The sequence below is a fragment of the Thalassobaculum sp. genome (genome assembly GCF_040219215.1).
GTDB lineage: Bacteria > Pseudomonadota > Alphaproteobacteria > Thalassobaculales > Thalassobaculaceae > Thalassobaculum_A.
This window is the reverse complement of sequence record NZ_JAVJSX010000024.1, coordinates 1-55,819: the sequence shown is the minus strand read 5'-3', so window position 1 is coordinate 55,819 and position 55,819 is coordinate 1. Positions and strand designations below refer to the sequence as shown.

The 55,819-nt window shown below is 67.7% G+C and carries 57 protein-coding genes, 1 other RNA gene and 1 pseudogene; 41 read left to right on the top strand and 18 right to left on the bottom strand.

Annotated features, from left to right (window positions below; translation table 11 throughout):
• Positions 1-159: 159 nt before the first annotated feature.
• Positions 160-621 carry a GNAT family N-acetyltransferase gene (locus tag RIC54_RS17385; RefSeq protein ID WP_350089428.1) on the bottom strand — a complete coding sequence of 154 codons (462 nt, stop codon included), beginning with the start codon at positions 619-621 and terminating at the stop codon, positions 160-162.
• A 222-nt stretch (positions 622-843) separates the two neighbouring features.
• Between RIC54_RS17385 and RIC54_RS17380 the strand changes: the two genes are divergently transcribed.
• From RIC54_RS17380 to RIC54_RS17370, 3 genes are all read left to right on the top strand, one after another.
• Positions 844-1,143, top strand: a complete 300-nt coding sequence (locus tag RIC54_RS17380) for a hypothetical protein (RefSeq protein WP_350089425.1) — start codon at positions 844-846, stop codon at positions 1,141-1,143.
• 93 nt (positions 1,144-1,236) lie between these two features.
• On the top strand, positions 1,237-1,959 hold the full coding sequence (locus RIC54_RS17375) for a GNAT family N-acetyltransferase (RefSeq protein WP_350089421.1): 723 nt from the start codon (positions 1,237-1,239) through the stop codon (positions 1,957-1,959).
• A 124-nt stretch (positions 1,960-2,083) separates the two neighbouring features.
• Entirely contained in the window at positions 2,084-2,509 is a 426-nt protein-coding gene (locus tag RIC54_RS17370; protein WP_350089418.1) for a hypothetical protein, read from the top strand.
• Positions 2,510-2,518: 9 nt separating this feature from the next.
• On the opposite strand, the gene RIC54_RS17365 is transcribed toward RIC54_RS17370, so the two are convergent.
• Together RIC54_RS17365 and RIC54_RS17360 are read right to left on the bottom strand one after the other, a co-directional pair.
• Positions 2,519-3,085 (bottom strand): DUF1013 domain-containing protein, encoded by a 567-nt coding sequence (locus RIC54_RS17365; RefSeq protein ID WP_350151251.1) that lies wholly within the window; start codon positions 3,083-3,085, stop codon positions 2,519-2,521.
• Between the two features lie 130 nt (positions 3,086-3,215).
• Positions 3,216-4,250, bottom strand: a complete 1,035-nt coding sequence (locus tag RIC54_RS17360) for an NAD(P)H-quinone oxidoreductase (protein ID WP_350089412.1) — start codon at positions 4,248-4,250, stop codon at positions 3,216-3,218.
• 109 nt (positions 4,251-4,359) lie between these two features.
• Between RIC54_RS17360 and RIC54_RS17355 the strand changes: the two genes are divergently transcribed.
• From RIC54_RS17355 to RIC54_RS17340, 4 genes are all read left to right on the top strand, one after another.
• Entirely contained in the window at positions 4,360-4,542 is a 183-nt protein-coding gene (locus RIC54_RS17355) for a DUF1192 domain-containing protein (protein ID WP_350089409.1), read from the top strand.
• Between the two features lie 297 nt (positions 4,543-4,839).
• On the top strand, positions 4,840-6,150 hold the full coding sequence (locus RIC54_RS17350; RefSeq protein WP_350089406.1) for an O-acetylhomoserine aminocarboxypropyltransferase: 1,311 nt from the start codon (positions 4,840-4,842) through the stop codon (positions 6,148-6,150).
• Positions 6,151-6,154: 4 nt separating this feature from the next.
• Positions 6,155-6,958, top strand: a complete 804-nt coding sequence (locus RIC54_RS17345) for an alpha/beta fold hydrolase (protein ID WP_350089403.1) — start codon at positions 6,155-6,157, stop codon at positions 6,956-6,958.
• Positions 6,955-7,395, top strand: a complete 441-nt coding sequence (locus RIC54_RS17340; protein ID WP_350089400.1) for an acyl-CoA thioesterase — start codon at positions 6,955-6,957, stop codon at positions 7,393-7,395. The genes RIC54_RS17345 and RIC54_RS17340 overlap by 4 nt, the downstream gene beginning before the upstream one ends.
• 62 nt (positions 7,396-7,457) lie before the next feature.
• On the opposite strand, the gene RIC54_RS17335 is transcribed toward RIC54_RS17340, so the two are convergent.
• The gene (locus RIC54_RS17335) at positions 7,458-7,931 is read right to left on the bottom strand and encodes an Hsp20 family protein (protein WP_350089397.1); all 474 of its coding nucleotides are present in this window, start codon (positions 7,929-7,931) and stop codon (positions 7,458-7,460) included.
• Between the two features lie 243 nt (positions 7,932-8,174).
• On the opposite strand from RIC54_RS17335, the gene RIC54_RS17330 reads away from it, so the two are divergent.
• Complete coding sequence (locus tag RIC54_RS17330; protein WP_350089394.1) at positions 8,175-8,612, top strand: DUF1465 family protein; 438 nt, start codon at positions 8,175-8,177, stop codon at positions 8,610-8,612.
• A 76-nt stretch (positions 8,613-8,688) separates the two neighbouring features.
• On the opposite strand, the gene rpmE is transcribed toward RIC54_RS17330, so the two are convergent.
• The 10 genes from rpmE to tkt form a co-directional block, all read right to left on the bottom strand.
• Positions 8,689-8,907 carry a 50S ribosomal protein L31 gene (gene rpmE, locus RIC54_RS17325; protein WP_007677058.1) on the bottom strand — a complete coding sequence of 73 codons (219 nt, stop codon included), beginning with the start codon at positions 8,905-8,907 and terminating at the stop codon, positions 8,689-8,691.
• Between the two features lie 102 nt (positions 8,908-9,009).
• On the bottom strand, positions 9,010-10,695 hold the full coding sequence (locus RIC54_RS17320; protein ID WP_350089390.1) for a peptidoglycan -binding protein: 1,686 nt from the start codon (positions 10,693-10,695) through the stop codon (positions 9,010-9,012).
• A 7-nt stretch (positions 10,696-10,702) separates the two neighbouring features.
• Positions 10,703-11,839, bottom strand: coding sequence for an FUSC family protein (locus tag RIC54_RS17315; RefSeq protein ID WP_350089386.1), 1,137 nt, complete (start codon positions 11,837-11,839; stop codon positions 10,703-10,705).
• Positions 11,840-11,891: 52 nt separating this feature from the next.
• The gene (locus RIC54_RS17310; RefSeq protein ID WP_350089383.1) at positions 11,892-12,977 is read right to left on the bottom strand and encodes an OmpA family protein; all 1,086 of its coding nucleotides are present in this window, start codon (positions 12,975-12,977) and stop codon (positions 11,892-11,894) included.
• 91 nt (positions 12,978-13,068) lie between these two features.
• Positions 13,069-13,887: an inositol monophosphatase family protein gene (locus RIC54_RS17305; protein WP_350151249.1), complete on the bottom strand. Its 819-nt coding sequence runs from the start codon at positions 13,885-13,887 to the stop codon at positions 13,069-13,071.
• Between the two features lie 74 nt (positions 13,888-13,961).
• Positions 13,962-14,528: an elongation factor P gene (efp, locus tag RIC54_RS17300; protein WP_007677085.1), complete on the bottom strand. Its 567-nt coding sequence runs from the start codon at positions 14,526-14,528 to the stop codon at positions 13,962-13,964.
• A gap of 51 nt (positions 14,529-14,579) precedes the next feature.
• A complete protein-coding gene (thiE, locus tag RIC54_RS17295; protein ID WP_350090641.1) occupies positions 14,580-15,254 on the bottom strand; it encodes a thiamine phosphate synthase in 675 nt (224 codons plus the stop codon).
• A gap of 14 nt (positions 15,255-15,268) precedes the next feature.
• Positions 15,269-16,198 (bottom strand): class I fructose-bisphosphate aldolase, encoded by a 930-nt coding sequence (locus RIC54_RS17290; protein ID WP_350089376.1) that lies wholly within the window; start codon positions 16,196-16,198, stop codon positions 15,269-15,271.
• Positions 16,199-16,252: 54 nt separating this feature from the next.
• Positions 16,253-17,263, bottom strand: a complete 1,011-nt coding sequence (gene gap, locus RIC54_RS17285; protein WP_350089373.1) for a type I glyceraldehyde-3-phosphate dehydrogenase — start codon at positions 17,261-17,263, stop codon at positions 16,253-16,255.
• A 70-nt stretch (positions 17,264-17,333) separates the two neighbouring features.
• Positions 17,334-19,361, bottom strand: coding sequence for a transketolase (gene tkt / locus RIC54_RS17280; RefSeq protein WP_350089370.1), 2,028 nt, complete (start codon positions 19,359-19,361; stop codon positions 17,334-17,336).
• Positions 19,362-19,587: 226 nt separating this feature from the next.
• On the opposite strand from tkt, the gene RIC54_RS17275 reads away from it, so the two are divergent.
• The 5 genes from RIC54_RS17275 to RIC54_RS17255 all read left to right on the top strand — a co-directional run bounded on the left by RIC54_RS17275 (position 19,588) and on the right by RIC54_RS17255 (position 21,785).
• Positions 19,588-19,812, top strand: a complete 225-nt coding sequence (locus tag RIC54_RS17275; RefSeq protein WP_350089366.1) for a hypothetical protein — start codon at positions 19,588-19,590, stop codon at positions 19,810-19,812.
• A gap of 4 nt (positions 19,813-19,816) precedes the next feature.
• Positions 19,817-20,146 (top strand): cell division protein ZapA, encoded by a 330-nt coding sequence (locus tag RIC54_RS17270; protein WP_350089362.1) that lies wholly within the window; start codon positions 19,817-19,819, stop codon positions 20,144-20,146.
• Between the two features lie 11 nt (positions 20,147-20,157).
• A non-coding RNA gene (ssrS, locus tag RIC54_RS17265) (6S RNA) lies at positions 20,158-20,319 on the top strand.
• Positions 20,320-20,352: 33 nt separating this feature from the next.
• The gene (locus RIC54_RS17260; RefSeq protein WP_350089359.1) at positions 20,353-20,967 is read left to right on the top strand and encodes a 5-formyltetrahydrofolate cyclo-ligase; all 615 of its coding nucleotides are present in this window, start codon (positions 20,353-20,355) and stop codon (positions 20,965-20,967) included.
• Between the two features lie 5 nt (positions 20,968-20,972).
• Complete coding sequence (locus RIC54_RS17255) at positions 20,973-21,785, top strand: TIGR00282 family metallophosphoesterase (protein ID WP_350089356.1); 813 nt, start codon at positions 20,973-20,975, stop codon at positions 21,783-21,785.
• A gap of 7 nt (positions 21,786-21,792) precedes the next feature.
• On the opposite strand, the gene RIC54_RS17250 is transcribed toward RIC54_RS17255, so the two are convergent.
• The gene (locus tag RIC54_RS17250; RefSeq protein ID WP_350089353.1) at positions 21,793-22,809 is read right to left on the bottom strand and encodes a hydroxyacid dehydrogenase; all 1,017 of its coding nucleotides are present in this window, start codon (positions 22,807-22,809) and stop codon (positions 21,793-21,795) included.
• Positions 22,810-23,132: 323 nt separating this feature from the next.
• Between RIC54_RS17250 and RIC54_RS17245 the strand changes: the two genes are divergently transcribed.
• The 14 genes and pseudogenes from RIC54_RS17245 to folP all read left to right on the top strand — a co-directional run bounded on the left by RIC54_RS17245 (position 23,133) and on the right by folP (position 36,726).
• Entirely contained in the window at positions 23,133-23,879 is a 747-nt protein-coding gene (locus RIC54_RS17245; protein WP_350089350.1) for a YebC/PmpR family DNA-binding transcriptional regulator, read from the top strand.
• Between the two features lie 63 nt (positions 23,880-23,942).
• Positions 23,943-24,401, top strand: a pseudogene (gene ruvC / locus RIC54_RS17240) (crossover junction endodeoxyribonuclease RuvC); the annotation flags it as partial.
• 134 nt (positions 24,402-24,535) lie between these two features.
• Positions 24,536-25,162 (top strand): Holliday junction branch migration protein RuvA, encoded by a 627-nt coding sequence (gene ruvA / locus RIC54_RS17235; RefSeq protein ID WP_350089347.1) that lies wholly within the window; start codon positions 24,536-24,538, stop codon positions 25,160-25,162.
• Positions 25,162-26,235 carry a Holliday junction branch migration DNA helicase RuvB gene (ruvB, locus tag RIC54_RS17230; RefSeq protein ID WP_350089344.1) on the top strand — a complete coding sequence of 358 codons (1,074 nt, stop codon included), beginning with the start codon at positions 25,162-25,164 and terminating at the stop codon, positions 26,233-26,235. The genes ruvA and ruvB overlap by 1 nt, the downstream gene beginning before the upstream one ends.
• Positions 26,228-26,680, top strand: coding sequence for a tol-pal system-associated acyl-CoA thioesterase (gene ybgC / locus RIC54_RS17225; protein ID WP_350089341.1), 453 nt, complete (start codon positions 26,228-26,230; stop codon positions 26,678-26,680). The genes ruvB and ybgC overlap by 8 nt, the downstream gene beginning before the upstream one ends.
• 17 nt (positions 26,681-26,697) lie before the next feature.
• Complete coding sequence (gene tolQ / locus RIC54_RS17220) at positions 26,698-27,429, top strand: protein TolQ (RefSeq protein WP_350089338.1); 732 nt, start codon at positions 26,698-26,700, stop codon at positions 27,427-27,429.
• A 15-nt stretch (positions 27,430-27,444) separates the two neighbouring features.
• Positions 27,445-27,894 (top strand): protein TolR, encoded by a 450-nt coding sequence (gene tolR / locus RIC54_RS17215; RefSeq protein WP_350090638.1) that lies wholly within the window; start codon positions 27,445-27,447, stop codon positions 27,892-27,894.
• Positions 27,895-27,909: 15 nt separating this feature from the next.
• A complete protein-coding gene (tolA, locus tag RIC54_RS17210) occupies positions 27,910-29,172 on the top strand; it encodes a cell envelope integrity protein TolA (protein ID WP_350089335.1) in 1,263 nt (420 codons plus the stop codon).
• A 47-nt stretch (positions 29,173-29,219) separates the two neighbouring features.
• The gene (gene tolB / locus RIC54_RS17205) at positions 29,220-30,560 is read left to right on the top strand and encodes a Tol-Pal system beta propeller repeat protein TolB (protein WP_502989668.1); all 1,341 of its coding nucleotides are present in this window, start codon (positions 29,220-29,222) and stop codon (positions 30,558-30,560) included.
• A 192-nt stretch (positions 30,561-30,752) separates the two neighbouring features.
• Entirely contained in the window at positions 30,753-31,247 is a 495-nt protein-coding gene (gene pal / locus RIC54_RS17200) for a peptidoglycan-associated lipoprotein Pal (protein WP_350151270.1), read from the top strand.
• Between the two features lie 95 nt (positions 31,248-31,342).
• Positions 31,343-32,299: a tol-pal system protein YbgF gene (gene ybgF, locus RIC54_RS17195; protein WP_350089326.1), complete on the top strand. Its 957-nt coding sequence runs from the start codon at positions 31,343-31,345 to the stop codon at positions 32,297-32,299.
• Positions 32,287-33,690: a tRNA lysidine(34) synthetase TilS gene (gene tilS, locus RIC54_RS17190; RefSeq protein ID WP_350089323.1), complete on the top strand. Its 1,404-nt coding sequence runs from the start codon at positions 32,287-32,289 to the stop codon at positions 33,688-33,690. The genes ybgF and tilS overlap by 13 nt, the downstream gene beginning before the upstream one ends.
• Positions 33,687-35,618 carry an ATP-dependent zinc metalloprotease FtsH gene (ftsH, locus tag RIC54_RS17185; protein WP_350151246.1) on the top strand — a complete coding sequence of 644 codons (1,932 nt, stop codon included), beginning with the start codon at positions 33,687-33,689 and terminating at the stop codon, positions 35,616-35,618. The genes tilS and ftsH overlap by 4 nt, the downstream gene beginning before the upstream one ends.
• Positions 35,619-35,622: 4 nt before the next feature.
• The gene (gene folP, locus RIC54_RS17180) at positions 35,623-36,726 is read left to right on the top strand and encodes a dihydropteroate synthase (protein WP_350151244.1); all 1,104 of its coding nucleotides are present in this window, start codon (positions 35,623-35,625) and stop codon (positions 36,724-36,726) included.
• 5 nt (positions 36,727-36,731) lie between these two features.
• On the opposite strand, the gene RIC54_RS17175 is transcribed toward folP, so the two are convergent.
• A complete protein-coding gene (locus RIC54_RS17175) occupies positions 36,732-37,928 on the bottom strand; it encodes an MFS transporter (protein WP_350089314.1) in 1,197 nt (398 codons plus the stop codon).
• A 176-nt stretch (positions 37,929-38,104) separates the two neighbouring features.
• On the opposite strand from RIC54_RS17175, the gene glmM reads away from it, so the two are divergent.
• Both glmM and thiD read left to right on the top strand, forming a co-directional pair.
• Positions 38,105-39,466: a phosphoglucosamine mutase gene (glmM, locus tag RIC54_RS17170; RefSeq protein ID WP_350089311.1), complete on the top strand. Its 1,362-nt coding sequence runs from the start codon at positions 38,105-38,107 to the stop codon at positions 39,464-39,466.
• On the top strand, positions 39,463-40,290 hold the full coding sequence (gene thiD / locus RIC54_RS17165) for a bifunctional hydroxymethylpyrimidine kinase/phosphomethylpyrimidine kinase (protein ID WP_502989664.1): 828 nt from the start codon (positions 39,463-39,465) through the stop codon (positions 40,288-40,290). Before glmM ends, thiD begins: the two co-directional genes overlap by 4 nt.
• A 4-nt stretch (positions 40,291-40,294) precedes the next feature.
• Here thiD and RIC54_RS17160 read toward each other — a convergent pair whose 3' ends face one another.
• Positions 40,295-41,674, bottom strand: a complete 1,380-nt coding sequence (locus RIC54_RS17160) for an aminotransferase-like domain-containing protein (RefSeq protein ID WP_350089308.1) — start codon at positions 41,672-41,674, stop codon at positions 40,295-40,297.
• Positions 41,675-41,800: 126 nt separating this feature from the next.
• On the opposite strand from RIC54_RS17160, the gene RIC54_RS17155 reads away from it, so the two are divergent.
• The 5 genes from RIC54_RS17155 to RIC54_RS17135 all read left to right on the top strand — a co-directional run bounded on the left by RIC54_RS17155 (position 41,801) and on the right by RIC54_RS17135 (position 46,360).
• Complete coding sequence (locus RIC54_RS17155; protein ID WP_350089305.1) at positions 41,801-42,787, top strand: threonine dehydratase; 987 nt, start codon at positions 41,801-41,803, stop codon at positions 42,785-42,787.
• Positions 42,787-43,497: an alanyl-tRNA editing protein gene (locus RIC54_RS17150; RefSeq protein WP_350089302.1), complete on the top strand. Its 711-nt coding sequence runs from the start codon at positions 42,787-42,789 to the stop codon at positions 43,495-43,497. Before RIC54_RS17155 ends, RIC54_RS17150 begins: the two co-directional genes overlap by 1 nt.
• A gap of 124 nt (positions 43,498-43,621) precedes the next feature.
• Complete coding sequence (locus tag RIC54_RS17145; protein ID WP_350089299.1) at positions 43,622-44,530, top strand: PhzF family phenazine biosynthesis protein; 909 nt, start codon at positions 43,622-43,624, stop codon at positions 44,528-44,530.
• 10 nt (positions 44,531-44,540) lie between these two features.
• On the top strand, positions 44,541-45,437 hold the full coding sequence (locus tag RIC54_RS17140; RefSeq protein WP_350089296.1) for a PhzF family phenazine biosynthesis protein: 897 nt from the start codon (positions 44,541-44,543) through the stop codon (positions 45,435-45,437).
• Positions 45,438-45,451: 14 nt separating this feature from the next.
• On the top strand, positions 45,452-46,360 hold the full coding sequence (locus tag RIC54_RS17135; protein WP_350089293.1) for a PhzF family phenazine biosynthesis protein: 909 nt from the start codon (positions 45,452-45,454) through the stop codon (positions 46,358-46,360).
• A gap of 16 nt (positions 46,361-46,376) precedes the next feature.
• On the opposite strand, the gene RIC54_RS17130 is transcribed toward RIC54_RS17135, so the two are convergent.
• A complete protein-coding gene (locus RIC54_RS17130; RefSeq protein WP_350089290.1) occupies positions 46,377-47,753 on the bottom strand; it encodes an MFS transporter in 1,377 nt (458 codons plus the stop codon).
• Between the two features lie 71 nt (positions 47,754-47,824).
• Here RIC54_RS17130 and RIC54_RS17125 point away from each other — a divergent pair, with 71 nt between their 5' ends.
• The 7 genes from RIC54_RS17125 to rpoD all read left to right on the top strand — a co-directional run.
• Positions 47,825-48,817 (top strand): EamA family transporter, encoded by a 993-nt coding sequence (locus RIC54_RS17125; RefSeq protein WP_350089287.1) that lies wholly within the window; start codon positions 47,825-47,827, stop codon positions 48,815-48,817.
• Positions 48,814-49,323 (top strand): GNAT family N-acetyltransferase, encoded by a 510-nt coding sequence (locus tag RIC54_RS17120; RefSeq protein ID WP_350089284.1) that lies wholly within the window; start codon positions 48,814-48,816, stop codon positions 49,321-49,323. The genes RIC54_RS17125 and RIC54_RS17120 overlap by 4 nt, the downstream gene beginning before the upstream one ends.
• 86 nt (positions 49,324-49,409) lie before the next feature.
• Positions 49,410-50,471: a tartrate dehydrogenase gene (locus RIC54_RS17115; RefSeq protein WP_350089281.1), complete on the top strand. Its 1,062-nt coding sequence runs from the start codon at positions 49,410-49,412 to the stop codon at positions 50,469-50,471.
• 10 nt (positions 50,472-50,481) lie between these two features.
• The gene (locus RIC54_RS17110; RefSeq protein WP_350089278.1) at positions 50,482-50,934 is read left to right on the top strand and encodes a MaoC family dehydratase; all 453 of its coding nucleotides are present in this window, start codon (positions 50,482-50,484) and stop codon (positions 50,932-50,934) included.
• 13 nt (positions 50,935-50,947) lie between these two features.
• The gene (locus tag RIC54_RS17105) at positions 50,948-52,066 is read left to right on the top strand and encodes a pyridoxal-phosphate dependent enzyme (protein WP_350089275.1); all 1,119 of its coding nucleotides are present in this window, start codon (positions 50,948-50,950) and stop codon (positions 52,064-52,066) included.
• A 73-nt stretch (positions 52,067-52,139) separates the two neighbouring features.
• Positions 52,140-53,990, top strand: coding sequence for a DNA primase (dnaG, locus tag RIC54_RS17100; protein ID WP_350089272.1), 1,851 nt, complete (start codon positions 52,140-52,142; stop codon positions 53,988-53,990).
• 47 nt (positions 53,991-54,037) lie between these two features.
• Positions 54,038-55,819 (top strand): RNA polymerase sigma factor RpoD (rpoD, locus tag RIC54_RS17095; protein WP_350151241.1); only part of this gene is annotated, 1,782 nt, incomplete at its 3' end.

The following is a 55,819-nucleotide window of genomic DNA, read 5'->3' as shown; positions in this document are numbered from 1 at the left end:
TATCACATAGTCAGTTTCTGTCTGGCCAATCCCAAACTGTCCGAGCATGTCGTGCCGTGTCGACGCTACATCAGCAAATGACAACCCCAAAAGGACCGTTGCGGTTAATCGGCGTTTGTTGAACGCTGGACCAAGACCGGATTCATCTGGGTCCCGCTCTTAAATTGTCTTCCGGTACAGCAGGAAGTCCGTCAGGTCGGCCACCTGGTCGTAGAGCTTTCGGGCGGTGTCGTTGTTCTCCTGGGTGTTCCAGTAGACCCGGGGCGAGCCGGCCGCGGCGGCGCGGTCGTACACCGCTTCGATCAGGGCGCGGCCGACCCCGTGGCCGCGGGCGTCCGGTGCCGTGAACAGGTCCTGCAGGTAGCAGGCCGGGCCGAGCATCGTGGTGTTGCGGTGGTAGATGTAGTGCACGAGGCCAAGCAGGCGGCCGTCATGCTCGGCGACCATGGCGTGCATCGGCTCGTACGCGTCGAAGAAACGCGCCCAGGTGGTTCGCGTGACCTCATCGGAGACCGCTGTGGGGCCGGTGCGCTTGTAGAAGGCGTTGTACCCGGCCCACAGGGCCTGCCACTGCTCGAAATCGGCCTTCCGGACATCCCGGATGATCGGTTTGCTGGTCATCGATGCGTTTCCCGATGTGTGCTGCTGACGGTGACCAACCTAGGGCTGGCGATTGGCCGGCGTATACGGCCGGTCGGCGTGCGATCCATGCGTCCAAATCTCGTGCCGCAGCTGCACCGACGGTACACACGCATGGCATGAAGAGGATGGACAATCCGGCGTGACAAGTGCCGGCGGTCGGGTGAACACTGCGCGCCATGCACATGCGCGGAGGCTGTGACCATGCGAACCGGAATGCCAACGGCTTGGTGGCAGCAGTACTTTCCCGATCTGGTGCCGTTCATGCTGACCGTCGGCCCCTATCTGCCGTTTGCCTGGTGGGTGGTCTGGTCGGTGGCGTTTGCCGTCGGAAACTACTTTCTTGCCCGCCGGCTGGGCGGTCGCCCGTGGCTGTGGGCGCTCCTGACGCTGCTTCCGGTCGTTGGCTTGTTCTTCCAGCTGTATGTTGGCTACAAGGCCCTGTACGCGATCCTGGACCGGGTCGACGTCCTGCGGCAGGTACGCGAGCGGATCCGAAGCTGAGCTTGGTCCATTGGCCGTTCCGCGGTTGGCTCTAATCGGATGGCCTCTGTTGTGGCATCCGGAGAGTCCAAATACCCGTCGACGGAGCCTCCCATGACTGCCCGCACCAACGATCACGGCCAGCCGATCGGTTTTGCCGTACCGGACTGGAAGCCGTGCGCCCGGCCGGCCCGCTCCGCGATGGTCGGGCGCAGCGTTCGGCTGGAGCCGTTACGGGTCGCCGACCATGCCGAGACGATGTTCGAGGCGGTGTCGGCCGATGACGGCAGCATGTGGACCTATCTCGCGATCGGTCCGTTCGACGGCGACCGGGCCGGCTTCGACGCCTGGCTGGCCAAGTGCGAGGCTAGCGAGGACCCGCTGTTCTACGCGGTGGTCGAGCAGGCGACCGGCCGCGCGCTTGGATACGCCAGTTACCTGCGGATCGAACCGGCCGTCGGGGTGATCGAGGTCGGGCACATCACCATGTCGCCGGCCCTGCAACGCACGGTGATGGCGACCGAGACCATGTACCTGATGATGGCCCGGGTGTTCGACGAACTCGGCTACCGCCGCTACGAATGGAAGTGCGACAGCCTGAACGCGCCGTCGCGCGCCGCGGCCAAGCGGCTCGGCTTCCAGTACGAGGGGCTGTTCCGGCAGGCGACCCTGTACAAGAACCGCAACCGCGACACCGCGTGGTTCTCGATCCTCGATACCGAGTGGCCGGCGTTGAAGACGGCGTTCACGCGCTGGCTCGACCCGTCGAATTTCGACGGGCAGGGACGGCAGAAGCAGAGCCTGTCGGAGCTGACGGCCGCCGCCGCATCGGGGTGACGCCTCCGGCGGTGTTCCGCCGTGCGGCGTTCAGCCGCATGGCGGTTGCTGCGATCGCCACGACGTAAATTGCAGGAATCGGGGAACGGCCATGGCCAAGGCGCGTGGCGCCTGAGGAGGATACATGGCAACGACGGCACCGTATTCCGGCCGTCATGGCCAGGATCACTTCCACCCGGCCGTCTACCGGACGATGGCGGCCTTTGCGATTTTGATGATTACCGCGAGTTGGGGCTTTCTCGGCGATGGTGGCCTGACGGCCTACCTGCTGGCCATCGTCAGCGGGTTCGTCCTCGCAACGCTGGCTCTACCGTACGTCCTGCGCCGAATCCGGTTGCAAGACACGCGACCATGGCGCGGCAGCGAGCCGCCGGCGGTTACCGGGCAATCCTTCAAGGACTGGGAAGCTGAGGAGTTTCACGCCGACCGGAGCCGGATCAGCGGCAAGCAGGCGATGATCCAGGCCGTGCTGCCGATCGCCGCGGTCGGAATCGGCATGCTGCTGTTTGCCATCGCAATGACGCTGGCAACCGGGGATGCGCCGGGCTGAACCGGACGCTTACGGCAGTTCGCTGATCGACTCGAGCTGTTCCTCCGGCGGTACCTTGGTGCCGCCGGCCTTCTCGATGGCGGCATCCAGGTCGCGCTGGCTGCACAGGCCGAGGAACACCGGGTGGCGCGGCTGGATGTTCGGGCTGTTCCAGTGGGTGCGCTCACGGATCTTGTTGATGGTGTCCTTGGTGGTGCCGATCAGGCGCGCGATCTGCGCGTCCTTCAGTTCCTGATGGTGCTTCACCAGCCAGGCGATCGCGTCCGGCTTGTCGCCGCGCTTGGCGATAGGGATGTATTTCGGACCCTTGGTCTTATCGATCGGCTTCGGCAGGTCGCTGGTCGCCATATGCAGGCGGGCTTTCGGGTCAGCCTCGCACCGCGCGATCTCGGCGCGCGTCAGCTGGTTGGCCAGTACCGGATCAAAACCCTGGATGCCGGCAGACACTTCACCGTCGGCGATCGCCTGGACCTCCAGGGGGTGGAGACCGCAGAACGCGGCGACCTGCTCGAAAGTCAGCGCGGTATTGTCGATCAACCACACGGCAGTGGCCTTCGGCATGTGCGGTTGCGCCATCGTGTTCTCTCCTCGACCGCGGCGTCACCAACGTCGACGCCCGGTTGCAGTCCAAGTGTAGGTGTCGGGATTCGCGTCCCTATATAGGGATTTCCATGCCGCCCGGCAAAGGTTTATGTGGCTTGGGCGCTCAGGCGTCGGCGGCGCACAGGGCGTGGTCCACTTCCAGAACCAGCTTGCCGATGACGGTGTCTCCGGCCAGCAGGGCGTGGGCCTGATCGACGTCTTCCAGGGCGAAGGTGGTGTGGATGATCGGCTCGATATCCCGGCGCGCGATCTTCGGCCACAGCTCGGCGTAGACCGGCTCGGCAATGGCCGCCTTCTGCACGGCGTTGCGTCCCCGAAGCAGCGATCCGGTCAAGGTCAGGCGCTTGCGGGCGACGGCTCGCATGTCCAGCTCCGCGGACGCTCCGCCGACGAAGCCGATGGTGACCAGCCGGCCTTCCGGAGCAAGGACTTCGATGTTCTTCGCCAGGTGCGAGGCGCCCACCAGATCCAGGACGATGTCGGCGCCACCGCACTGGGCGTTGATCTCGCCGGCCCAATCCTCGGTGCGGTAGTCGAACGCCCGTTCGGCTCCAAGCGACACGCAGGCGGCGCGCTTTGCCTCGGTTCCCGCCGTCGCAAAGATCCGGCAGTCGAGGGTGCGGGCCAGCTGCAGGGCCAGGGTGCCGATTCCGCTGGCGCCGGCATGCACCAGGATTGCCTTGGGGACGTCCAGCCCGCCTCGGGTGACCATGTTGTCCCAGACGGTGAATGCGGCCTCCGGCAAGGCCGCCGCTTCCACCATGTCCATATCCCCGGGCACCGGCAGAACGCATTGCCGGGGAGCGATCGCATAGTCCGCGTAGCCGCCGCCGGCAAGCAGGGCGCAGACCCGGTCGCCTGGCTGTGGTGCGGGAATCCGGGACTCCGGATCGAGGTCGAGCGGATCCCCGGGGCCGACCGCCTCGACGATTCCCGAGACTTCCAGGCCCAGAACGTCGGAAGCGCCCGGTGGCGGCGCGTGCCGGCCCTGGCGCTGCGCCAGGTCGGCGCGGTTGACCCCGGCGGCGACCACACGGATCAGGACTTCGTCCCGGCCCGGCTTGGGAACCGGCCGGCTGACCATGGTGACGGCGTCGTCGGTCGCGGTGACGGCACGCATGGTGTCGGGACGTGTCATGATCTGTGCTCACTGGTGATGATTGAAGGTGGCAAGTCGATCTACCATAGCTGCGCCGCTTCGGTCAGGCCCGCAGCGGCGAGGCAGACGAAGAAGTGGGAGAAGCGTCATGGATCTCGAGGATCTGGAACCGCGCAACCAGTCGAAGAAGCTCAAGGACCTGTCGAACTGGAGCTTCGAGGACCTGGAGGCCTACATTGCCGCGATGGAGGCAGAGATCGTCCGGGCGCGTACCGCGATCGCCCAGAAGAAGGGCGTCGCCTCGGTGGCGGACTCATTGTTCAAGCGATGACAACTGCGGGAATGTACGGTGGTGTTTGCCCTGGACATTCTTCCCGCTTTGACAGTATTGCCCCTCGTCGCGTCGCGGGCGATGCAGCGGCTTGACCGCCGCGGGGGTCCTCGCTAGCGTCGGCGCAAGCAAGTTGAGCAGGGAGCTCACGGCGAAAGCCCGGACGGGGCCGCGGAACACGCGGCCCCGTAACCGTGTCGGGGAATGGCGGTTTCGCGGAGACGAAACACCGGCCGCTTCGATAGACTGCCGGCCATCCGCCCGGCGGACATCAACAGCCACCAAGGAGCAGCGACCATGAGCACGGACGGCAACGTCTTCGGCTTCGACACGCTGAGTCTGCACGCCGGACAGCAGCCGGATCCGGCGACCGGCGCGCGGGCGGTGCCGATCTACCAGACCACCTCCTATGTGTTCCGCGATGTCGATCACGCGGCCTCGCTGTTCAACCTGGAGCGGGCCGGGCACATCTACTCGCGGATCTCCAACCCGACGACCGCCGTGCTAGAGGAGCGGGTGGCGGCCCTTGAGGGTGGGGTCGGTGCGATTGCGACCGCCAGCGGGCATGCGGCGTTGTTCCTGGCGATCTCGACGCTGATGGGCCAGGGCGGCCACATCGTGGCGTCCTCGGCGTTGTATGGCGGCAGTCACAACCTGTTCAGCCACACCCTGCCGCGTTTCGGAATCGAGACCACCAAGGTCCACCCGCGCGACCACGACGGATTCCGCAAGGCGATTCGACCGGAGACCCGGTTGGTGTACGGCGAAACCATCGGCAACCCCGGCCTGGAGGTCATGGACATCGCGGCCTTGGCCAAGATCGCGCATGACGCGGGTGTGCCGCTGCTGGTCGACAGCACGTTCGCCACGCCGCACCTGTGCCGGCCGATCGATCACGGCGCCGATCTCGTCCTGCATTCGGCGACCAAATGGCTTGGCGGGCACGGCGTGGCGATCGGCGGGGTGCTGGTCGATGGCGGCACCTTCGACTGGGAGGCTTCCGGCAAGTTCCCGACCCTGACCGAACCCTATGCCGGATACCACGGCCTCGACTTCGCAGAGGAGTTCGGCCCGCAGGCGTTCCTGATGCGCGCCCGCTCCGAAGGTCTGCGCGACTTCGGCGCCTGCATGAGCCCGGCCAACGCCTTCCACATCCTGCAGGGTGTTGAGACCCTGCCGCTGCGGATGGATCGACACGTCGCCAACGCCCGGGCCGTGGTGGCGTATCTGGCCGCCGCTGACGAGGTGTCATGGGTCGCCTATCCGGAACTGGACAGCCATCCCGACAAGGCGCTGGCCGCGACCCTGCTGCCGAAGGGGGCCGGGTCGATGGTGGCGTTCGGGATCAAGGGCGGTCGCGAGGCGGGACGCGCCTTCATCGAGCGGCTGCAGCTGTGGTCGCACCTTGCCAATGTCGGTGACGCCAAGTCGCTGGTCATCCATCCGGCCAGCACCACCCACCAGCAGATGGATGCGGCGACCATGGAGGCTGCGGGTTTGTCGGAGGATCTGGTACGGCTGTCCGTCGGCCTGGAGGATTCCAAGGACCTCATCGACGACCTCAAGCAGGCGCTGCGGGCGGCGGTTCGCGCCGTCAAGGCGGGTTAAGGCCATGCGGTTCGTTGTCGATGACAAGGACGTCTTCGCCGCGACCGGCGGCCGTCCGTTCGATCCGGCGAAGCCGGCACTGGTGTGCGTGCACGGAGCCGGCATGGATCACACGGTCTGGGCGATGCAAACCCGGTACTTCGCCCATCACGGCTGGTCGGTGCTGGCGCTGGATCTGCCCGGCCACGGCGGCAGTGCCGGACCGGCGCTGGCGACGGTCGAGGACATGGGAGCCTGGGTGCGGCGCGCGGTGCAGGCGGTTGGCGCTGGCCGGGCCGCGTTCGTCGGCCATTCGATGGGCGCGCTTGCGGCGCTCGAGGCGGCGGCCGGCAGCGGTGGCGACGCCCTGGCCCTGCTGATGCTGGGAGTGGTCCCGACCATGGCGGTGCATCCGGACCTGCAGTCAGCGGCGGATGCCGGCAACCACCGGGCGGTCGAGACCATGATCGGCTGGGGGTTCGGGCGGCCGATGCAGATCGGTGGCAACCGGGCACCGGGAAGCTGGGTGTCCGGTGCCGGGCTCCGGGTGCTGGAGCGCGGGCTGGCGGGGCCGCTGGGCAGCGACCTGCGTGCGTCCAATGGCTATGCCGGGGCGCTGGCGGCGGCGGCGCGGGTGGCGTGCCCGACGCTTGTCATCGCCGGCGACGACGACCGCATGACGCCGGCTCGACAGGCGGCGCCTCTGGTGCAGGCTCTGCGGAACGGGCGAACGGTCACACTGCCGCGAACCGGCCACATGATGTCGATCGAACGGCCGGACGAGACGCTCGATGCCATGCGCGACTTCCTGACGGGGATCGGGCGGTGAGCGAGCGGGCACCGGACCCGTCGCGGGCGGACTACCGGCACTTCCAGATGATCCACACGCGCTGGATGGACAACGACGTCTACGGCCACGTGAACAACGTCCAGTACTATTCGTACTTCGATACCGCGGTGAATCAGTACCTGATCGAGGCGGGCTGTCTGGACTTCCGGGACGGCACGGTCGTCGGCCTGGTCGTGGAGACCGGGTGCTCGTACCGCCGATCGCTGGCGTTTCCGGATGTTGTCGAGGTGGGGGTCCGGGTGGCGCGCATCGGGTCGTCTTCGGTGACGTACGAGGTCGGTGTCTTCAAGCGGGGCGACGAAGCGGTGTGCGCCTTCGGTCGCTTCGTTCATGTCTATGTGGAGCGGTCGACCAACCGCCCGGTGCCGATTCCCGAACCGGCGCGGCGCGCGATGGAAGCGATCCAGGTCACCTGAAGCCGATACGAAAAGGGCCGACTCCAGTGGAGCCGGCCCCGGGTCAGTCCGTTCGGTCGGCGTCAGGCCGCCTTTTTGCCTTCAATCGCCTTCGGCGCCGGACCGCTGGAAATCGCGATCTTGCGCGGCTTCATGGCCTCGGGCACCTCGCGAACCAGGGCGATGTGCAACAGGCCGTTCTCGATCGTGGCGCCGTCCACGCGAATGTGGTCGGCGAGATCGAAGCGGCGCTCGAAACTGCGCGTGGCAATGCCACGGTGCAGGTAGTTGCGACCCTCGTCCTCGGGCTTCTCGATCTTGCCGGACACGACCAGCTGGCCATTCTCGGCGGTGATCTCGAGATCGCTCTCACCGAAGCCGGCGACCGCCATGGTCACCCGGTACTCGTCGTCGCCGAGCTTTTCGATGTTGTAGGGCGGGAACGTCGGTGCGTTGGACGCCTCGGTCGCCCGCATGGCGTGGTCCAAGAGGCGAGCCATCCGGTCGAAGCCGACGGTGGAACGGAAAGCAGGGGTGAAATCCAGAGTGGTACGCATGCCACATCCTCCTCAGAAGCGATATGGGTTCATCAAAATGCGGCCTGCCTGTTCGGCCAGACCACGGTTTTGTCGGGGCCCGGCATCCGGCGCCTCCGATGCCGATTGAGGTAGGAATGGCCTTGGATCGAGTCAAGAGGGGGAACGTTCGTAACGCCAGAGGGGTTGGCAGTGTACGGATCGGGCTTCATACTCGTTTTGATGTCGGAACAAATTAACCATACTGAACCCGCCCCCAGCGTCATGGTATTCGACGGAACCTATCGCGAGGTTCTGGCGCTGCTTGAGGAGGCACGTGAACTGGCTGCAACCCGCCGGGGAGCAGGCGTTCCGGGCGGCGAGGGCCTGTCCGGCGAGAAGCTGTATCGTTCCATGATGATCCGGCTGGAAGCCAGTTGCGAGGCGTTCCGGGTCACGTCCCGGCTGTCGCATTGCCTAGCCTGGGTGATGGTCCAACGGGCGATCCAGGAAGGCGAGTTGTCGCACGACGCCGCCCTCGATCCCCGGAACCGGCTGGATGGCGGGCCGGTGTGCCTGGAACTCGGCGGCGAGGCGAACCCCTACCTGCCGCAGCGGCTGCGGGCCCTGCTGGCGGCCAGCCGCAAGCTGTACGCCCGTCTTGCACGGCTGGACGCGCGCGTCTCGTCGTCGGCGTCGGCGGCTGTGGCACCGGCCGAGTGATCGATTGAACTGTCCAGGACGCTAAACGAAAACGGCGGCCCGAGAGCCGCCGTTGATCAGTCGACTGGAAGGTCGATCAGAGCTTCAGGCCGCCGAAGCGCTTGTTGAAGCGCGAGATCTGCCCGCCGCTGTCCACGATCCGGTGCTGGCCGGTCCAGGCCGGATGCGACTTCGGGTCGATTTCCAGCCGGATCACGGCTCCGGGCTCACCATAGGTCGACCGGGTCGTGTACTCGCTCCCGTCGGTCATGATGATCTTGATCTCGTGATAGTCGGGATGGATATCGGCCTTCATCGCGTCTCTCCACAGCCGTCGCGCGGTGCTGCGCGTCCGACGGGTTCTTGAACGTTCGGAAGGCGGGTAGATACCCGAACCGGACCGGGGGCGCAACCCCGATCAACGCTGGGTCAGCTTCATCTCGATGCGGCGGTTGCGCTCCAGGTCGGCGGGGTCGATCGGCTGGTACTCACCGTATCCGGTGGCGGACAGGCGTTCGGCGGGTATTCCCTGGTCAACCAAGTACTTAACCACCGAGATTGCGCGGGCGGCGGATAGCTCCCAGTTGCTGCGGAACTGTTCGTTGTGAATCGGCACCGTATCGGTGTGTCCTTCGACCTGCAGTATCCACCCGATGTTCTTCGGAATGCGTGGCGCAATCTCCCGGAGCGTTGCGGCGAACTGCCCGAGTTTGAGCTTTCCCGGTTCGCCGATCTGCGCGGATCCGGATGCGAACAGGACCTCGGACTGGAACACGAAGCGGTCGCCGACGATACGGACGTCATCGCGGTCCGACAGAACCTCGCGCAGCCGACCGAAGAACTCGCTGCGGAACCGGGCCAGCTCCTGAACCTTGGTGGCCAGGGCGGCGTTCAGCCGGCGCCCGAGATCGAGGATCTGGACCTTCTGATCCCGGTTCTGCGTTTCGGTTGCCTCCAACGCGGCCTCGATGCGGGCAAGCTGCTGGCGCAGGGCGGCGATCTGGGCGTTGAGAAGCTCGACCTGCCGGCTCGATTCAGCGGAGATCTTCTGCTCCTCGGTCAATTTCTGCTGGGTGCGCTCCTGCTCGCTGAACAGTTCCTCCAGCCTGATGTCGCGCTGCTCCAGTTCACTCTGCGCGAGCCGGGTGCGTTCGGTCTGTTCGGCCAGCCGGGCCTCGAGCTTCTTTGTGACGTCGCGTTGCTCGCTGAGGTCGGTCTCAAGCCGGGTGACCCGGCTGTCGGCTTTCGTCAGGGCTTCGGTTATCTCGGCGAGCCGGGCCCGGGTCGCTTCGTTGGTCTCGGTCAATGTCTGGATACGGGTTTCGGCCTCGCCGATCTCGCCGACCAGCAACACAACCTTGCGCTCGGCTTCCTGGCGCGCCTCTTCGCTGGCCTCCGCCTTGGCCTGCAGCGCGTCGCGCGCCCGAACCAGGGCGGCGATCTCGTCCTCCAGGGTCTGGCGAGCCTCGCGCAGGGCCGTCAGGTCGCGGCGCAACCGTTCGAGATCCCTCAACTGCAGTTGGATGGTCTGGCGATTGGCCTCGATTACCCGGATAGCCTGCTCCAGTTCGGCAGCCGATTGGGCACGCTCCGCACCGGCGACGCCGGCGTCCTCCTCAATCGCCTGCAGCTTGCCCAGCAGGGCGTCGCGCTCCTGCAGGACCTGCAACAGCCTGGCATCGATGCCGCGCCGTGCCGCATCGCTCTCGTCCAGGCGCTGCTGCAGGACCGCCCGGCTCGCCATCAGCTCGGCCAGCCGGCCTTCCAGGGAGTCGCGCGCTGCCGTCAGTTGAGTGACCTGGTTGGTGAGCTCTTCGCGGGCAGTGATCGAGATCTGCAGCTCGGAGGACAGCTGCGCAACCGTGACCCGCAGTTCGGCGCTGGTCTCCCGTTCCAGCGATAGCAACTCGCTCAACTCGGCGACCTGACGGGTCAGGCGCGCCAGGGACTCGTCCTTTCCGGACAGGATGCGGGTCAGATAGAACTGGGCGACGACGAAGATCATCAGGACGAAGATGATCACCATCAGCAGGGTGGCCAGGGCGTCGACGAAGCCAGGCCAGATGTTGGTGTCGCGCTGGCGACGGCGGGCCAAGGTCGACATGCGCGCCTCAGCGATCCTCTTCGCCGAGCGCTGCGATGGTGCGGGCGACCAGCCGGATCTCTCCGCGCAGCTCCTCGGTCATCTGGACCCGGCCGGACGCGCCGTCCTCCAGCAGCCGGGCCATGTAGGCCTCGATGTTGCGCAGGTGGCTGCGAGCGATCTCGTCCCGGCTTCCGCCGGTCACGTCGGCCAGCCTGGACAGGATCGGGCGAAGCTCGCCCTGGGTCGTCACCAGGCGCTCCAGCAGATCCCGGTCGCCGTCGAGACGGTCGGACAACGCCCCAAGCCGCTCCACCAGCGACAGCAGCGTGTGGTTGGCGCTGCGCCGGTCGTCTTCGCCGCGCGCCATGATGCGCTGCAGCTTGTCCAGGGACTCCGCCGTCTGCTCCATCAGGGCCTGCTGGAACGCGGTGGCGGAATGCTCGCCCTCCATCCCGAGACCGCCGGTGGTGAACCGCGTCAGGCTGGCCAGCCACTCTTCCAGCTCGTTGTAGAACCGGTTCTGGGCCTGGCCGAGCTGCAGGTCGAGGAAGCCGAGCACAAGGGAGCCCGCCAGCCCGAACAGCGACGAACTGAAAGCAGTGCCCATTCCGCTCAAAGGTGACTGCAGGCCGATCTTCAGGTTCGCGAACACCTCGCCGAGATCCCCGCCGTCGATGGACAGGCTGCCGATCACGTTGCCGACGGCGCCGATGGTCTGCAGCAGGCCCCAGAAGGTGCCGAGCAGCCCGAGGAAGATCAGCAGGCCGGCGATGTAGCGCGCGATATCGCGGGACTCTTCGAGGCGCACCGAAATGCTGTCGAGCAACGCGCGCAGCGACAGCGCCGACAGGCTCTGACGGCTGTTCTGCTGACGGTCGCCGAGCAGGGTGGCGACCGGCACCAGCAGGCTCGGCGGATCCTGGATGGAGGTGCCGGCTACGTGGGCGCGATGGGCTTCGATCCACCGAACTTCCGGCATCAGCCGGAAGACCTGCTGGGCGATGAAGATCACCCCGATCAGCAACACGCCGAGGATCACGCCGTTGAGCGCCGGGTTGGCCATGAAGGCGCCGGCCAGCGGACCGCCAAGCACCCCGCATACCACAGCGACGGCGATCAGGAAGGCAACCATCCGGATCAGATATCGGCGCGGGTCGGTCACCAGCCTCGCTCCATGGATTGGGCGGTCGCCACGCCGACGTGCGGATTGTCGTTCAGCGGCTTACCAGCACAACGTCTACGCGGTCCTTGGGGGAATCCTTCGCACGATTGCCAAGCGCCCGCACGTCCATCCTGGTGCTCTGGACCTGCTTGTCGATCAGATAGGCCCGGACCGCCAACGCCCGCGACAGCGACAGACGGCGCGCCTTGTTGGCGTTGTCTTCGTCGCCATCAGCGTAGGCAAGCAGTTGGATCCGCAGCGTCTCGTCCTTCCGCAGGCGGCCGGCCAGTGAATCGAGCCCATCCTTTGCGTCATCCGGCAACGTTGACTGACCCGAATTGAACGGAACTCGGACCACATCGCCGGGTGTGCCCTGAGCGGACGGTGCCGGCGGCGTAGAAGCCGGTCCGGGCGTCGCCGCGGCGACTTGGCTCGGTGGTTCGGTCTTTGCGGGCGATGGTGCGGCCACCGGTGCCGATGCCGTCGACGGAATCTTCGGTACGGGCGGAGCCTTGGGTGCCTCCGGAGCCTTTGCGGGCGGCGGCGTCTGGCTAGCGGGGGTCGATGACGCGGCCGGCGCCGGCGGCTTCGGCGGGGTCGGCGTGGGCACCGCGGCCGCCGGTGGAACGCTCGGCGCCGCAGTGCGCGGCGGTGCGGCCTTCGGCTCCGGCACGCTCGGAGCGGGCGTCGCCGAGCGGGCGGCGCTGGGCGGTTTCAGGGTCGGGGCCGGACCGCGGGTACTCGGGGCGGTCGAACGATTCTGCAGGGTGTCGGGCAAGGGTGCGTACTGCGGGGCGTCGGGTCGGCGCAACCAGTCGGGAGCCGGTGCCGCGTCGACACCCAGCGGGGGCGGCGCGCTGCCGAGACGGCCGCTATGCGCGCGCATGCCGGTAGACGGGTCGACGGATGCCAGGGTGCCCGCACGTGAATCGTAACCGAACTGGCCGACCGGTGTGCCGGGACGAAGCATCTGCGGAACCGTCGGAGTCGGACCGAGGCTCTCCATGACACCAAGATCAACCGAGACGCTGCCCCGGTTGTCGCCGATTTGATAGGGCACCTGGGCCGACGCGAAGCCAGTCGCCAGAGCCACTGCCGCACCGAACGCTATGCCGGCGAGCGCGCATGGTCCCCTCATCATCCCTCCCGGTCGTCGTTCGACGGATGGTTATACCAGAGGCGCCCGCCTCGACAACACCGAGCGCCGGGGTACCCGGGAGGACAGGCCCTCAGGCCGCGCCGGCCTTCGGTTTCGCGTTCTTCAGCAGTTTCAGCATCGGGCCGTGCAGCTGATCGTTTGCTGCCACCACATCGCCCGATTCGAGGACGTTGGAGCGGCCGGCATAGTCGGTGACATAGCCTCCGGCCTCACGGACCAGCAGCAGGCCGGCCGCTATGTCCCAGGGCTTCAGCTTCATCTCCCAGAAGCCGTCGAACCGCCCGGCCGCGACCCAGGCGAGGTCGAGCGCCGCGGCGCCGAACCGGCGGACGCCGGCGGTGTTCTCCATGACGGCACGCTGGTAGGCGATGAACTGGTCATGGTCGCCGCCGAGCCCGGTCACCGGGATGCCGGTGGCGAACACAGCTTCCTGCAGGCTGCGCCGACCGGAGACCCGTAGGCGGCGGTCGTTCAGGAATGCACCCGCGCCCTTCTCGGCCCAGAAGAATTCGTCGGTGAGCGGCTGGTAGACGGCGCCAGCCACGATCTCGCCGCGCTCCTCGGCTGCCACCGAGATCGCGAAGTGCGGAATGCCGTGCAGGAAGTTCAGTGTGCCGTCCAGCGGATCGACGATCCATCGGCGGCCCAGGTCATCGGCGGCCTTGACCGTACCCGACTCCTCCATCAGCAGCCCGAAATCCGGGCGCGCCCGGCTGAGCTCCTCCTTCAGGATGCGCTCGGCCTGATGGTCGGCGGTCGACACGAAGTCGACCGGACCTTTCTTGGAGACCTGCAGGTTCTCGTCCTCGCCGAAGTCGCGCTTGAGACTGCGCGACGCCTTCTGGCAGGCCTTGAAGACGACGTTGTACAGGGCCGAGCGGACGGCCATGGGCGATCTCCCGCGGGTAAGGTCGGGCGCGCCCGGTTGGCGCGGCTCCGGCAGCGTGCGTCCGGTGGGACGCGTCAGTCCTTGGCGCGCTCGACGTAGCTGGCGTCTTCCGGCTTCACGACGATCCGGGTGCCGGTCTCGATGAACGGCGGCACCATGACGCGCACGCCGTTCTCAAGCACGGCCGGCTTGTAGGAACTGGACGCGGTCTGGCCCTTGACCACCGCGTCGGCTTCCACGACTTCCATCACCACGGTATCAGGCAACACCACGGACAGCGGCTCTTCCTCGTAGGTCTCGACCTGCACGACCATGCCGTCCTGCAGGAACGCTGCCGGATCGCCGACCAGTTCGGCGTTCACGACCGTCTGCTCAAAGGTCTCGCTGTCCATGAAGGTCAGCATGTCGCCTTCGCGGAACAGGAAGGTCGCCTGGCGTTGTTCCAGTCGGACCCGTTCGACCTGGGCGTCGGCGCGGAACCGCTCGTTCAGCTTGGTGCCGCTGCGGATGTCCTTCATCTCGACCTGATTGAAGGCGCCGCCCTTGCCGGGCTTCACCGCCTGGGTCTTGGTGACGACCCAGAGTCGGTTCTGGTGCTCGACGACGTTGCCGACGCGCACCGCGTTGCCGTTGATCTTCATGGCCCGAATTCCGTGACTGATTTGACGTGTTCTTGGACGCGCGGGCTTGTATCAGGCGGAACGCGCGGAGTCCATGCTGCGGGCTATCGCCGCCTCGAAGGCCTTGACCGCGGCTCCCGGCCCATCCGGGCGGTTCCAGACCGCCCCGACCACCGCCAGGAAATCGGCGCCGGCCTCGACCAGCGGGCCGCAGTTGTCCGGAGTGATGCCGCCGATCGCGACGCAGGGCACCAGGGCGATGTCCTGCCACCACTCCAGGATCTCCAGCGGGGCCCGGGTCTCCGACTGCTTGGTGGCGGTCTCGAAAAACGCGCCGAACGCGACGTAGTCGGCGCCGGCCTCGGCGGCAGCCATCGCCAGATGCCGGCTGGCCTTGCACGTGACGCCGATCATCGCCCGGCCACCGAGCAGACGGCGCGCCTCGGCGTAGGGGGTGTCCTCCTGGCCGACGTGGACGCCGTCGCAGCCGGTCTCCAGCGCCAGCTTGGCGCTATCGTTCATCAGCACCGGCACGCCGCGCTCGTGGGCGACCGGCAGCAGCCGCTCGGTGGCCCGCCGGACCGTGTCGTCGTCGACGTCCTTCAGGCGGATCTGCAGGCACGCGACCGGGCCGGCATCAAGCGCTTCGGCCAACCGGTCGGCGAAGCCGTCGAGGTCGTCGATCCGTGGCGGGGTGATCAGGTAGAGCTGGGTGGGGACGCGTTCATCGGGCGTCCCCAGCCCCATGTTGTTGCGGTCGCTCACGCCTTGCCGCGGTAGATGTCGATGATCTGGCCGAGCATCGCCAGGGCCTCGTCACGCGGCCGCTGGAAGGTGTTGCGGCCGATGATCGAGCCGTTGGCGCCGCCCTCGGCGAGTTCGCGGATCTCGCCCAGGATGCCGTTCAGGTCCTTGGCCTCGCCGCCCGAGAACACCACGATGCGGCGGCCGGCGAACGACGACTGCATGACGTGGCGGACGCGGTCGGCCAGGGTGTCGGTCTTGATCTTCTGGGCCTCGTAGACCTTCTTGGCGGCGTCCAGCTCAAGGTTGGGCTGCGGCGGCTTGACCTTGATGATGTGCGCGCCCATCAGGGCGGCCATGTGGGCGGCGTAGGCGCAGATGTCGACCGCGGTTTCCCCGACCTTCGACAGGTTGCCGCCGCGCGGATACGACCAGATCACGACGGCGAGGCCGACCGACTTGGCCTCCTCGGCCATCTCGCGGATCTGCCCCATCATCTCGAACGCCGAGTCCGAGCCCGGGTAGATCGTGAAGCCGATCGCTGAGCAGCCGAGCCGCAGAGCATCACCGACCGAGCCCGTCAGCGCCTGGTACGGGCCTTCCTTCTCACGCGACAGGCTGTTCGAGGAGTTGACCTTCAGGATGGTCGGGATGGCACCGGCAAAGCTGTCGGCACCGGCCTCCAGCATGCCGAGCGGTGCGGCATAGGCCGACAGCCCGGCGTCGATCGCCAGCTTGAAGTGATAGTGCGGGTCGTACGCGGCCGGATTCGGCGCGAAGCTGCGGGCCGGGCCGTGCTCGAAGCCCTGGTCGACCGGCAGGATCACGACCTTGCCGGTTCCCCCCAGCTTGCCCTGCATCAGGATGCGGGCTAGGTTGCCCTTGGTCCCGGGGTTGTCGCTCTCGTAGCAGTCCAGGATCTTCTTGACCCGCTGGGTGATCTTCATTCGTCGTCTCCTTGGGATCCGGCAGGCGCCTGCACGTGGATGTGTGATGGACGCTTACAGGGTCCGCGCGATGGTCGCGGCGGTGTCGAGCATCCGGTTCGAGAAACCCCACTCGTTGTCGTACCAGGACAGCACGCGCACCAGCTGGCCTTCGACGACCTGGGTCTGCTTCAGGTCCAGGGTCGAGCTGTGGCTGTCATGGTTGAAGTCGCTGGAGACCAGCGGCGCCTCGTTGGTGCCGAGGATGCCCTTCAGCGCGTTGCTGTTGGCGGCGGCGACGATCGCGGCGTTGACTTCCTCGACGGTGGTCGAGCGCTTCGGCACGAACTTGAAGTCGACCACGCTGACGTTCGGGGTCGGGACCCGGATCGAGGTGCCGTCCAGCTTTCCGGCCAGTTCCGGCAGCACCAGGCCGACGGCCTTGGCGGCGCCGGTCGACGTCGGGATCATCGAGATGGCCGCAGCCCGACCGCGAAGCAGATCCTTGTGCATCGTGTCCAGCGTCGGCTGGTCGCCGGTGTAGGAATGGATGGTGGTCATGTAGCCGCGTTCGATGCCGATCGCGTTGTTCAGGACGAAGGCGACAGGTGCGAGGCAGTTGGTGGTGCAGGACGCGTTCGAGATGACCGTGTGGCCCTTCTCGATCTTGTCGTGGTTCACGCCGTACACCACGGTCAGGTCGGCGCCGGTGGCCGGGGCCGAGATCAGCACCCGCTTTGCGCCGGCCTCCAGGTGCAGGGCGGCCTTCTCGCGGGCGGTGAACAGCCCGGTGCACTCCAGCGCAATATCGACGCCGAGCTCGGCATGCGGCAGCTTCGCCGGGTCGCGCTCGGCGGTCACCTTGATCTTGCCGCGGCCGATGTCCATCCAGTCTTCGCCGGTGGTCACCTCGCCCGAGAACCGGCCGTGGACGCTGTCGTAGCGCAGCAGGTGGGCGTTGGTCTCGACCGGGCCCAGGTCGTTGATCGACACCACCTGGAGATCGTCGCGCTTGCTCTCGTGCAGCGCGCGCAACACCAGCCGCCCGATCCGTCCGAAACCGTTAATCGCGATCTTCGTCGCCATGGCCATCTTCTCCTCGAAACCAAAAAGCAACCCCCGACGGCGGAACCGGTTGCGCCCGCCGGCCGTGTGGTCAGGTCTTCCGCGCGGCTAGCCGGCGGCGGGCTTCGTCGGCCACGGCCTCCGGCGTAATCCCGAAGTGCTTGTACAGTTCCTCATAGGGACCGGACGCACCGAAATCGGACATGCCGACGAAGCCGCCGTCCGGTCCGATGTCGGCTTCCCACGGCATGCGCACGCCGGCCTCGACCGCGACGCGAACCGTTCTATTCCCCAGGACTTGATCCCGGTAGGCGGTGTCCTGGACCGCGAACAACTCCTTGCACGGCATCGAGACGACAGCCGCGCCGATTCCGTCGGCTGCCAGCAGGTCCCGCGCTTTCCGGGCGATGTCGACTTCGGACCCGGTGGCGATCAGCGTGACCTGACGCGCGCCGTCGGCCTCGATCAGCACATAGCCGCCGCGCTGTACCCGGTTTTCGCCGGAGTGGGTGGTGCGGACCGGCGGGAGACCTTGGCGGGTCAGCGTCAGAACCGACGGGCCATCGACCCGCTCCAGCGCGACCTGCCAGCACTCCGCGGTCTCGACCGCGTCGGCCGGCCGGTGCACATGCAGGTTGGGGATGCAGCGCAGGGCTGCCAAATGCTCGACCGGCTGGTGAGTCGGGCCGTCTTCGCCGAGGCCGATGGAGTCGTGGGTCATCACGTACACCACCCGGATCCCCATCAGGGCGGCCAGGCGGATCGACGGCCGGCAGTAGTCGGTGAACACCAGGAAAGTGCCGCCGTACGGAATCACCCCGCCGTGCAACGCCATGCCGTTCATGGCGGCGGCCATGGCATGCTCGCGCACGCCGTAGTGCAGGTAGCTGCCGCTGGCGTTGTCGCGGGTCATGATCGCCTGCGACTTGACCTTGGTGTTGTTCGACCCGGACAGGTCGGCGGACCCGCCGAGGAGTTCCGGCAGGGTTGGCGCGATCGCCTCGATTGCGCGCTGCGAGGCAACCCGGCTGGCCAGCTTCGGCGGATCGGAGGCGAGGGTCGCCTTCAGCGAATGGACCGCGTCGGAGAACGCGGCCGGCAGTTCACCGGCCATCACCCGCTCGAACTCGGCGCGGACCGCCGGATCGGCTGCCTCGAGCCGGCCCTGCCACTCGTCGTTCTCGACGCCGCCGCGGTCGCCCAGCGCAAGACCTGCAGCCTGGACGTCGCTCGGGATCTCGAACGGCGCGTGCGGCCAGCCGATGGCCTCGCGGGTGGCCGCAATCTCGGCCGCGCCAAGCGGTGCGCCGTGGCTCCCGGCGGTGCCGCCCTTGGTCGGTGCGCCGAAGCCGATGGTCGTCCGGCAGGCGATCAGCGATGGACGAGGATCGGCGGCCGCCTCGGCAAGTGCCGCCGAGATCGATTGCGGATCGTGACCGTCCGCCGACACGACATGCCAGTCATAGGACACGAAGCGAGCCGGCACGTCGTCCGATAGCGTCAGGTCGGTCGGGCCGTCGATCGAGATCCTGTTGTCGTCCCACAGAACGTTCAGACGGCCGAGGCCGAGATGCCCGGCCAGCGAGGCGGCTTCGTGGCTGATGCCTTCCATGAGGCAGCCATCGCCTGCGATCACCCAGGTGCGGTGGTTGACCAGATCGTCGCCGAAGCGGGCGTTCAGGTGCCGCTCCGCGATCGCCATGCCGACGCCGTTGCCGAAACCCTGCCCGAGCGGACCGGTCGTGGTTTCGATGCCGGGGGCGGCGCCGTATTCGGGGTGACCGGCGGTCTTGGACCCGATCTGGCGGAACCGCTTCAACTCGTCGATCGTCATCCCCGGATAGCCGGTCAGATGCAGCAAGGCGTACAGCAGCATCGAACCGTGGCCGGCGGACAGCACGAAACGGTCGCGATCGGGCCAGTCAGGGCGACGGGGGTCGAAACGGAGTTGCTCGGCAAACAGCACCACGGCCGCATCGGCCATGCCCATGGGCATGCCCGGATGGCCGGAGCTGGCAGCCTCCACGGCGTCCATCGCGAGCGCGCGGATCGCGTTCGCAAGAGATTTGTGGGTGCCGGAGGCGAGAGCGGCTCCGCGGGCCGAGGGCTTAGTTGTCATGGCGCTTGTCGCGGGGTCGGAGGGCGGGCCGGACTCGGCCGGCGCCTTGATGGCGCGGAACATGCCGACGCAGGCGCTGCGCGTCAAGGCGGCCGTCGCGTCTGCACGTTGCGTTGACGGGCGGGACCTGCCGCCGGTATCATGCGGCGCTTCAAGGTCGCGGGCTTATGCCTTGAAATGCGGGGCCTCGGTTCGTTGCGATCTCGATTACAAAGGGGCATTCCATATGTCGCGATTGGCGACGGCGCGGGACAGGCTGGACAAAGCGGTGGCCCGTCTGGAGCGGGCACTCGATGGACTCGGCGCCAACGGCTCTGCCGGCGATGCCGCGCTGAAGGCCGAACTCCTTGCGGTCAAGCGCGACTACGCGGCGCTGTCGAAGACCGCGGCGGAGGTCGACAGCCGCTTGCAGAGCACCATCGGTCGGCTCGAAATCGTGCTGGAGAACTGAGGCGATGGCCCAGGTCGATATCCAGATCAACGGCAAGGCTTACCGGATCGCCTGCGAGGACGGGCAGGAACCGCGTCTGCGCGAGCTGGCGCACATGGTCGACGCCCATGTGAAGGATCTGGTGTCCCAGGTCGGCCAGGTCGGCGATACCCGGCTGATGGTGATGGCCAGCCTGCTGGTTGCCGACGAACTGGTCGACCTGCGCGACGCCGCCAACGAGGTCGACGAGGGCGAGGAGGAGTTCAGCCCCAGCGAACTCGACGACCTGGCTCTGACCATGGACGGGCTCGCCGAACGCATTGAGCGTATTGCCGTTCGGCTCGAGGGTCCCTAGATTGGGACCTGACGGGGCTGCGCGGTTCGTTAAGGTCGCATTTACCCCTGGGGCGATACCATCCTTCTAGGGAGCTGCCTCTGTCGGGACCGTGGTCTCGGCATTGCGGCACCCACCTGTCTTGGCAGGCCACAGAAGGGTAATCACTGGCCGACGGCCGAGGCGGCTCCGTCACATCCACGCCGCGCACCGACTTTCCGGAGATCATGACTCATTGCGACGAGGCTGAGGCCTATATCGACCTGGACGAGTTGCGGGCCGCCAAGACCGCTCTGCGCACGCCGCTGCTGAAGCGGCGGGCCGAGATTGCGGCGGCGGTGCCCGATGCCGGATCCCGGGTTGCGTCGCTGATCGCAGCGTCGTTTGCGCCGAGCTCGGGAACGGTGGTGGCCGGATACTGGCCGATGCGCGACGAGTTGGACCCCCGCTCGACCCTGGAAGCCCTGTCGGCCCGCGGCTGTCGAATCGCGTTGCCGGTGGTCACCGCCCCGGGGCAACCCCTGGTGTTCCGCGCCTGGGAGAGCGATGAACCTCTCGACGACGGTCCGTACGGTACGCTCCATCCGTCCGAGGACATGGACGTGGTCGAACCGCAGCTCCTGCTGGTACCGATGGTGGCTTTCGATCGCGCTGGCCGACGCCTGGGTTATGGAGGCGGCTTCTATGATCGCACGCTGGCGGCTCTGCGCGGCCGGTTCGCGGTCCAGGCAATTGGTGTCGCCTATGCGGACCAGGAGGTCACCGCGGTGCCGGCCGGACCGGAGGATGCCCGCCTGGACGGCGTGGTGACCGAGCGCGGCTACCTCGATTTCTCGGAGTAAGGGTAGTGCGTCTCCTGTTTCTGGGCGATGTCGTTGGCCGGTCCGGCCGCACGGTCGTGACCGAGCGGCTGCCGGGCCTGATCCGCGACCTTGCGACGGATTTCGTGGTTTGCAACGGCGAGAATGCGGCCGGCGGCTTCGGGATCACCGCCAAGATCTGCGCCGAGTTGTATGACGCCGGGGTCGATGTGATCACCACCGGCAATCACGTGTGGGACCAGCGCGAGATCCTCGACTACATCGCCGACGATCCGGCACTGATCCGGCCGATCAACTATCCGGAGGGCGCACCGGGCCGCGGGGCGGGCGTGTTCGAAAGCCGGCGCGGCCACCGGGTGCTGGTGATCAACGCCATGTGCCGGCTGTTCATGGATCCGCTGGACGACCCGTTCGCCGCGGTCGAAAAGGCGATCGACGGCTGGGCCCTGGGCCAGGACGCCGACGCCATCATGGTCGACCTGCACGGCGAGGCGTCGAGCGAGAAGATGGCGTTCGGCCACGCCTTCGATGGCCGAGTGTCGCTGGTGGTCGGAACCCACACCCACGTACCGACCGCCGATACCATGGTGCTGGCGAACGGCACCGCCTACCAGACCGACGCCGGCATGTGCGGCGACTACGACAGCGTCATCGGCATGAAGAAGGACGTTCCGATCGACCGCTTCACCCGCAAGCTGCCGACGCCGCGGCTGGAAGCGGCCGATGGCGATGCGACGTTGTGCGGCGTGTTCGTGGTGACCAACGACGCCACCGGCCTGGCCGAGCGGGTCGAGCCGGTCCGCCTCGGCGGCGTGCTCAGCCAGGCGATGCCGACCTAATCCGGTCCTATTGTCCCGCCAGCAGCCGCATGGCGCGCTGCTTGGTGCGCTCCCACGCGTCGGGGTTGCGGATGTTCTCCGGGTACTCCCCGCGGAACACCGACAGCATCTGTTGGGCCACCGACATCGCGCTGGCTTCGGCGAAGCCAGCGGTCAGCCCGCCGACATGCGGCGACAGGATGATATTCTCCAACGCACACAGCGGGTTGTCCGGTCCGACCGGCTCGACCTCGAACACGTCCAGCGCGGCCGCCCGGATCGTTCCGCTGGTCAGGGCGCGGTGCAGGGCTGCCTGCTCGACGATCTTGCCGCGCGCGGTGTTGATCAGGCAGGCGTGCGGCTGCATGGCGCCGAACGCGGCGTCATTGAACATGTGGTGGGTCTCGTCGTTCAACTCGGCGTGCACCGACACATAGTCGGCCTGGGCCAGCACCTCTTCGAGCGTCGGCAGCAGGGTCACGCCCAGGGTTTCCGCGGTCTCCGGTGCTACGTAGGGGTCGTAGGCGATCACACGCATGCTGAATGCGCCGGCGCATTTGCGCGCCATCTCGGTGCCGATCTGGCCGAACCCGACCAGCCCGAGGGTCGCCCCTTCCAGGTCATGAATGGTGTTGGCGGCGCCCAGGCGGTCCTGCCAGCCACGTCCGGTGCGGGTCATCGCATCATGCTCCGCGCCGTGGCGCGACAGGCTCATCATCATGAACAGCGCGTGCTCGGACACCGGCACCTTTCCGAAACCCGGATTGTTCACCACGGTCACGCCGCGCCGGGTGGCCGCCTCGATGTCGATCGCGTCGGTGCCGCGCCCGGACGAACAGATCACCAGCAGATCCTCGGCGGCCTCGATCACGTCGGCGTCGACCCGATTCGGATAGCGTCCGCAGATGCCGTGCGCGGCCTTGGCCGCATCCAGAACCGCCATGCGGGTCGGCTTCTCCAGCAGGGTGACGTCGACCTGCTCGCGCAGCGCCCGCTCACCGCCGATGTGATAGAGCGGGTCAATCAGCAGCACCTGATGTCGCATTGAATCGGTCGTCCTTCATTGGTGTCGCGAGCCGCAATGTCGTTGCATTCGCAGATCGAGGCGGGGAAACGGACGGACGAAGCGCCGCCATGTGGCGAGGATGATGGCATGCCGGTGTCGGCTTCCGCCATGCCCTCGCGGTCCGTCCGATCGAAACACCATTACCGCGCGACGGAGCCGAGTCCGCGTGGTAGAAGCGCGTCGGCGCCGATTCGGCGTTCGGTCGCGGCGCGCATCGCCTTGCGCGATGATGCGCCAGACCCCTACATATGGTATCAAAGCAGCGCCCGCGGCACGATGCGTCGCGGCCGGGAGTGTATGAGATGGCTGGTCATTCCCAGTTCAAGAACATCATGTATCGCAAGGGCGCGCAGGATAAGAAGCGCGCCAAGATCTTCACGCGCCTGACCCGCGAGTTGCAGATCGCCGCCAAGGCCGGCGACGACCCCGCGGCGAACCCGGCGCTGCGCTCGGCGATCCTTGCCGCGCGCAAGGAGAACATGCCGAAGGACAACATCGAGCGTGCCATCAAGAAGGGCTCGGGCGGCGGTGACGACAGCAACTACGAGGACGTTCGCTACGAGGGCTACGGACCAGGGGGCGTCGCGCTGATCGTCGACACCCTGACCGACAACCGCAATCGCACGGCATCGGAAGTGCGCTCGGCGTTCTCGAAGTACGGCGGCAACCTTGGTGAGACCAACTCGGTGTCGTTTATGTTCAACCGGGTCGGCCAGATCATCTACCCGGCCGAAGCGGGTACGCCCGACGCGATCTTGGAGGCGGCGATCGAGGCAGGAGCCGAGAACGCTGAGTCAAGCGAGACCGAGCACGAGATCACCTGCGCGGTGGAGGACTTCATCGCCGTGCGCGACGCGCTTGAGGAAAGCCTCGGCAGCGCGCAGTCGGCGCAGTTCACCTGGAAGCCGCTGAATACGATCGCGGTCGACGAAGACCAGGCGGGCACCCTGCTCAAGCTGTTCAACACGCTCGAAGACAATGACGACGTCCAGCAGGTCTCGGCCAATTTCGAGATCGCCGACGACATCATGGTGAAACTGACGGCCTGAACGGCCCGGACGTTCCCTGGTGGAGCGTTCCGGCGATATCGGCGCCGACCAAGGAGGGCCTGGATGCGGCTGATCGGGCTCGACCCCGGCCTGCGCAACACCGGTTGGGGTGTGATCGAGATGGACGGTCACGCGCTGCGGCACGTCGCCGACGGTACCGTGCACTCCGACGGCGACGCGCCGATCGCCACACGTCTGGTCCAGCTCTACGACGGCGTGCTCGACCTGATCGAACGCTGGAACCCGTCGGAGGCGGCGGTGGAGGAGACCTTCGTCAACCGCAATCCGGAGTCGACCCTGAAGCTGGGCCTCGCCCGGGGCGTGGTGCTGCTGGCGCCTGCCAAGGCCGGGCTGCCGGTTTCCGAGTACGCGCCCAAGCGGGTGAAGAAATCGGTGGTCGGCACCGGCAGCGCCAGCAAGGAACAGGTTCAGGCGATGATCACGACGCTTCTGCCGGGGGCCCGTATCGCCGGCGCCGATGCGGCCGACGCGTTGGCCGTCGCGGTCTGCCACGCCCACTTCATCCAGGCGCGCGGCGCCTACGGTGTGGAAGCCGGTCTGGCGACCCGAAAGTCGGCGGCGGGTTCCAACATCCAGCCCGGTCTGCAGCGCGCCATCGCGGCGGCGCTCGCCCGGGAAGCCGGAGGGGCCGGATCGTGATCGCCAAACTCAAGGGGCTGCTCGACTCGACCGCCGACGGCATGGCGGTGATCGACGTCGGCGGTGTCGGCTATCTGGTGTTTGCGTCGGCCCGCACGCTGACGGCGCTCGGCGAGCCCGGTTCCGCCGTGTCGGTGCTGGTCGATACCCATGTCCGAGAGGATCACATCCACCTGTACGGCTTTGCGTCGGCCGCCGAGCGCACGTGCTTCCGGATGCTGCAGACCGTGCAGGGCGTCGGCGCCAAGCACGCGCTGTCGATCCTGTCGGTGCTGTCGCCGGAAGATGTGTTCACCGCGATTGCCGCCCAGGACCGGGTGATGCTGACCCGCGCCGACGGTGTGGGACCGAAGCTGGGGCAGCGGATCGTCAACGAGCTGAAGGACAAGACCGTCAACGTCGCCCTCGGGCTTGGCGCCGATGCGACCGGCCCGGCGCGGGCGGCGGCGGTTGCCGGCCAGCCGGGGGACGATGCCGTGGCCGATGCGGTCTCCGCCCTGTCGAACCTGGGGTATGGCCGGGCCGAGGCGTACGGTGCCGTCTCCACCGCCCGGCAGGCACTGGGTGAAGGCGTCGCCCTCGACAAGCTGATCACGCTGGCGCTGAAGGAGCTGGCGGCGTGATGGTCGACGACGATCCGGATGCGGCGGCAGACCGGCTGATTGCCGGTGACCGCGCGCCCGAGGACCTCGGCGAGACTACGTTGCGTCCGCAGACGCTGGACGACTTCGTGGGCCAGAAGCGGGTCCGCCAGAACCTGCGGATCTTCGTTGATGCGGCGCGCGGACGTGGCGAGGCGCTGGACCATGTCCTGCTGTTCGGCCCGCCCGGCCTCGGCAAGACCACGCTCGCCCAGATCGTGGCCCGTGAGCTGGGCGTCAACTTCCGTGCGACCTCCGGACCGGTGATTGCCAAGGCCGGCGATCTGGCGGCCCTGCTGACCAACCTCGGGCCGCGCGATGTTCTTTTCATTGATGAAATTCATCGCCTTAATCCTGCCGTAGAGGAAGTGCTGTATCCCGCCATGGAGGACTATCAGCTCGACCTGATCATCGGCGAGGGGCCGTCGGCGCGGTCGATCCGCATCGACCTGCCGCCCTTTACCCTGGTTGCGGCGACCACCCGGTCGGGGCTGATCACGACACCACTTCGTGAGCGTTTCGGTATTCCCTTGCGGCTTGAATTCTACGACACCGAGGAACTGACCAGCATCGTGCGACGCGGCGCGCGGCTGCTGGATTTCGAACTGACCGACGACGGCGCCGGAGAGATCGCCCGGCGTGCCCGAGGAACCCCCCGGGTGGCGGGACGTTTGCTGCGACGGGTGCGTGACTTCGCGTCGGTGGCTGGTTCCGGCCGTGTCGATGCCGAAATTGCCGACGCATCGTTGACACGGCTCGACATCGACCAACGGGGCCTCGATGCCATGGATCGGCGCTATCTCGGGTGCATCGCTGAGAACTACGGTGGCGGCCCGGTCGGTGCGGAGACGCTGGGCGCGGCTCTTGGCGAACAGCGCGACGTGATCGAGGAAGTGATCGAACCCTACCTGATGCAGCAGGGACTGCTCCAGCGCACGCCGCGCGGCCGCATCCTGTCGGCGGCCGGATGGCGGTACCTGGGCCTCACCCCGACCGCGGTCGCGGCCGCGCAGCTTGAACTGCTGCCGGACGAGGGGGAGGGCGACGATGCTTGATCCTGCGGCGGCGACCGGGCCGCTGGCCGGCGGGGAGTTCCGCCTGCCGGTGCGGGTCTACTACGAGGACACCGACGCCGGCGGCATCGTCTATCACGCCAACTATCTGCGGTTCGCGGAGCGGGCGCGGACCGAAACGCTGCGGCGCCTGGGCATCGACCAGTCGCGCCTGCGCGAAGAGAACGACGTGATGTTCATCGTGCGCCGCTGCACGATCGACTTCCGGTCCCCGGCGCGCCTTGACGACGCGCTGGAGATCCGGACCCGGATGACCGGTTGGCGGGGGGCCGCGATCGAGGCCGAGCAGACGGTCCACCGGCAGGGTGAGGAAGGGACATTGGTTGCCCTGGAACTCACCATCGCCTGCGTGAACGGCAAGGGTCGACCGGTTCGGGTGCCGAATCCGGTGCGCGACGCCTTCGACCGGGCCGCGGGTGCCGCGTAATCAGCAACGAGGGATTGATGGATCAGACGGCACAGATCGCGCTTGGGGCCGCCGCGGCCGGAGCTTCCAACTTGAACATCTGGGACTTGTTCCTGGCGGCGGACCCGATCGTGAAGGGGGTCATGGGCATGCTGCTGTTCGCCTCGGTGTTCTGCTGGGCGATCATCTTCGACAAATGGTTCAAGGTGCGGTCGCTGCGGCGGCGCGCCGTCGAGTTCGAGGAGGCGTTCTGGTCGGGCGGTTCGCTCGAGGACCTGTATGACCGCATGGGGAACCACCCCGAAGACCCGATGGCGGCGGTGTTCTCGTCGGCCATGCGCGAATGGCGGCGCTCGGCCGCCCGTGGGCTGACGTCGAAGGGTACCGAACTGCGCGCCAGCCTGCGGCACCGCATCGACCAGGTGATGTCGCTGACGATCTCGCGTGAGATGGAAGCGCTGGAAAAGCGCATGACGTTCCTGGCGTCGGTCGGGTCGACGGCGCCGTTCATCGGCCTGTTCGGCACGGTCTGGGGCATCATGAACAGCTTCCAGTCGATCGCCGCTTCGAAGAACACCAGTCTCGCGGTGGTCGCCCCGGGCATCGCCGAGGCGCTGTTCGCGACGGCGCTCGGCCTGGTCGCGGCAATTCCGGCGGTCATCTTCTACAACAAGATCTCCAGCGACCTCGGGCGCTACGCCGCGCGGCTCGAGGGGTTCGCGCTGGAGTTCGGATCGATCCTGTCGCGCCAGCTCGACGAGGGGAACTGAGCCGTGGCAGCGCCAATGCTGAACGCACGAGGCAGTGGGAACGGGCGGCGTCGATACAGGCCGTTGAGCGAGATCAACGTCACGCCGTTCGTCGACGTGATGCTGGTGCTGCTCATCGTGTTCATGGTCACCGCCCCCCTGCTGACGGTCGGCGTGCCGGTCGATCTGCCGAAAACCGAAGCAGCGCAGCTGACCGACGAGGTCGAGCCGCTGGTGGTGACGGTACGGGCCGACGGCAGCATCTACCTTCAGGAAAGTGCGGTCGCGGCCGAGCAACTGGTGCCGAGGCTGGTGGCGGTCACCGGTGCCAAGCCCGACACCCGGATCTTCGTTCGTGGCGACCGGCGCATCGCCTATGGGGCGGTCATGGAAGTGATGGGGATGGTGAGTGCCGCCGGCTTCACCCGGGTGGCGCTGCTGGCCGAACTGCCCGAGCCGGCAACCCCTGCCAACCCCAAGCCTTGAGCTGACGAGGCGGTCATGACCCGCGGTGTGACGCTGTCGGTTGTCTTCCATGTGGCGCTGGTCCTGCTTGCGATCATCGGGCTGCCGGAACTCGTGCGCCCGCGGCCGATCGAGGACCGCCTGGTCGTGGTCGATGTCGTCACCATTGGCTCGGTGACCAACGCGCCGCCGCCGGTGGCCGATGCCCCGAAGCCCGACGCCCCGACGCCAAGCACGAAGGCCAAGCCGGACTCGCCAAAGACACCGCCGCCGCCGCCCGCCAACTCGGCGACCCCGCCGCCGGCGCCGAAGATCGAGCCGCCGCGCGTCGAGGCGCCCAAGGTCGAGGTTCCGAAGGCCGAACCGCCCAAGCCGCAGACCGCGCGCAATACCGCCCCACCGGCCGAGCCACCGAAGGTCGAGCCGGCGCCGACCCAGACGCCGTCGCCCGCCGAACGGGTTCCCGCGCCGAAGCCGGAAGCGGTTGCGAAGGCCGAGCCCGTGCCGTTGCCGAAGCCGAAGGAGCCCAAGCAGCCGGAACCTCAGCCCGACGCCATTCCGCTGCCCAAGCCGAAGCCGCCGGAAGCCAAGAAGCCGGAGCCGGAAGCGCCGAAGCCTGAGGAGGTCAAGAAGCCGGAACCGGAAGCGCCGAAGCCGCAGGAAGTTGCGAAGCCGGCACCGCCGAAAACTGAGCCAGCGAAGCCCCAGCCCGAGGCGGTGACCGCAGCGGATGCGACCCCGGCGCCACCCCTGCCGGTATCGCGCCCGACACCGCCGAAGCGTCCGGAGCAGCAGCAGGCGGCCAAGCCGACGCCTCCGTCGCCCGAGAAAGAGAAGCAGCAGGACAAGACCGACGATTTCCTGAGCGTGCTGAAAACCGTCCAGAAGATGAAGGAAAGCACGTCGAATCCGACGCAGACGACCCAGAACGCACCGAAGACCCAGGATTCGACCGCGCGAACCTCGAACTTCGACTCCGATCGGCCGTTGTCGGTATCGGAGATGGACGCGATCCGTCAGCAGATCGCGCGTTGCTGGCTGGTGCCGGCCGGCGCGAAGCAGGGCGAATCGCTGCTGGTCGAGATCCGCGTCCGCATGAACGCCGATCGGACGGTGCGCGACGCCGAGATTCTCGATTCGAACCGACTGCGCACCGACCCGTTCTTCCGGGCCGCAGCGGAATCCGCACTGCGTGCCCTGCGCAATCCATCCTGCACACCTCTCAACCTCCCGCCGGAGAAGTACGAGACATGGAAAAGCTTCACGATCACCTTCGACCCGAAGGACATGTTGTCTTGACCGCCAACACGCCCGCCCGCCCGGTGGCGACGGTATCGCGCCGCGACATGGGCCGGCTCGTCCTCGGCAGCGCGCTGGCCGGCGGGCTGGCGGCCGGCACCGTGGGCGGCTTCGCCAAGCCGGCTGCGGCAGAGTTGAGGATCGACATCACCCAGGGCCGGGTCGAACCCTTGCCGGTGGCGATCGCCGACTTCAGGGGCGAGGGCATCGAGCCGACCCGGATCGGCCGGGAGATCGCCGGCATCATCCGCGCCGACCTGGAGCGTTCCGGCCTGTTCAAGCCGATCGACCAGAACGCGTTCATCCAGACCGACCTGCAGTTCGACGTGGTGCCGCGGTTCGGGGACTGGCGCCTGATCAACGCGCAGGCGCTGGTGCACGGCCGGGTGACCGAGATCGGTCAGGGCCAGGTACGGGTCGAGTTCAGGCTCTGGGACGTGTTCGCCGAGCAGTACATGACCGGCACCACCCTGACGGTGATCCCGGAGTCGCTGCGCCGGGCAGCGCACATCATCGCCGACCTGATCTACAAGCGACTCACCGGCGAGGACGGGTACTTCGACAGCCGGATCGTCTACATCGCCGAGAGCGGCGCCCAGAACCGGCGCAAGAAGCAACTCGCCATCATGGATCAGGACGGGGCGAACCATAAGTTCCTGACCGACGGCGGCACCCTTGTGTTGACCCCGCGGTTTTCGCCGACCCACCAGGAGATCACGTACCTCGCCTATTACAACAACAAGCCGCGGGTCTACATCTTCAACCTAGACACCGGCCAGCAGGAGGTGCTCGGCGATTTCCCGGGGATGACTTTCGCCCCTCGGTTCTCGCCCGACGGCAACCAGGTGATCATGAGCCTGGCGCGCGACGGTGTGACCGACGTTTACAAGATGGACCTGCGGACCCGCCGCGTCACGCGGCTGACCAACTCATCGTCGATCGACACGTCGCCAAGCTTCTCGCCCGACGGAACCCAGGTGGTCTTCAACTCCGACCGCGGCGGCGCCCAGCAGCTCTATGTGATGGATTCGAACGGTGGCGGCGTAAAGCGGATCAGCTTCGGACAGGGCCGGTACGCCACGCCGGTGTGGTCGCCGCGCGGCGATCTGATCGCGTTCACGAAAATCGCCGGTGGGCAGTTCCACATTGGCGTGATGCGGGTCGACGGGTCGGGCGAGCGCCTGATCGCCGGTGGATACCTGATGGAAGCCCCGAGCTGGGCTCCGAACGGGCGGGTGCTGGTTTACTTCAAGCAGCAGCGCACCGATTCCGCCGGACGGGGCGGTGAGACCAAGTTGTTCACGATCGATCTCACCGGATACAATGAACGCGAGGTGGTTACGCCTCTGGATGCTTCGGACCCGGCCTGGAGTCCGTTGTTGCGCTAAAGTTGTGTGTCTACGGAGCCACTTGCTTCGTCAAGCGTTCCACAAGTATAAGGGGCCTCGCTTGAGGTCGGGGGCCGGGCGGAGATACGTGCGACCGACCCACAGGCAGGGCCCGGAGGAACGGGGTCCAACTGGACCGCAATGAGGGGGCGGGGCGCCAGGGTTCACACATCTCCAGAGGTATGACCAATGATGCGCATGAAGTTTTTGAGCGTTTTCGCAGCCGTCGCAATGCTTGCGGCGTGCGAGACCGCACCGGATAGCACTGCGAATACTGGTGCCGGCGGTTCCACCAGCACTGCAACCGCCCCAGCACCGAAGGGCCCGGCTCCGGGTTCTCGTGAAGATTTCGTCGTCAACGTCGGTGACCGTGTGTTCTTCGCCCTCGACAGCTCCGAGGTGATGGCGGACGGCCGTACGACGTTGGAGAAGCAGGCCTTCTGGCTGCGCAAGTACCCGCAGGCGACCGTGACCGTCGAAGGTCACGCCGACGAGCGCGGCACCCGCGAATACAACCTGGCGCTGGGCGAGCGTCGTGCAGCGGCTGCCCGTGACTATCTGGTCAGCCTCGGTGTCGACCCGAGCCGTATTGCCACGATCTCCTACGGCAAGGAGCGTCCGGACGTCCTCGGCTCGAACGAGGAAGCCTGGGCCAAGAACCGCCGCGCAGTCACCGTCATCAACTGACGGCTGCGAAGCTGAGTGCGTGAACCGACGGCTGCGGCAACCCCGCGGCCGTCGGCGCCTCATTTTCGCCGCGGGGTTCGGATATGATTCAGGCCATGACACGTTTCGGCCTTGTGTTTCCATTGATGCTGGCTGCGGTGGTTTCCCTCGTGGATGCCGTGCCGGCGGCCGCGCAGCAGGACGTCTCGGTACTGGTTGATCGGGTCGGTCGACTGGAGCGGAGCATCACCGAACTGCAGCGCTCGGTGTATTCCGGCTCGCCGCCACCTGCGGGTGGGTTGAGCGGACCGGTCGATGCCGGCGGCCAAGCGGCGCTTCCGAACCTTCTGACCAAAGTACAGCAGCTTGAGAGCCAGATCCGCGTCCTGACGGGCCGGGTCGAGGAGCTCGGCTATCAGCTTCAGCGCATGAACGACCACGTCGACAAGGTGCAGGTCGATACCGACCTGCGTCTACAGGCCCTGGAGGGTGGCGCCCCGCCCGAAGCCGTGCCGGGCCAGTCGAGTGCCGCGCCGCAGAAGCCTGCCCCGTCGGCGAATGCCGGTGCAGCCGGTGCCGCGTCGGGCGGCCCGCGGACTTTCGGGCAGCTGTCCCAGACGGAAGCCCAGCAGGCCGTTACACCGAAATCGAGCCCGTCCACCCAGCAGGCGGCCCTGCCGTCCGGCTCGGTCGAGGTGCAGTATCAGGCGGCGTTCGATTACTTGGTCAAGCATGACTACGAGAGCGCCGAGCAGGCGTTCCGCGCGTTCACCAAGGCCCACCCCGACGATCCCCTGGCCGGTAACGCCCAGTACTGGATGGGCGAGACGTTCTATGTCCGGCAACGCTATCAGGAAGCGGCGGTGGCGTTCCTGGAGGGCTACCAGAAGTATCCGAAGAGCCCGAAGTCGGCGGACAATCTGCTGAAACTCGGCATGGCGCTGGGCCAGGTCGGCCAGCCGGCGGAAGCCTGCTCGGCGTTCGCCAGGCTTCAGAAGGAGTTTCCGGACGCGCCGACCAACATCAAGCGGCGCTTGTTCCAGGAAACCCAGAAGCTGCAGTGCGCCTCCTGAGGCCCGGTACCGAATTCTCCAGCCTGACCGCCGAGGAGTTTGCTGCGAGCCTCGACCCGTTGCTGTGCACTCAGACCGGGGTGCTGGGTGTCGCGGTTTCCGGCGGACCGGACAGCGTGGCGCTGCTTCATCTGGCTGACGCCTGGGCCCGGCAGCGCGGCCGCGCACTCCAGATCTACACGGTCGATCACGGCCTTCGGCCGGAAGCGGTTGCCGAGGCGACGCGGGTCGGACAGGCATGCGCGATGGCCGGTCGGCCGCACCGGATCCTGCGCTGGGCGGGGGCAAAGCCCAGCAGCGGGATTCAGGCCGCCGCCCGGCGTGCGCGCTACGACCTGATGGCGCAGGCCTGCCGGGACGACGGCGTAGTCGACCTGCTGCTGGCCCATCATCTGGACGATCAAGCCGAGACCCTGCTGCACCGCATCGACCGCGGAACCGGCCCCGACGGGCTGGCCGGCATGGCGCGTGTGCGGGAGTTCGATGGCGTCCGGCTGCTGCGGCCGCTGCTCGATGTTCCGAAGGCTCGGCTCCTGGCGACCTGCCGGTCGGCCGGCGTCGAGTGGGTCGACGACCCTTCGAACCGCGACCCGCGATTCGCCCGCACCGAACTGCGGGATCTGGCCCCGGCTCTGTGTGATGCCGGCGTTACGCCGAGCCGCCTTGGCCGCCTGGCATTGGCGATGGCCTCGGCGCGGGCGGCGTTGGACAGGTTCGCCGCCGAGTGGATGACGCAGCACGCCGCCGTCTTGCCGGTGGGGGTGGTTCGAATGGACCGTGCCGCCCTGGTCGCGGCGCCATCGGTATTGCGCCGTCGCCTGATCGACCGCGCCCTGCGGGCGATCGGCGGCAACCGTTATCCGCTGCGCAGCGATGGGCTGGAGCGCTTGCTGGCCTGGATCGAGGCGGATCGCCCGGAGCAGCGGGTCCGGACACTCGCCGGATGCCGTGTCGAGGTGGCCGGTGACGGATTGACGATCTTGCGCGACTGGCGACAGGCTGCGCGGCCGGTGGTGGTTGCGGCGCATGGCCGCGGCTCCTGGGACAGTCGTTTCGAGATCGAAAACCCGACGTCGGCACCCGTTCGTGTTGGAGTTTGCGGTGGCGAGGGTTGGCGGCGATGGCGCCGAACGGCGCAAAGCAGCGCGCTGGCTGGTGCGCAGACGGTTGCGCACGCCGCGCGACTCGCTTTGCCGGCCGTTGTCGACCTTGACGGAGGTATCGGCCTCCCCCACCTTGTATGCAGCGCGCCTGCGCCGTCCGGTTGGGTCGGAGAAGACGTACGCATCCGGCTCCGGCCGATGGTACCCTTTCTCACGAACGATCGGCGTCCCGGCGACGGTGTGGACCCCCGGCCCTCACAGCCGTGCAACGGAAGGCAGGCTACGTGAACAATTTCGGTAAGAATCTGGCCCTTTGGATCATCATCGGCGTGCTGCTGGTGGCGTTGTTCAATCTGTTCCAGGGCTCGACTCCGCGGACCAGCCAGTACAGCCTGCCGTATTCGGACTTCCTGTCCGAGGTCGAGTCCGGGCGAGTCAATCAGGTCACGATCCAAGGCAACACGATCAACGGACATTTCTCGGACGGTCGCGGGTTCTCGACCTACGCGCCCCAGGACTCCGATCTGGTCAATCGCCTGAGCAAGTCCGGTGTCCGGATTTCGGCGGCGCCGCCGGAAGAGGGCATGTCCGGGGTGCTCGGCATCCTGATCAGCTGGTTCCCGATGCTGCTGTTCATCGGTGTGTGGATCTTCTTCATGCGCCAGATGCAGGGCGGTGGCGGCAAGGCCATGGGCTTCGGCAAGAGCCGGGCTCGCCTGCTGACCGAGAAAACCGGGCGCGTTACGTTCGACGACGTCGCCGGCATCGACGAGGCCAAGACCGAACTCGAGGAGATCGTCGAGTTCCTGAAGGACCCGCAGCGCTTCCAGCGGCTTGGCGGCAAGATCCCCAAGGGCTGTCTGCTGGTCGGCCCCCCGGGCACCGGTAAGACGCTGCTGGCGCGCGCCATCGCGGGCGAGGCCAATGTTCCGTTCTTCACGATCTCGGGTTCCGACTTCGTCGAGATGTTCGTCGGCGTCGGCGCCAGCCGCGTCCGCGACATGTTCGAGCAGGGCAAGAAGAATGCGCCCTGCATCATCTTCATCGACGAAATCGACGCGGTCGGACGGCATCGTGGAGCCGGACTGGGCGGTGGCAATGATGAGCGCGAACAGACGCTGAACCAGCTGCTCGTCGAGATGGACGGCTTCGAGGCAAACGAAGGCGTGATCCTGATCGCCGCCACCAACCGTCCGGACGTCCTGGACCCGGCGCTGCTGCGCCCGGGCCGCTTTGACCGTCAGATCGTCGTGCCGAACCCGGACATCCTGGGTCGCGAGAAGATTCTGAAGGTGCACATGCGCAAGGTGCCGCTGGGCCCGGACGTCGAGGCGCGGACCATCGCGCGCGGCACCCCCGGATTCTCCGGCGCCGATCTGGCGAACCTCGTGAACGAGGCCGCGCTGCTTGCCGCCCGCAAGGGCAAGCGCGTGGTCGGCATGAGCGAGTTCGAGGAAGCCAAGGACAAGGTCATGATGGGCGCGGAGCGACGCTCCATGGTCATGACCGAGGACGAGAAGAAGCTGACCGCCTATCACGAGGCCGGGCACGCGATCGTGGCCCTGCATTGCCGCGACAGCGATCCGATCCACAAGGCGACGATCATTCCACGCGGCCGCGCGCTCGGCATGGTCATGCGCCTGCCGGAGGGCGACCGGATCTCGCTGTCCCGGGCCAAGTTGCTGGACGACCTGCGGGTGGCGTGCGGTGGCCGTCTCGCCGAGGAGCTGATCTTCGGCGCCGACCGGATCACCACCGGCGCATCGTCCGACATCCGCATGGTCTCCGACATGTCGCGGCGCATGATCACCGAGTGGGGCATGAGCGAGCGGCTCGGGTTCCTGGCCTATTCGGCGGACCAGCAGGAGGTGTTCCTCGGGCACTCCGTCACCCAGCAGAAGAATGTCTCCGACGCCACCGCCAAGGTGATCGACGAGGAGATCCGCCGGGTCACCGACGACGCCTACGAGGATGCCCGGCGTATCCTGTCGGAGCACATGGACGACCTGCACACCCTGGCCACGGGCCTGCTCGAGTACGAGACGCTGTCCGGCGACGACATCAATGATCTGCTGGCCGGCCGGCCGGTCGACCGCACGGGCGGCCGCGACGACGGCCACAAGCAGGCAGCCGGACGACGGGCCTCGGTGCCGACCGGTGGGGCGGAGACGCCCGGCGCCGGCGGCCTGGAACCGGACCCGCAGCCCGGCGACTGATCCTGTGACGCTTATTCAACGCAAGCCCGCGCTCACGCGCGGGCTTCTGCGTTCCGGCAACCGGATCTACCTGCTGCCGCGGGACATCGTGACCGGCGAGGCGGCGCGTGCGGGCATTGCGTTCGGCACGGCACGGCCGTTGGCCGGCGGTGCTTCGGCGTACCATGCGCTCGATCTGATCGTGCGAACCGATGACGGGATCCAGGTCGTGCGTACATCGCTGGCCGCGCTGGACAGCCTCGACCTCCCCGACATCGAGACCCGGCTGGAGCGCCTCGGCGCCAAGCGAGCCTTGATCGACGATGCCGGCCTTCCGATGCTCATGGGCATTGTCAACGCCACGCCCGACAGTTTCTCCGACGGCGGCCAGCACGCCGATGCCGAAAGTGCGATCGCCCACGGCCTGCGCCTGTCGCAGGAAGGGGCAACGATCCTGGACATCGGCGGCGAGTCGACCCGCCCCGGTGCGGACCCGGTGTCGATCGGTGAGGAGATCCGCCGCACCGAACCGGTGGTCCGTGCCCTGGCAGGGGCGGGTCACAGCGTCTCGATCGACAGCCGCAACGCTCCGGTCATGGCCGCCGCGTTGGATGCCGGCGCCGCCTGGGTGAACGACGTCTCGGGACTGACACACGATTCCGCGGCGTCGGCGTTGGTGGCCGAGCGAGGGTGCCCGGTGGTGCTGATGCACATGCGTGCCGATCCCAAGACCATGCAACTGGAGCCGAGCTACCAGTGCGCGCCGCTCGATGTGTACGACGAACTGGAGGAACGGGTGGCGGCGGCTGTGGCGGCGGGCATCGCGCGCGACCGGATCGTCATCGACCCGGGGTTCGGGTTCGCCAAGAGCACGACGCACAACCTGGAAGTAACCTCATGGCTGGCGCTGTTCCACGGCCTGGGGTGTCCGGTGCTGTTCGGGGCGTCGCGCAAGAGCTCGATCGGCCAGATGTCACGTGGGGAACCAGTGGGCGAGCGGCTGCCGGGATCGCTGGCTCTCGGGCTGGCCGCGGCGGCGCGGGGTGCGCAGATCCTGCGGGTCCACGACGTCGGCGAGACCATGCAGGCCCTGGCTGTCCAGCGGGCGCTGGATGCCGTCGACCAATAGAGCGGCTATCGGCGGATCAGGATGATCGCGGCGGCGGTAAGATCGATCCCCGCGCACAGCCACCAAGCCGCCTGATAGTCACCCTGGGCATCGCGCAGCACGCCGATGACCAGTGGAGCGAACGCGTAGGTGACTTGGGTTCCCGCGACCACCAGCCCGACCGCGCGGGTGAACACCGCCATCGGCAGCTCGCGGCGCACGATCAGGCTAGGCAGGGTGATCAGGTTGCCGACCCCCAGGCCGAAGGCGGTGCAGGCGACCACCATCGTCGAGGTTCCAACTCCGCTTGCCAGGGCGGACAGTGCCGCGACCTGCAGGGCCAGGGTCGCCGCTGTGGCGTGGCGGGGGTTGATCCGGTCGATCACGAACCCGGTGGCCACCCGGCCGACGATGGCCGACCCGGTGGTCAGGCCGACGGCCAGGGACAATGTCTCGGGGTCCAGGCTTGGTGTCAGGAACGCGACGAGGTGGGTGAGGAATCCGACCTGGGCGAACAACCCCAGCGCGAACGCGACCATGACCGTCCACAACGCGGGGATCCGCAACAGGCTGCGTGCCGAAACCGGGGAAGGGGCTTCGGCCGGAGCGGACGCCGCCGCGCCGCCGGCTGCGGCACCGTCGGGGGCCATGCCGAGTTTTGCCGGGGAGGTTCCCAGGAAGGCGATCGACGCCGGCCAGAGGGTCAGAACCATCACGGCCACCACCAACCCCACCCCGGTGGTGAATCCGTAGTGTTCGATCGCCAGGATCATCAGCGGGGCCACGATCACGCCGCCGCAGCTGGCGCCGTTCAGCGCCAGGCTGATGGCGAACCCCATCCGGCGGTCAAACCACGGCGCGATCAGGGCGTTGACCATCACCCCGCTCATCGCGGCCCAGCCGAAGCTCATGGCCAGGAACGCTGGCCAGATCTGCCAGACCTCGACGACCCGGGTCAGGGACAACACGCTGCCTGCCATCACCAGGCTGCCGCACAGCACCACGGCGCGCTCGCCGAACCGGTCGATCAGGCGGGGCACCATGGTGATCGCGGCCGCACCGAGCAGGTAGTATCCGGTGACCGCGCCGCCGACCGTGCCGGTCGCCCAGCCCCGGCTTTCGGCCAGCGTAGCGAGGTAGACGCCGGCGCCGTAGAAGCCGAAGCCCCAGCCGAACATGGCTACCAGAAACGCGGTCGCGACGACCTTCCATCCGTGGAACAAGAAGCTGACTCCCGTTGCTTACGCCGAGCCTAGCGCTCCCCGCCGAGCTCGTGTCCAGAGGAACACGGTCGCTGTGGGGCCATTGCCGCGCCGCCGCTGGGGCCATGCACGGGCGGTCGCGACGGCGCGGCGGATCGGATATAAGCGGAGCAGGAGACGACACCGGGGTAAACGGTATGGCGCGCAAACTGTTCGGAACCGACGGCATTCGCGGTCGGGCCAACACCGAGCCGATGACGGCGGATCTCGCCATGAAAGTGGCGATGGCGGCGGGCCTGCACTTTCGCAAGGACCATGGGCGCCGGCCGCTGGCGGTGATCGGCAAGGACACCCGGTTGTCGGGCTACATGCTCGAGCCGGCGATGGTCGCGGGATTCACCGCGATCGGCATGGACGTCGTACTGGTCGGGCCGATGCCGACCCCGGCGGTTGCCATGCTGACCCCGTCGCTGCGCGCCGATCTCGGGGTGGTGATCTCGGCGTCGCACAACGCGTTTCACGACAACGGCATCAAGCTGTTCGGCCCGGATGGCTACAAGCTGTCCGACGCCGCCGAACTCGATATCGAAGCCCGCATGGATGATCTCGGGGCCGGCGCGCTGGCCGGGTCGCGCGACCTGGGGCGGGCGCGCCGGATGGAGGACGCCCAGGGCCGGTACATCGAGGCCGTGAAGGCGGCGTTCCCATCGAACCTGTCGCTGGATGGTTTGAAGGTGGTGGTCGATTGCGCCAACGGTGCCGGCTACAAGGTGGCGCCGCGGGTGCTCTACGAACTCGGGGCCGAGGTCATCCCGATCGGCGTCGAGCCGAACGGCTTCAACATCAACGACCGCTGTGGTGCCACGGTGCCGCAGTCGATGCGGGCGCGGGTGGTCGAGGAAGGGGCCGACGTCGGACTGGCGCTCGACGGCGACGCCGACCGGCTGATCCTGGCGGATGAGATCGGGCAGGTGATCGACGGCGACCAGGTGCTGGGCATGATGGCCCGGTCATGGTCCGAGAGCGGCCGGTTGAAGGGCGGCGGGGTGGTTGCGACGGTGATGTCCAATCTCGGGCTGGAACGGTATCTGCAGTCGATCGACCTGAAGCTGGAACGGACGTCGGTCGGTGACCGCTACGTGTTGGAACGAATGCATTCCGACGGCTACAACGTCGGCGGCGAGCAGTCCGGCCACATGATCTTCAGCGACTACGCCAAGACCGGCGACGGGCTGCTGGCCGCCCTTCAGGTTCTGGCGGTGCTGATCCGCGCCGGCCGGCCGATGTCGGAGGTGGCTCGGGTGTTCGCGCCGCTGCCTCAGGTCCTGAAGAACGCTCGGTATGGCGGCGGCGATCCCTTGCAGACGGCGGGGGTGAAGGCGGCCATCGCCGAAGGCGAGCAGGCGTTGAACGGTACCGGCAGGCTGCTGATCCGCAAATCGGGCACCGAGCCGGTGATCCGAGTCATGGCCGAGGGCGACAATCAGCGGGCCGTCGCGGGGATCGTCGATGCGATCGTCGGCGCCATCGAAGCCGAGGCCAAGGAGGGCAGCGCGTGAGTGGCGGTGGAACGGCGCGCCGGATCGCCGGCCGGGTGCTGATCGTCGCCGGCTCCGATTCCGGCGGCGGCGCCGGGATTCAGGCCGATATCAAATCGGTGACCGCGCTCGGTGGCTATGCCATGACGGCGATCACCGCGTTGACTGCCCAGAACACCGAGGGCGTCTTTGGGGTTCACGAAGTCCCCGTGGACTTCCTGCGCCAGCAGATGGAACTGGTGATCAACGACATCGGCGTCGACTGCGTGAAGACCGGGATGCTGCACTCCGGCACGGTGATCGAGACGGTGTGCGACGCGCTCGACTCCCTGGCACCCAGCGTGCCGATCGTGATCGACCCGGTGATGGTCGCCAAGGGCGGGCATGCCCTGCTCGAGCCGAGCGCCATGGGCGTGCTGAAGACCCGGCTGATCCCGCGTTCGACCGTCCTGACCCCGAACCTGCCGGAGGCTGAACTGCTGACCGGCATGGAGATCCGTGATGAGGACGACATGCGGCGGGCAGCCGATCTGCTGTTGTCGTTCGGGCCGCGGGCCGTGCTGCTCAAGGGCGGCCACATGGACAGCCATGACGTCATGGACCTGCTGGCCAGCGACGACGGGATCGAGGTGATCCGAGGCCCGCGCATCCAGACCCGGCATACCCACGGTACCGGTTGCTCACTGGCGTCTGCCATTGCCTGCGGCCTGGCGCAGGGATTGAGCCTGACCCGCGCGATCCGTCGGGCGCGCAGCTACGTACTGACCGCTATCGGTACCGCCCCGGGCTGGGGGCGCGGCCACGGTCCGCTCAACCACGCGCACACCGTGCGCGCGGACGCCTGAGCCGCTACATCACGGCGCGGTTCAGCGCCGGGTCGCGTGACAGGGTGTCGCCAATCAGGTCAACGCCGCGCTGCACCGCCGCCAGATCGGCGGGGCGGCCGAGCGCAATGCGCAGGTGATCGCGTCCGGCACCCGGCGCGACGGCGAACACCGGACCATCGGCCACCGTGACGCCACGCTCGACAAGGGCAGCGGCGGCGGAACCGCGCCAGGGTTCGGGCACCGCCAGCCACAGATGCGGGCTGGTAGCCGGTGCCGGCGCCAACCATCGGTTCAGCCTGGCTCTGGCCAACTGTCCGCGCGCCATCTGTTCGTCCCGCTTGGCGAAGGTCAGCCGGTCCGCAGTGCCGTCGGCGAGCCAGCGCACCAGGATCTCCACCGTCAGCGGAGGCGTCATCCACAGCGTGTCGCGCAGGGCGGCCAGTATCCTGGGGCGCAGGACGGCCGGCGCGCGCAGGGCGCCGACCCGCAGGCCGGGTGCCAGATGCTTGGAAGCGGCGGCGAGATAGATCGAGTGTTCGGGCGCGAGTGCCGCAATCGGCGGCGGGGCGTGGTCGGCAAAGGCGCGGTAGATATCGTCCTCGATCAGGAGCACGTTGTGCCGGGACACGATGCCGGCAACTGATTGTCGGCGGGTGGCGGGCAGGACGGACGTGGTGGGGTTCTGCAAGGTCGGGATCAGGAACACGCCTTTCGCCCGATGCTGCCGGATCGCCGCCTCCAGTGCCTCGGGTATGACGCCGTCGGCGTCCATCTCGACGCCGACTGTGCGCAGGTGGCGGGCGGTTGCGGCGCTCTTGAAACCCGGATGGGTCAGCCGTTCGCACAGCACCACGTCGCCCGGCTCGAAGGCGGCCGACAGCGCCAGGGCAATGCCGTGCTGGGCTCCGGAGGTGACCACCGTACCGTCGGTGTCGGCCGGCATGCCCATGCCGCGCAACCACTGCGCCAGTGCGGCCCGGTGTGCCGGTCGACCGCCGCTGGGATCGTAGGTAGTCAGGGCCGGTGCCCGGTTGTCGCCGGCGATCTCCGCCAGCGTCCGGCGCAGGGCCTCCTCTGTGACGTCCTGGCAGGGTGGGAAGTTGAGGCCGAAGTCGATTGGTGCGTCGTTGTCGGCCACTTGGCCCCATCCGCGGATGCGCGGGTCGCGCACGAACGTACCGCGGCCGATCTCGCCGTCGATCAGGCCGCGGGCCGTAGCCTCCTTGTAAGCGCGGGTAACCGTGCCGACGGTGACCCCGAGCTTCCAGGCGAGGTCGCGGTGGGTCGGCAGGCGGGTGCCGGGCGTCAGGACACCGCCGCGGATGGCGTCGGCCATCGCTTCCGTGATCGCCCGATAGCGGGGGCCTGTGCGACCATCGAGATCGGGAAGCCATGCCGTCATGGTGACAATGTTCCGCTTGAACGAGTTCTATCGATACAATATCGATCATTATGAAGATGACAATTGAGACATTGTCATCAGCGCAATTTACGGAAGGCCGACTGTGCCGGCCTGAAGGAGCGAACGGTGAGCGACATTCCCGGACTGGCCGAACTGGAGCGTGCCGCCGACCTCGTCCACGCGGTCATGCCGCCGACCCCGCAGTACCGCTGGCCGCTGCTGTGCGAACGGGCGGCTTGCGAGATCTGGGTCAAGCACGAGAACCAGACGCCCGCCGGTGCTTTCAAGATCCGCGGCGGCATCGTCTACATGGACGATCTGCGCCGGAGTCGACCCGAGGTGAAGGGCGTCATCGCCGCAACCCGCGGCAATCACGGCCAGTCGGTCGCCTTCGCGGCTTCCCGTGCCGGGCTGACCTCCACCGTGGTGGTGCCGGAGGGAAATTCGGTGGAGAAGAACGCCGCCATGCGGGCGTTCGGCGCGGAACTGATCGTCCACGGCCACGACTTCCAGGCCAGCCTGGAACACGCCACCAGGCTCGCGGAGGAACGCGGCCTGCACATGCTGGCGAGCTTCCATCCGCTGCTGGTGGCCGGGGTCGGGACCTATGCGCTCGAACTGTTTCGTGCGGTGCCGGACCTGGACGCGGTGTACGTGCCCATCGGGCTTGGCTCCGGTATCTGCGGGGTGATGGCGGCGCGTGACGCGGTCGGCTCAAAGGCCGAGGTGATCGGGGTGGTCGCGGCGAACGCGCCGGCCTATGCGCTCAGCTTCGAGGCGGGCGCGCCGGTGTCGACCAACAACGCCGGTTCCATGGCCGACGGTGTGGACTGCCGGGTACCGGTGCCGGGGGCGGTCGACGCCATCCTCGCAGGCGCCTCCGGCGTGGTGCGGGTCAGCGAGGACGAGATCAAGGCGGCCATGCGCCACTATTTCACCGACACCCACAACGTGGCGGAGGGCGCGGGTGCGGTGCCGCTGGCTGCGCTGCTGAAGGAACGGGACCGTTGGCAAGGCCGCAAGGTTGGCCTGATCCTGTCCGGTGGTAATGTCGATCGGCCCGTCTACCAGGCGGTGCTGAGCGAAGGCGACGAAAGCGAAACGGGGACGTGATGACCGAAGAGCTGTTCCGCGAGGATGCATACCTGAAGTCCTGCGAGGCGACGGTGACCGCCGTCGGCGAAACCGGCATCGTGCTGGACCGCACTGTGTTCTATCCGACGGGCGGCGGGCAGCCGGGCGACAGCGGCAGCCTCACCCGGTCCGACGGCGTCCAGGTGACCGTCACCGACACCCGCAAGGTCGAAGACGGCATTGCCCACGTCCCGACGGAAGGGGCGGCCGCGCTGTCCGTCGGCGACAGGGTCACCGCCACGCTCGACTGGGATCGCCGCTACCGCCACATGCGGGTGCACACCGCCCTGCATGTGATGTGCAGCCAGATCCAGGGTGGCGTGACCGGCGGCCAGATCGGGGACGGCAAGGGGCGGCTCGACTTCAACCTGGAGCCGGAGAACGTCCCGGAGAAGGAAGCGCTGACCGAGCACCTGAACGCGCTCATCGCGGTCGATCATCCGCTCGGCATTTCCTGGATCACCGACGAGGAACTGACGGCCAATCCCGATCTGGTGCGCACCATGTCGGTCAAGCCGCCGATGGGGGCGGGCCGGGTGCGGATGATCCGGATCGGCGACGGCGTCGACTACCAGCCATGCGGCGGCACCCACGTGAAGTCGACCGGCGAGATCGGCCGGATCGCCATCACCAAGATCGAGAGCAAAGGCAAGCAGAACCGCCGGATCAACCTCGCTCTGGTGGATTGACGGCGAGGCGGCGGCCGGTTCCCCGACGGACGTGCCCTGGCGCGGCCGGTCCGGGCCCCACCGAGCGATGGGCAGTTTAAGTTGTGAAGATCAACGGCCTCGGCGCCGAACGGAGACCTGTGCCATGACGCTGACCTACGAGACTGTGGACGTGTTCACCGACACCGCGTTCGGCGGCAACCCGCTGGCGGTGGTGTTCGGCGCCGATGGCCTGTCGACCGAGGCGATGCAGGCGATCGCCCGGGAGTTCAATTACTCGGAGACCACCTTCGTGCTGCCGCCGTCCGATCCGGCCCACACCGCACGGGTGCGGATCTTCTCCGGCAAGCGCGAGATGCCGTTCGCCGGGCACCCCAACGTCGGAACAGCGACCGTGCTGGCCTGGGGCGGGGAGATCTTCGGCAAGCCGCTCGGCGACCGGCTGGTGTTCGAGGAGATCGGCGGGCTGGTACCGGTTTCGATCATGTCCGACGGCGGGCGTCCGGTCGGTGCCATGCTGACCGCTCCGGCCGCGTTCGGCACTGCCGCCGAGGCCGGCCTGGACGAAGTCGCCGCCTGCATCGGCCTGGCACCGGCCGACATCCGCACCGACGCCCACCGTCCGATCATCGCGTCGGCCGGGCTGCCGTTCCTGGTTGCCGAGTTGGCGGACCGGTCGGCGCTGGAGCGGTCGCGTCCCGATTCCGGGCATTTCGCGTCGGCGCCCAGTGTCGTGCCGATCGGCGCCATCCTCTGCTACGCCCGCACCGGCGGGACCGACAGCGTCGACATCCGGGCCCGCATGTTCGCGCCGATCCGCAACGTCGCCGAGGATCCGGCGACCGGCAGTGCCAACGTGGCGCTGATGGGATTGCTGGCGTCGATGCGCGCGCTCCCCGGCACCCTGGCGCTGAAGATCGCCCAGGGCGTCGAGATGGGGCGACCCAGCCTGCTGATGGGCGAGGCCGACTGGAAGGACGGGACGGTGACGGCGACCCGCATCGGCGGTCGCTGCGCACCGGTGATGCGCGGCGAGATCCTCGCGGCCGGCTGAGGGAACCACCATGGCCTTGACCTATGAGACGGTGGACGTGTTCACCGAGACGGCGTTCGGCGGCAACCCGCTGGCCGTGGTGTTCGGCGGCGAGCATCTGTCGACCGGGGCGATGCAGACCATCGCGCGCGAGTTCAACTTCCCGGAAACCACCTTCGTGCTGCCGCCGGCCGACCCGGCCAACACCGCGAAAGTCCGGATCTTCACGCCGGGGGTCGAGTTGCCGTTCGCCGGCCATCCCAATGTGGGTACCGCCACCGTGCTGGCCCGGCGCGGCAACGTGTTCGGCAAGCCGGTCGGCGACACCGTGGCGTTCGAGGAGGCGATCGGGTTGGTCGGCCTGGAGATCGTGCGTGAGAGTGGGGCGGCGGTGGGTGCGGTGCTGACGGCGCCGACGCTGCCGACGGTGGAGGGCACCTTCGACCCCTCGGCGGTGGCTGCCGCCGTCGGCCTCGCCGACTCTGCGATCATCCTGGCCCGCCACGCCCCGGCGCACGTAGTGATCGGCGCCACCTTCGTGATCGCCGAGGTGGCCGACCTCGACGCGCTGGCGGCTGCCCGTTCGGACGAGGGCCTGATCGCCAAGCATCTCGGCAAGCCGGCTCCGGACGAGATTTACCTGTACACCCGCCTCGACGCCGGAGACGGAACCCTGCACATCCGTTCGCGCATGTTCGCACCCGGCCTCGGCATCCCGGAGGATCCGGCGACCGGTGGTGCAGCGGTCGCCATCGCCGGCCTGTTCGTCAAGCTGATGGACGGCGACCTGGACCTGACGATCGAGCAGGGCGTGGAAATGGGCCGGCCGAGCCGGCTCGACGTCCGCATCCTGCGCAATGGGCCGGACACCCGAATCACCGTCGCCGGGCGCCGCGTGCCGATGATGCGCGGCGAGCTGGTCGCCTGAAGGAGCGTACCGTCATGACCCTGACCTACGAAACTGTCGACGTGTTCACCGACGTGGCGTTCGGTGGCAACCCGCTGGCCGTGGTGTTCGGCGGCGAGAGGCTGTCGACCGCCGCGATGCAGGCAATAGCGCGCGAGTTCAGCTACTCGGAAACCACCTTCGTGCTCCCGCCGCAGAACCCGGCGCACACCGCCCGGGTGCGGATCTTCACGCCGAACATCGAGGTGCCGTTCGCCGGTCACCCCAATGTCGGGACCGCGACCGTGCTGGCGTGGCGCGGCAAGATTTTTGACCGTCCGATCGGCGACCGGGTGCTGTTCGAGGAAACCGCCGGCCTGGTGCCGGTTGCCATCGTCAAGGAGGCCGGCCGCCCGGTCGGTGCCACCCTGACCGCGCCGCAACCGTTCCAGCGCCTGGGCGAGGCCGATGCGACCGAGGTGGCCGCCTGCTTGGGCCTGCGCCCGTCGCAGATCCGCGAGGATCGTCACCAGCCGGTGACCGGAACCGTCGGCCTGCCGTTCCTGCTGGTTGAGTTGACCGATCGCGCGGCCCTGGAAGCCGCCCGGCCGGTGACCAGCGCCATCCTGTCGTCGCCGAGCGTCGCACCGGTCAAGGACATCCACTGCTATGTCCGCACGGGCGCGGGCGACGATTTCGACCTGCGCACCCGGATGTTCGCGCCGCTGGACGGCGTGCCGGAGGATCCGGCGACCGGCAGCGCCAATTGCGCGCTGGCCGGGCTGCTGGCCGAGCTCGATGGCCCGACCGACGGCACGATGCGGCTGCGGATCGCCCAGGGTGTCGAGATGGGCCGCCCGAGCCTGCTGCTGGCCGAAGCCGACCGCACCGGTGGTGTCACGACAGCGATCCGCATTGGCGGCCGGTGCGTGGCGATCCGGCGCGGAGAGATCGTGGCGGGGTAGGGGCCTGTCCGTCCCGCTATCCCGTCGGCCACGCCCGATGGTGCAGGTCGATGACGAAGGCGTGGCGGTGGCGGATCGGGGCGTGGCGGTGCGGGTGGCGGTGCGGCTCCGGGCCTTCCCAGCCTTCGTGTTCGTGCTGATGGTGTGGGTCGTCGTGGGTGTGCAGGTGCTCGTGCTCGATCGGCGCGTGGGTGTGCGGCAGATCGGCCGGATCGCGGCGCGGCCACAGGGTCGCGGCACCTCCGATGCCGATGACGACCAGGGCAGCCGAGGTGGCGAACGCCGCGGTCATGCCGTAGTCCGCCCCGATCCATCCGGCCATCGGGTAGGCGAGCAGCCAGCACAGATGCGACAGCGCGAACTGGGCGGCGAACACCGCCGGCCGATCGCCGTCGCGTGCCGAGCGGCGCAGCAGGCGCCCCGCCGGTGTCTGGACCGCCGACGATCCGGCGCCGATCAGCAGCCACAGCGCGCCCAGGGCCAGGAAGCCCGGTTGCAGCAAGCCGAGTCCCATGGACACGACCAGCGCGGCACCGCCGGTCAGCATCACGGTCCGGTCGGCCACCCGGTCGAGCAGCCGTGGCAGGACCAACGCCATGACGATCGACCCGGCACCGGAGGCGGCGAACAACAGGGCGACATCGGTCTCCGAGCGGCCGAGCAGGTCGCGGGCGTAGACCACGGTGTTCACGATCACCATCGAACCGGCACCGGCCACCGCCAGCGACAGCGCCAGCAGGCCGCGCAGGCGCGGCGTCGCCAGGTAGGCGTGCAGCCCGAAGCCGAGATTGGCGAGGACACCGCGGGTGCGTTCCGGCGCGCGCGCCGCCGGCAGGGTCACACTGGCGACCAGGGCGGCGGAGACCAGGAACGCCGCGGCGTTGATGGCGAAAAGCGGATCGTATGTCATCACGGCGAGCGCAGCGGCGGCCAGTGTCGGACTGGCCAGCGCCTCGATGTCGTAGGCCAGCCGCGACAGCGACAGCGCGCGGGTGTACTCGGCCTCGTCCGGCAGGATGTCCGGGATCGTTGCCTGGAAGGTCGGGGTGAAGCCGGCGGTGCAGACGTTCAGCACGACGATCAGCACGTAGATCTGCCAGACCTCGGTCACGAACGGCAGGCAAATCACCACACCGGCGCGGGCCAGATCGAGGCCGATCAGCAGGGCGCGACGTGGTACCCGGTGGGCGATGGCTCCGGCGATCGGTGCCACTGTGACATAGGCCACCATCTTCAGCGCCAGGGCGGTGCCGAGCACCCGGCCGGCGTCACCGCCCGCCAGATCCCAGGCCAGCAGCCCGAGCGCAACCGTGGTCAGCCCGCTGCCGAACAGCGCGATGACCTGGGCGGTGAACAGCCGCCGATAGACCCGGTGGGCGAGTGGACTACTCATCGGCCCATGGCAAACCGGATCCCGGCCTGTGTCAATTCGGCGTTCCTAACCCTGGCATGTGGACATTGGGCGTGACGCACGACAAGATCGCAGGCATGGCCAGTCCAGTGATCGATGCCCGGGGTCTGTCGGCGGTGGCGGTTGCCGTCGCGTCCTGGGGCGTTCTGATCGTCATCAGCCGGGTACTGGTGGTCGGCTTCGATCTCAACCCATGGGTGCTCTCGTTCATACAGATGGCGGTCGGCGGTGCGGCAATGTTCGTTGCCGCCGGACGCGGGCCGCTGCCGCTGACGGCGATGCGCAACCCGCACACCTGGATCTACGGTGGCTTGCGGGTCCTGACCGCGGCAACGCTGACGGCTGCACTGGCCCACGGAACCGCGGCCGAGATATCGGTGATGAGCGCGTTCTTCATTCCCGTCGGCATCCTGCTGGCCTGGACCCTGTTTGCGCGCCGGCCCTCCTTCGCCGACGTCATCGGATCGCTGGTCATTCTGGCCGGTATCGTCGGGGTCGCCGACGGTCTGCCGGGCGGCCTGGGCGGGCCGGTGGTGGTCCTCATGGCGATCTCTGCCACCGCCACGGCCGTTGCGACCGCCGTGGCCGAACTGCACCCCGACAACCGCAACGATGATCGCAAGGGCCGGCTGCGCCTGACCGGCGCCGCCATGCTGACCACCGCGGTGCTGATGCTGGGGGCGGCCGCCGCGGTCGCCTACTTCGATCCGGACGGAGCGGTTGCCGCACACGTTCCGTTCGACGCGGTAACGCACCCGGCGATCTGGATCGCCGGGATCCTGGTCGGCGTGATCTTGCGCGGACCGTCGACCTACGCGACGTTTCGAGCGATCCGGATGGTCGGCTCGGAGAACTACCTGATGGGCGTGGCTTTGATGCCGGTGATGAACCTGATCGGCGAGAGTCTGGCGGCAGCCGCCGGGTTGCTGCCGATGCCGGCGCTGTCGTTAACCACCATGCTGGCGGGGACGGTCGGTATCGCCGGCGCCATGGGGATGGTGGCGTTGCGCTGGTGGTCGCGGGCGCGGAGCGTGCAGTCGGCATGAGCGGTGGCGTGGTTCTGCGCCCGGCGTCGACCCCGGACGATCTGGCAGGGTTCGGCGAACTGGTCCGCGAATATGTGGCGTGGCTCGACCTCGACCTCGGCTTCCAGGGCCTGGACGGCGAACTGTCCGATCTCACCGGCGTGTACGGGCCGCCGAAGGGGGCGATCCTGCTGGCAGTTGACGGATCGAAGCTCGCCGGCGGCGTCGCGCTGAAGCCGCTCCCGGCCGTCGGATCGGACGCTTGCGAGATGAAGCGGCTGTACGTGCGGCCGGGCTGGCGCGGCACCGGTCTGGGCGAGCGCCTGGCGCGAGGAGTCCTGGCGGCGGGACGATCGCTGGGCTATCGCCGAATGCTGCTGGATACCATCTCCGACCGTATGGGCAGCGCGGTCGCGCTGTACCGGCAACTCGGTTTCGTCGAGCGGGCGGCCTACTACCCAAGCCCGATTCCCGGCACATTATATCTCGAAGCGGATTTGAGCGACGGGCAGGTAGCGCCGTCTTAACCGGGTTCTTGGGTTCCGCGCCGCTCCCTCTTATGATCGCCGCCGTCCGTATCGGGCGACGCATTCCGGGAACAGAAGGACGAGCGATGACCACGCTGAAGATTGCAGTGGTTCCGGGCGACGGGATCGGTTGGGAAGTCATACCCGAGGGCCTGAAGGTTCTGGAGGCGGTCGGCCGCAAGCACGGGCTCGACTACACCTTCACCGAGTACGACTGGGGCTGCGAGCGCTTCCATAAGACGGGAAAGCTGATGCCGGACGACGGACTGGATCGGCTCAGGCAATCGGACGCGATCTTTCTCGGGGCCGTCGGCTTTCCCGGCGTTCCGGACCACGTGTCGCTGTGGGGACTGCTGATTCCGATCCGGCGCGCCATGCACCAATACGTCAACCTGCGCCCGGTGCGGATGATGAAGGGCATGAAATGCCCTCTGGTCGGGCGCGGCCCGGAAGACATCGATTTCTGGGTGGTGCGTGAGAACAACGAGGGCGAGTACTCGGAGATCGGCGGCCGGCTGAATCAGGGCACCGACCGCGAGATGGCGATCCAGGAGACCATCCTGACCCGCCACGGCACCGACCGGATCATGCGCTACGCCTTCGAACTGTGCCGGCGGGTCGGCAAGCAGAAGGTGACCTCGGCCACCAAGTCCAACGGCATCATCCACACCATGCCGTTCTGGGACGAGCGGTTCGAGGCGGTCGCCAAGGACTACCCGGACCTGAAGACCGACAAGTACCACATCGACATCCTGACGGCGCATTTCGTGCTGCACCCGGACTGGTTCGACGTGGTGGTCGGCTCCAACCTGTTCGGCGACATCCTGTCGGATCTGGGCCCGGCGGTTGCCGGCTCGATCGGTATCGCGCCGTCGGCCAACATCAACCCCGAAGGCGACTACCCGTCGATGTTCGAGCCGGTGCACGGCTCGGCCCCGGACATCGCCGGCAAGGGCATCGCCAATCCGATCGGACAGATCTGGTCGGGTGCGATGATGCTGGAGCATCTCGGCCACGCCGAGGCGGCCGCCGACATCGTCAAGGCGATCGAGACGGTGCTTGAGGGCGGTGGTCCCAAGACCCCGGATCTCGGCGGGCAGGCCTCGACCAAGGACCTCGGCGACGCCATCGTCGAGGCCGTTCGATGAGGACCGTCCGGTGAGAGGTGCCAAGCACTTCGAGGATCTCCAACTCGGCGACGTGATCGAGAGCCAGTCGGTCACGGTCACCGAAAGCCAGATCATGGATTTCGCCTGGACCTGGGACCCGCAGCCGTTCCACGTCTCCAAGCCCGGCGCCGAGGCGTCGATGTTCGGCGGCATCATTACCAGCGGGTTCCATACCCTGACCCTCACCTTCCGGCTGATCTGGCAGGCCGGGCCGATCCAGGAGACCAATGTCGGCGGCCTCGGTCTCGACAACGTGCGCTGGCCGCGGCCGGTGCGGCCGGGCGATACCCTGCGCGCCTCGGCCGAAGTCCTTGAACTGCGACCATCGTCGTCGAAGCCGTTCGGCACGGTCCGGCTGAAATACACCACGGTCAACCAGGACGACGCGGTCGTGATGACGGCCGAGATGCTGCACCTGGTGGCCAAGCGCCCCACCGACTAGACGAGATCCGGCAATGGTCGAGTATGTGTCCCAGGACGGGCGGCACCGTCACCCGATCGATGTCCCGATCTGGCGCTGCCCGTCAACCGGCCAGCCGGTCAACCTGACGCCGGGTGACGGACTGGATCCGGGCGACGTCGATACCGCCGAGCGGTCGGTGTGGCGTTACGCCAAGGCGCTCCGGGTGCCGGCTGCGGCGCGGGTGTCGCTGGGTGAGGGCCTGACCCCGCTGGTGTCGACGGCTTACGGCGGCGGCAGGCCGCGCATCAAGTGCGAGTACCTGGCACCGTCAGGCTCGTTCAAGGACCGCGGCATGGCGGTGCTGGTCAGCTACCTGAAGGTGCACGGCGTGACAGAGGTGATGCTGGACTCCTCCGGCAACGCGGCGGCCTCGCTGGCCTGTTACGCGGCGGCGGCGGGGATGACCGCGCGGCTGATGGTGCCGGGCTACACCTCGCCGGCCAAGGTGGCGCAGGTGCGGGTCTACGGCGCCGAGGTGGAACTGGTGCCGGGCACCCGCCAGGATTGTGCGGCGGCCGCCCTGCGTCTGGCCGAGGCGGGATTGTTCTATGCCAGCCACAACTGGCAGCCGTTCTTCGTGGAGGGCACCCGGACCCTCGCCTTCGAGATCTGGGAGCAGTATGGCTTCGCCGTTCCCGACAACATCGTCATTCCCGCCGGTTACGGCAGCAATCTGATGGGTTGCCATCTCGGCTTCGGCGAACTGTTGACGCGCGGGGCGATCGCCCGGGTACCGCGGCTGTTCGCCGCCCAGCCGGCCCACGCCGCGGCCCTGCACGCGGCTTTCCAGGCCAACTCCGACACTCCGGTGCCGATCGATGCCAAGCCGACGGTCGCCGAGGGCATCGCCACCACCAAGCCGGTGCGGGTGAAGGAGAACATGGCCGCCCTGCGCGACAGCGGCGGCGGCACGGTCGCGGTGCCGGAGGATGCGATCCTGCCGGCGATGCACGCCTTGGCCCGACAGGGGTTCTTCGTCGAGCCGTCCAGCGCGGTGGCCGGGGCCGGCTACGAGATGCTGCTGGCCGACGGCACGATAACGTCCGACCAGGAGACGGTGATCGTGCTGACCGGCAACGGGCTGAAGAGCACCGACGCGCTGATGGGCTAGAGGCGACTCCCCTTTCACCCACGATCGGGCGTACACTCCCCGCCCCGTCATCCAGTGAGAGCCGATCGCCCGCATGGCACTGCCACAAGGCTTTCTCGACGAATTGCGGGACCGGGTGTCGGTCTCGAGCATGGTCGGCCGGCGCCACGCGCTGATCCGCAAGGGGCGGGAGTTCGTGTCGCTGTGTCCGTTCCACAGCGACAGCAAACCGTCGCTCAACATCGTCGACGACAAGGGCTTCTATCACTGCTTCGCCTGCGGGGCGCACGGCGACGTCATCAAGTTTGTGATGGAGACCGAGGGTCTGAGCTTCATGGAAGCCATCGAGCAGCTCGCCGGGGTCGCCGGGATGGAAGTCCCCAAGGAGACTCCGGAGGAGCGCCAGAGGGCCGAGCGCACCCGATCCCTGCAGGAAGTCGTCGATCTGGCCTGCCGCTGGTACGAGCGGCAACTGCGCACCTCGATCGGGGATGCCGGGCTGCGCTACCTGCGCGAGCGCGGCCTGACGGAAGAGACCATCGCCCGCTTCCGCCTCGGCTGGGCACCGGACGACCGCAAGGCCCTGCAGCGCGCCATGAAAGCCGAGGGCGTGGAGGTCGACATCCTGGTCGAGGCCGGGCTGGTCAAGCGCTACGACGACGGCGAGACCGGCGACTACATGCGCGGCCGGGTGCTGTTCCCAATCACCGACCGGCGCGGCAAGGTCATCGCGTTCGGCGGCCGGGTGCTTGGCGACGGGCAGCCGAAGTACCTGAACTCGCCCGACACCCCGCTGTTCCACAAGGGCCGGGTTCTGTACGGCCTCGCCCAGGCGCGCGAGGCGGCGCACAAGTCCGGGACCCTCGTGGTGGCCGAGGGCTACATGGACGTGATCGCGCTCGCCCAGGTCGGGATTCCGTCGGTGGCACCGCTGGGCACCGCGCTGACCGAGGACCAGATCGCCGAACTCTGGAAGGTGGTGCCAGAGCCGGTGGTGTGCTTCGACGGCGATACCGCCGGCCAGCGTGCGGCCGCGCGGGCCTGCGACCGGGCATTGCCGATGCTGACGCCGGGCCACTCCTTGCGCTTCATCGTCCTGCCGGAGGGCGAGGACCCCGACAGTCTGACACGGCGCGACGGCCCGTCGGGGTTTCGGCGCTTGCTTGAGGCGGCGGAACCGCTGGTCGACAGGCTGTGGGCCACGGAAGCCACCGCCGGCCCGGTTGACACGCCCGAGCGGCGCGCCGATTTCTGGCGGCGTGTCCGCGAGCGGATCCGCGTGATCGCCGACCGCACGGTCCAGCAGAGCTATTCGGACGAGATTGAAGCCCGTATCGAGGCGATGCGGCCGTCACGGCAGAACCGCTCGGACGGCGGGCGATCGGCTGGCCGGGGAACGTTCAGGGACGGCAAATGGACGCCACCACCGGTCGAGCCGCCTGGCAGCCGGGCGTCGCGCGCGCGGGTCGATACCGCACTCGGACAGCGGCAGCAGCAGATCATTCTGGCGACGGTGATCCACCATCCGGGGCTCCTGGACGAACTGGGGGAGACCCTGGCGCATCTGGAACTGGGCGATCAGTTTCTTGACAAGTTGCGCCGCGAAATCTTAGAGATCACCGAAGCAGATCCAGACCTTGACGCCGCGGGCCTCACGGACCACCTGAAAGCGCTGGGCTACTCGGACACGGTGAACGGCTTGTTGGGAGCGGAGGCGCTCTCACATGCAGCCTTCGCGCGCCCGAGTGCTACGCATTCAGAGGCCCGGGCCGGGCTGATCGAACTGGTGGCGCGCGTGGGGCGCGGTCGATTGGAGCGGCAGCTTGCGGAGGCCCGGCGTATCGCCGAGGAATCGATGACCGAGGCGGACATGGACCGAATGATGGGACTCCGGAAGGCTCTGCAGCAAATCACGGTTGGTGCGTCGCTTGAGGACGCAGAGTGAAGACGGCGCCGGCACGGGCACCGGCGAAGAAGGAAAGTCGAGGGACGATGGCGACTAAAGCGGCGGCAGCGACGGCGACGACCGAAGAAGAAGAGACCCCGCGCGAGGAGACTCCCGACGGGCCGTTGATGGATAACATCAACCAGGCGGTCAAGAACCTCATCAAGAAGGGCAAGGAGCGCGGCTTCCTGACCTATGACGAGGTGAACGCGGCGCTGCCCCAGGAAGAGATGTCTTCCGAGCAGATCGAAGACATCATGAGCGCGCTCAACGAGATGGGCGTGAACGTGGTCGAGAACGAGGACGACGGCGACCAGAACGCCGAGAAGGAAGACACCGAAGCCAAGCTGGCCGGCAACGTGTCGGACGACGACGTTGGGCGCACCGACGACCCGGTGCGGATGTACCTGCGCGAGATGGGCTCGGTCGAGTTGCTGTCGCGCGAAGGCGAGATCGCCATCGCCAAGCGCATCGAAGCCGGCCGCGAGATGATGATCGGCGGGATCTGCGAGAGCCCGCTGACCCTGCGAGCCCTGGTCAACTGGCGCGACCAGCTCAAGGAAGGCACGGTCCTGCTGCGCGACATCATCGACCTGGAGGCGACGTACGGCGCCGAGGTCGAGACCAACGACAACTCGAACTCCAGCGAGGGTGACGAGGCCGAGGGCGAGAGCGAGAACGAGGAGGACAACGACGACGAGGAGAACAACCCGTCGCTGTCCGCCATGGAGCAGCAGTTGCTTCCGCAGGTCCTGGAGACGTTCGACAAGATTGCCGACACCTACGGCAAGATGGTCCGCATGCAGAAGCGGCGCTTCGACAAGCTGAAGGGCGGCGAGGAACTGGCGCGGACCACCGAGCGCAAGTACGAGAAGCTGAAGGGCGAACTGATCGAGGGGATGGAGAGCGTCCGCCTGCACAACGCCCGCATCGAGGCGCTGGTCGAGCAGCTCTACACCCTGAACCGCCGGCTCAGCCAGGTCGACATCCGGCTCTGGAAGCAGGCTGACCGGGTCGGCGTGTCGCGCAAGAGCTTCATGGACGAGCACTTCGGCAACGAGCTGGAGCCCGATTGGCTGGAACGGGTCGCCACCGTCGACGCCCGTTGGAAAAAGTTTGCCGAAACGTCGGCGGAGGAAGTTGCCGAGGCCCGCGAGCATCTGGCGATGATCTCGGCCGACGCTGGCCTGACAATCGGCGAGTTCCGCCGGATCGTCCAGACCGTGCAGAAGGGCGAGCGCGAGGCCGGCCGGGCCAAGAAGGAGATGGTCGAGGCCAACCTGCGCCTCGTGATCTCGATCGCCAAGAAGTACACCAACCGCGGCCTGCAGTTCCTGGACCTGATCCAGGAGGGCAACATCGGTCTGATGAAGGCGGTCGACAAGTTCGAGTACCGGCGCGGCTACAAGTTCTCGACCTACGCCACCTGGTGGATCCGTCAGGCGATCACCCGCTCGATCGCCGACCAGGCGCGGACCATCCGTATCCCGGTCCACATGATCGAGACCATCAACAAGCTGGTCCGCACCTCGCGTCAGATGCTGCACGAGATTGGCCGCGAGCCGACCCCGGAGGAACTGGCCGAGAAGCTGGTGATGCCGCTGGAGAAGGTCCGCAAGGTCCTGAAGATCGCCAAGGAGCCGATCAGCCTGGAGACCCCGATCGGCGACGAGGAAGACAGCCACCTTGGCGACTTCATCGAGGACAAGAACGCGGTCCAGCCGCTGGACGCGGCGATCCACGCCAACCTGCGCGAGACCACCACGCGGGTGCTGGCCAGCCTGACCCCGCGCGAGGAGCGGGTGCTGCGCATGCGCTTCGGCATCGGC

Coding starts and splice junctions, on each gene's coding strand:
- pal (WP_350151270.1), top strand. CDS start 30,753: ATGCGCATGAAGTTTTTGAGCGTTTTCGCAGCCGTCGCAATGCTTGCG.
- RIC54_RS17365 (WP_350151251.1), bottom strand. CDS start 3,085: ATGGCGCAACCGCACATGCCGAAGGCCACTGCCGTGTGGTTGATCGAC.
- tolR (WP_350090638.1), top strand. CDS start 27,445: ATGCTGAACGCACGAGGCAGTGGGAACGGGCGGCGTCGATACAGGCCG.
- RIC54_RS17150 (WP_350089302.1), top strand. CDS start 42,787: ATGACCGAAGAGCTGTTCCGCGAGGATGCATACCTGAAGTCCTGCGAG.
- ybgF (WP_350089326.1), top strand. CDS start 31,343: ATGACACGTTTCGGCCTTGTGTTTCCATTGATGCTGGCTGCGGTGGTT.
- ybgC (WP_350089341.1), top strand. CDS start 26,228: ATGCTTGATCCTGCGGCGGCGACCGGGCCGCTGGCCGGCGGGGAGTTC.
- RIC54_RS17140 (WP_350089296.1), top strand. CDS start 44,541: ATGGCCTTGACCTATGAGACGGTGGACGTGTTCACCGAGACGGCGTTC.
- RIC54_RS17160 (WP_350089308.1), bottom strand. CDS start 41,674: ATGACGGCATGGCTTCCCGATCTCGATGGTCGCACAGGCCCCCGCTAT.
- RIC54_RS17290 (WP_350089376.1), bottom strand. CDS start 16,198: ATGAAGATCACCCAGCGGGTCAAGAAGATCCTGGACTGCTACGAGAGC.
- tolQ (WP_350089338.1), top strand. CDS start 26,698: ATGGATCAGACGGCACAGATCGCGCTTGGGGCCGCCGCGGCCGGAGCT.
- rpmE (WP_007677058.1), bottom strand. CDS start 8,907: ATGAAGGCCGATATCCATCCCGACTATCACGAGATCAAGATCATCATG.
- RIC54_RS17335 (WP_350089397.1), bottom strand. CDS start 7,931: ATGCGTACCACTCTGGATTTCACCCCTGCTTTCCGTTCCACCGTCGGC.
- RIC54_RS17385 (WP_350089428.1), bottom strand. CDS start 621: ATGACCAGCAAACCGATCATCCGGGATGTCCGGAAGGCCGATTTCGAG.
- RIC54_RS17370 (WP_350089418.1), top strand. CDS start 2,084: ATGGCAACGACGGCACCGTATTCCGGCCGTCATGGCCAGGATCACTTC.
- RIC54_RS17275 (WP_350089366.1), top strand. CDS start 19,588: ATGTCGCGATTGGCGACGGCGCGGGACAGGCTGGACAAAGCGGTGGCC.
- RIC54_RS17355 (WP_350089409.1), top strand. CDS start 4,360: ATGGATCTCGAGGATCTGGAACCGCGCAACCAGTCGAAGAAGCTCAAG.
- dnaG (WP_350089272.1), top strand. CDS start 52,140: ATGGCACTGCCACAAGGCTTTCTCGACGAATTGCGGGACCGGGTGTCG.
- RIC54_RS17380 (WP_350089425.1), top strand. CDS start 844: ATGCGAACCGGAATGCCAACGGCTTGGTGGCAGCAGTACTTTCCCGAT.
- RIC54_RS17305 (WP_350151249.1), bottom strand. CDS start 13,887: ATGGCCGTCCGCTCGGCCCTGTACAACGTCGTCTTCAAGGCCTGCCAG.
- RIC54_RS17245 (WP_350089350.1), top strand. CDS start 23,133: ATGGCTGGTCATTCCCAGTTCAAGAACATCATGTATCGCAAGGGCGCG.
- RIC54_RS17345 (WP_350089403.1), top strand. CDS start 6,155: ATGCGGTTCGTTGTCGATGACAAGGACGTCTTCGCCGCGACCGGCGGC.
- tkt (WP_350089370.1), bottom strand. CDS start 19,361: ATGACAACTAAGCCCTCGGCCCGCGGAGCCGCTCTCGCCTCCGGCACC.
- RIC54_RS17270 (WP_350089362.1), top strand. CDS start 19,817: ATGGCCCAGGTCGATATCCAGATCAACGGCAAGGCTTACCGGATCGCC.
- efp (WP_007677085.1), bottom strand. CDS start 14,528: ATGAAGATCAACGGCAACGCGGTGCGCGTCGGCAACGTCGTCGAGCAC.
- RIC54_RS17320 (WP_350089390.1), bottom strand. CDS start 10,695: ATGTCGACCTTGGCCCGCCGTCGCCAGCGCGACACCAACATCTGGCCT.
- tolA (WP_350089335.1), top strand. CDS start 27,910: ATGACCCGCGGTGTGACGCTGTCGGTTGTCTTCCATGTGGCGCTGGTC.
- RIC54_RS17120 (WP_350089284.1), top strand. CDS start 48,814: ATGAGCGGTGGCGTGGTTCTGCGCCCGGCGTCGACCCCGGACGATCTG.
- RIC54_RS17310 (WP_350089383.1), bottom strand. CDS start 12,977: ATGAGGGGACCATGCGCGCTCGCCGGCATAGCGTTCGGTGCGGCAGTG.
- RIC54_RS17130 (WP_350089290.1), bottom strand. CDS start 47,753: ATGAGTAGTCCACTCGCCCACCGGGTCTATCGGCGGCTGTTCACCGCC.
- RIC54_RS17250 (WP_350089353.1), bottom strand. CDS start 22,809: ATGCGACATCAGGTGCTGCTGATTGACCCGCTCTATCACATCGGCGGT.
- RIC54_RS17360 (WP_350089412.1), bottom strand. CDS start 4,250: ATGACACGTCCCGACACCATGCGTGCCGTCACCGCGACCGACGACGCC.
- RIC54_RS17135 (WP_350089293.1), top strand. CDS start 45,452: ATGACCCTGACCTACGAAACTGTCGACGTGTTCACCGACGTGGCGTTC.
- RIC54_RS17115 (WP_350089281.1), top strand. CDS start 49,410: ATGACCACGCTGAAGATTGCAGTGGTTCCGGGCGACGGGATCGGTTGG.
- RIC54_RS17145 (WP_350089299.1), top strand. CDS start 43,622: ATGACGCTGACCTACGAGACTGTGGACGTGTTCACCGACACCGCGTTC.
- gap (WP_350089373.1), bottom strand. CDS start 17,263: ATGGCGACGAAGATCGCGATTAACGGTTTCGGACGGATCGGGCGGCTG.
- glmM (WP_350089311.1), top strand. CDS start 38,105: ATGGCGCGCAAACTGTTCGGAACCGACGGCATTCGCGGTCGGGCCAAC.
- RIC54_RS17330 (WP_350089394.1), top strand. CDS start 8,175: ATGGTATTCGACGGAACCTATCGCGAGGTTCTGGCGCTGCTTGAGGAG.
- RIC54_RS17105 (WP_350089275.1), top strand. CDS start 50,948: ATGGTCGAGTATGTGTCCCAGGACGGGCGGCACCGTCACCCGATCGAT.
- ruvB (WP_350089344.1), top strand. CDS start 25,162: ATGGTCGACGACGATCCGGATGCGGCGGCAGACCGGCTGATTGCCGGT.
- RIC54_RS17350 (WP_350089406.1), top strand. CDS start 4,840: ATGAGCACGGACGGCAACGTCTTCGGCTTCGACACGCTGAGTCTGCAC.
- thiE (WP_350090641.1), bottom strand. CDS start 15,254: ATGGGGCTGGGGACGCCCGATGAACGCGTCCCCACCCAGCTCTACCTG.
- RIC54_RS17260 (WP_350089359.1), top strand. CDS start 20,353: ATGACTCATTGCGACGAGGCTGAGGCCTATATCGACCTGGACGAGTTG.
- RIC54_RS17375 (WP_350089421.1), top strand. CDS start 1,237: ATGACTGCCCGCACCAACGATCACGGCCAGCCGATCGGTTTTGCCGTA.
- tolB (WP_502989668.1), top strand. CDS start 29,220: ATGGGCCGGCTCGTCCTCGGCAGCGCGCTGGCCGGCGGGCTGGCGGCC.